The following is a 57,671-nucleotide window of genomic DNA, read 5'->3' as shown; positions in this document are numbered from 1 at the left end:
AAAAGCAGTTATTCATCAAGTGGTGCCGAGAAAGAGTCAATTTATCCGGCAAGCGGCAGGAGAGAAAACAGAGGGTCAGCTCGTGGCGGCAAATGTAGACACGATCCTTATTGTTAATTCATTAAATGAGGATTTAAATATACGGCGGATGGAGCGTTATGTCCTTGCTGCCTATGAAAGTGGAGCTACACCTATTATTGTTCTAACAAAGAAGGATGAATGTACAGAAGCGGTACTAGCAGATACGATTAGTGAAATCGAAGAGATAGCGATTGGAGTGCCAATTGTTGCTTTAAGTAGTTTGACTGGTGAAGGGTTGAACGATCTTTTGGAGTATGTAGTTCCGAAGAGAACAGCAGCATTACTGGGGTCTTCTGGTGTAGGAAAGTCAACACTAGTTAATATATTGTTGGGCGAAGAAGTACAGACGACGAAAGCTATTCGTAGTCAGGATAGCAAAGGACGTCATACGACAACCCATCGAGAGTTGTTTCAATTGCAAAGTGGCGCATTGCTTATTGATACACCTGGAATGCGTGAACTACAGCTATGGGAAGGCGATCATTCTTTTAACACTACATTTCAAGATGTAGAAAGTTTTGTTGAAGCATGCTATTTCACAGATTGTCGGCATGATACAGAACCAGGTTGTCGGGTGAAAGCTGCAATAGCTTCAGGTGAACTATCGGAACAACGCTTTCAGAGTTACCTCAAATTGCAGCGTGAACTGGCATATGAAAAAAGAAAACAAGACCAAAAAGCACAATTAGAAGAAAAAAACAAGTGGAAACAGATATCGAAGACCATGAAAAAACGATATAAATATCACAAACGGTAGAAAGAATCACGGATTTAAACCATTTATTGAATGGGGGGGACATATAGACCCCCCTCAAACTTAAAATGAAGAAAAGGAACACGCTTGCTTAATAGTTAATTATACAGTAGAAAAACATTACAGAGCTTCTATGGCTGCAGCAGGGGTTGTATGATCCACTCGGGTAAGCGATTTCTTACTCGAGTCAGCTGAGGCCGATCCAGTGAAAAAACGAAACGATTTTAAACTGCAATCGAATGAAGTGCCCGAACCGAATGTAATAGAGATCGGGTTTACGTGCCGGTTTTATTTAGCTATATTACTTTCCCATAGCAGCTTTTTTCTATATTTGTTATGAAACAAAGATTCGATGAACGAGTTCTTCATACGTCTTAAAATAATCTGGTATGTCTTCTTGATTGATCCCGTTATACATTACTTCAGCAATCGCTTGGTTATACCATTTCTGTTGATCATATGGAGCATTAAAATGATCCCATACTGCATCACCTTGATTAGCTAAGTCGGCCTCTAGACTTAATAAATTATCAAGTTTATCGGCTATTATTAACTGTTTGATTTCTTTACCACCTACTCTGACAGTATCAATGGTATGTTGTTTTCGTTCTTTCCAACGTAAGGATTTATCCTCTGTGTGAGCTGCAACCAAATAAGCTACATGACTGCCAAATTGTTCTTTAATGTCTTCAATTGTATAAGGCGTATCCTCAACGACATCATGTAGATAGCCTGCACTAATTAATTCTTCACCGAAACCAGCCGCTTCAAGTCTTTCAGCTACACGAACTGGGTGTGTAATATATGGGGCATTCGAACTTTTTCTCCGTTGCCCATGATGTGCACTTATTGCAAAGTGTTTGGCTCTTTGTTTCATCTCTACCCCTCCTGTTTACATAATGTTTGTAGATGATGCTGGATAACAGCATGCATGGTATCCACAGATAAACTGTCTGGTTGGAGTATATGATGGATCGCAAGTCCATCAATGAGTGCATATAACCGTTCAATCTCGACTTCCGCCGCAAAATCATTTGCTACGAATTGTAAGGATATAAGGCTATGGATAACCGTAGAAACAACTTGCCTTAAATCATGATATACTTGTCGATTTAAATTCATTAAATCTGGATCGACAAGGCTTCTTGCTGTGAAGCTGAGCCATACCTCCATTTCTATTTTTCTATTGTTATCGAAAGGCAAAAATTCGAAAAGTATTTCCTGCATGACTTGAAGTGGTGGCCCTGTGTAATGTTTATTGGCCATCCGTTCGCTTACTCGTTCAGAAATGAGCTGCATCGAATAGCGTAATAATTCAGGTTGTGTCGTAAAATAATGCCTTAAAGAGCCGACGGATAGTTGAGCAGCTTCAGCCACATTCCGAACAGTCGCTCGTTCTATCCCAGCTTCGGCAATTACTTTCCATGTTGCTTCAGCTATAATGATTTTTCTTTTTTCATGATCTACTTTTTTTGGCATGTTTTTATTATAGCACAGTTGTATTATTTAAATAAGTCGCATATAATTTAATTAGTACAACTGTACTAAAAAGGGGTGGAGATAATGATTGGTTGGTTGATCATAGCTTGTGAAATAGGCTTTTGGATATTTGTTGCAGCTGGATTGGTAACAAGGTATATCTTAAAAAGGCAACGGCTGAGTACGATTTTGCTTATTCTTACACCGGTTGTCGATTGCATTTTGTTAATAGCAACCGTCATCGATTTAAAAAACGGTGCAGTGGCTTCGACTGTCCATGGTATTGCTGCAATTTATATTGGTGTGAGTGTTGCATATGGCCATACTATGATTAAGTGGGCAGATCAGCAATTTGCTTTCCATTTTGCAAATGGAGAGAGGCCTGCCAAAAAGAAAAAATATGGCAAAGAGCTTGCTAAACGTGAAAGAGTTGGGTGGTATCGTCACTTAGCAGCTTGGTGTATCGGAAGCTTATGTCTAGGAGGAATTATCTTATACATCAATGATACAGCACAAACTTTTGTACTTCTTGGAACACTTCGTTTATGGTCGTTGATTTTATTAATTGATTTTATCATTAGCTTTAGTTATACCGTGTTTCCTAAAAAAGAAAAAAATTCGTATACTTAGCGTATGCTGGCTTAGAACTAGGCAAAAGAATATGGAAGCAAACTTCTTCATTTCTAATCGAAACATACGATTTCATAGACAAGTTATGTTATGATAAGATCCGAGGTCAAATATTGGAGGTCTATAGCATGGAAGAGGGAATCAACCGCAGGAAAACCGAACACATCAGGCTCTGCTTAACCGAAAATGTGGAAGGTGTTAACAAAGCAACAGGGCTAGAGGGTATTTCATTTATACATAATGCACTTCCAGAAATTAATTTTGATACCATCAAAACCGATACAAGTTTTTTAAATAAATCGTTAAAGGCTCCTTTCTTGGTTAGTTCGATGACAGGTGGATCAGAATTAGCAGCTGAAATCAATCAAAACCTAGCAATAGCAGCAGAAGCAAAAGGTTGGGCTGTTGCACTAGGTTCTACAAGAGCGTTGTTAGAAAGTGATTCGCATAAAGCTTCTTTTTTGATTCGCAAACAGGCTCCGACAGCGCCATTAATTGCTAATCTAGGGGCAGTTCAATTAAATTATGGTTATGGAGTAGAAGAAGCTCAGCGGATTGTTGATCTAACGGAGGCTGATTCGCTTGTTTTACATTTGAATAGTTTACAGGAAGCCGTGCAAGATGAAGGCGACTTAAATTTCGAAAAATTGTTACCAAAGATTGAAGAAATTTGTAATAAATTAACAGTACCAGTTGGTGCGAAAGAAGTTGGTTTTGGGATTGATGGCACTGTGGCAGAAAAACTATATGGCGCAGGTATTTCCTATATTGACGTATCTGGAGCAGGCGGTACATCCTGGAGCCAAGTGGAAAAACTTAGATCTCAGGATCCTTTAAAAAAAGCTGCAGCTGAAGCGTTTAATAATTGGGGAATACCTACGAAGGATTGTATTGTTTCTGTTAAGAGTAAGCTTCCAAGTATTCCACTAGTGGCAAGCGGAGGGATGAAAACAGGAGTTGATGCTGCCAAAGCAATAACAATTGGTGCTGATGTGATCGGTTTTGCTCGTCAGTTATTACAGGCAGCAACTGAATCAGCTGAAGCAGTTGTTACGACCATGGATCAAATCGAATTAGAGTTGAAAATGGTTATGTTTGGAATTGGCGTAACCACACTTGAAGATTTAAAAAATACGAAACGTGTGAATATAATGGGAACATCATTATTAGAAGAAAACAGCTAATGCTTATATAAGCATTAGCTGTTTTTTCAAAAGATAAGAAAGTGTTCAGTTACTCCCGCTGATATGCCCGTTAGCATATAATAAAAATGCCTCTTTCCTGCTTGGATGAATAACGTATATCATGTGTTTTTAATGATATCGAAAAGGGTAGTCTATAACTAAGAATTTTCGTCGGGAGGTTTTTTTCTATGCCATGGACACGAACGGATTATCCATCCTCTATGAAAAACTTAGAAGCTATTACGAAGAAAAAAGCGATTGATATTGCAAATTCGATGCTTGATGAAGGGTATGAGGAGAGTAGAGCTATACCGATTGCAATTGAACAAGCCAAACAATGGCGCAAACAAGCTTCAACTGAAGAAATAAATCAGTATAAAAATAACGGCAAGCCAACGAAACGTTCAAGCGAAGGAAAGCAATATGAAAATAATCCAGAGCGATTAGAGGAAGGCGAGCATGTCGTTGCTCATGAAGGCGGCTGGGCTGTACGATCAAGTAATGGGAAGAAGCCAAGTAATGTTTTTCAAGATAAGCATGGGGCTATCCAACGTGCTCGAAAAATAGCAAAAAATAAAGGAACGTATTTGATTGTACACCGACAGGATGGTTCTATTGAAGAAAAGAAGAAGTATGCTTCAACATAACTATTCATGTATAAATAACTGCTCTTAGAGTGGTTATTTTTTTGCTCCCTGATAAATACTAGAGGTAATACGATACAAAGGAGCTAGTTATTATGGATAACGAATTTCATCAATCCGAACATCATAAATTTATTCCAATGACATCGATCACGAGTGGTGGGGGAATTCAAGTTAAAACCGATATATATTACTACACGGATCAAATCGTCAATATTGGGTTTATTGGCAATCCAGAGACAGGTGACTGGGTGTTAATTGACGCTGGTTTACCAAATGCTGCTCCGGAGATAAAGTCAGTGGTTGTGGATCGTTTCGGAAGAGGGAGTCAGCCGAATGCAATCTTATTGACACATGGGCATTTTGATCATGTTGGAGGGATAGCTGATTTATTAGAGGAATGGGATGTTCCTGTATATGCTCATCCACTAGAAATCCCTTATTTGACGGGTGAGAAGAGTTATCCAGATCCTGACCCCTCCGTAGAAGGAGGGGTATTAGCTAAAATATCCTCTATGTATCCAGTAGAACCGATTGATTTAGGAGAAGCAATTCAATCTTTACCGGAAGATAATTCCGTTCCGGGGTTAGCTGATTGGAAATGGATTCACACACCAGGACATACGCCAGGGCATGTTTCGTTTTACCGTGAACGTGACGGATTTTTATTCTCAGGTGACGCGGTGGTTACGGTTCGACAAGATTCATTGCCACGTGTTTTTATGCAAACACAAGAGGTATGTGGTCCACCAAGATATCTTACAACCGATTGGAAAGCTGCACGAGCGTCGGTTGAAAAGCTGGCTGAGCTTAATCCATCAACTTTGGTATCTGGACACGGTGCAGTTATGAAAGACGAGAAACTATCCAAAGGATTTCAAAGGTTAGTATCTTCTTTTGATGAATTAGCTATGCCTAACCATGGAAAATATGTCGATCAAGATGACTCTCCCAATTATCATTAATCGGGACCAAGCAGGATTCTTCATTAGGAAAGTTCAGCTATGCTACAATAATAGGAGAAATGAGGTGCAGCTATGAAAATTGAAATTTGGTCTGATTTTGTGTGCCCTTTTTGCTATATTGGAAAAAGAAAGCTAGAGAACGCTTTAGAAACTTTCTCTCATCGAAACGAAGTAACATTAGAATTCAAAAGTTATGAGTTGGATCCAGAATCAGAGGCGATGCCAAATGAAACCATACATGAACACTTATCAAATAAGAAAGGTATGTCATTGGATCAGGCAAAGCAAATGAACAAAAATGTAGGAAAGCAAGCGGAGCAAGTTGGTCTAACCTACCGTTTTGATACAATGCAGCATACAAATACGTTTGATGCACATCGATTAGCTAAATATGCTGAAAAGCAAGGAAAAGGGAGGGATATGGCAGAACGGTTAATGCATGCGTATTTTACGGAATCCAAATTAATAAGCGATTATCCTACACTAGCCGAATTAGCAGCTGATGTTGATTTAAATAAACAAGATGTTCTAGGAATGCTGGAATCTAATGAATATACAAAACATGTAAGAGAAGATGAATCACAAGCACGAGAAATTGGAGTTCAAGGAGTTCCTTTCTTTGTCTTTAATGAAAAATATGCACTATCTGGTGCACAGCCTCAAGAAGTGTTTGAAGAAGTACTAAATCAGATATGGGAAGAAGAACAAAAAGAAAGTAAACTCAAATCCCTAAATCCTACTTCTGCTAAAACAACTTATTGTACAGATGAAGGCTGTGAGAGTGAATAGGGAAACTATGCCGCTTATTAGAGTTTTTTCTCTGATAAGCAATTTTTTTGCAGAAAATTGCATTTAGACAAGTGTTGTTGATTATAATTCATGAAGTAGCTAGGGTAAAATAATCTCAGCTAAACACTTGAAAACCTATCATTAAAAGGCGCTCCTGCTAGTGTCGATAATTAAGTAGGTACATAAAAGCCTGTCGAATGTGGCATAATTGAGAAAAAGGCCCGAGTATTGTTGATAAACTGTAAATGGGGCTTTATCCCTTGCTACAGTTGTTTTTTCACTGAAAAAAGCACATTTGGCACTTGAAAAGGTTATACGAAGTATGTTTGAATGAAAGGACATTCACGAAGAAAAGAGGGATTGTACGAATGAAGAAATTGATTTTGTTAGGTTTCACTTTAACTTTAGCAATTGTATTAGCAGCTTGTGGTGACGACAACGCTGAAGGAGATAATAGTAACGAACAAGCTACAGAGCAAGAGCAAGGGAGTTCGTCTGAAGAAGGTCAGCAGCAACAACAGCAAAAAGTAGAAGTAACAGATGAGGAGAAAGTAGCTGCCGATAAAGCAGTAGCTTCTGTAAATGGGGAAGAAATTAAAGGTGACCGTTATAACCCAACATACTCTCAACTAAAGATTACAATGGGACAATATGGCCAAGATGTTAGTGATCAAGAAAAGTTGAAAGAACAAGCAATTACAGTTCTTGTTGAGCAACATTTAATTCGTGAAGATGCTAAGAGTAAAGGGATTGAAGTATCAGATAAAGAGGTTCAATCTGAATTCGATACACTCAAAGAACAAAATGGCGATCAATTAACTGCAGCGATGGAACAATTCCAATTAAATGAAGAACAATTCAAAACGATGTTAAAAGATGATTTAATTACAACGAAATATATTGACTCACAGTTGGATATTAAAGTAACGGATAAGGAAATAGAAGAGTACTACAATCAGATCAAAGAACAAAATCAAGAGATTGGTGAGTTGAAAGATTTAGAGGAACAAATAAAAGCTCAAGTTGAACAGCAAAAAACAAATGAACAGCTTCAAGCAAAAGTGGATGAATTGAAAAAAGATGCTGAAGTAGAAACCTTAATATAGACAATAAAATGGATCTCCCTTCTACAAGGGAAGATCCATTATTTTTTGCTGAATATATCATCAATAATACCCAGGAACTGTTCCATGGATTCTTTTGTCCCTATCGTAATTCGCAAGTAATTCGATATCCGCAGTTTATTAAAATGACGCACTAAAATGCCGTTTTCTTTTAACCCTTTATAAAGCGATTCAGCATGAAACATTGGGTGATGGACAAAGAGAAAATTCGTTTCGGAAGGCAGTACCTTAAAGCCACGTTTTTTTAACTCCGATAAGAGCCAGTTCCTCGTATTCATTATTTTTCTCGTTGTTTCTTGATAATATTTATTATCTTCTATTGCAGCCTCTGCACCGGCGATAGCTAGACGGTCAACAGTATAAGAATTAAAGGAATCCTTTATTCGGGTGAGCCCTTCAATTAGTTCTTTATCTCCAATAGCGTACCCGATTCTTAATCCAGCTAGCGAGCGCGATTTAGACATCGTTTTTACAACGAGGAGATTCTTGTATTGCTTAATAAGTTCAACCGCACTATCAGAAGCGAAATCACTATAAGCTTCGTCAATGATAACGACATTATCATTATTATTCTCGATAATGGCTTGAATTCGGTCCAATGCAGTATGAATACTTGTTGGTGCATTTGGGTTCGGTAGAATAACGCCTCCCTGAGATCCAAAAAACAGCGTTTCATCCAAGGTGAAATCCTGTTTTAATGGCATTTCTCTATAGGGAATTTGAAAGAGGTTGGCGTATACTGGGTAAAAGCTATAAGAAATATCAGGAAATAAAATCTGTTGATGTTCTTCAAAAAATGCCATAAAGGAAAAAGCTAATACTTCATCTGAGCCATTTCCGATGAAAACATTTTCTTTATCTACTTGGTAGTGATAAGCTATTTTTTCTCTTACATTATCCAATGTAGGAGAAGGGTAGCGATTCATTTGGTTTTCCACTTCTTGTTTAATTGCTCCCACTACAAGAGGGGAGGGAGGATACGGGTTTTCATTTGTATTTAGTTTAATAATATTTGGATCATTTAATTGCTCACCAGGTACATAAGGTGTACATCGTTTCGCTGCTTCACTCCAAAATTTAGTCATTTTGTTCAGCCTTTTTTTGAATATGTCTTTCGCTTAACTCATCATAAATATCCGTGACAGCTACTCCCAATACTTCCATGAGTACAAGCGTATGATAGGTTAAATCAGCAACTTCCCAAGTGACTTCTTCTTTATCGGTGTTTTTAGCACCAATAATGACTTCACTCGCTTCCTCTCCAACCTTTTTTAAAATTTTATCCACCCCCATATCAAAGAGATAGGTTGTATACGAACCTTCTACGGGATTATTTCTTCGTTCAGATATCCGATTTGTCAACTGCTGAATTACTTCAAAATTTGCTGGTTTATTCTGGTATAGCATGTCATGAAAACATGTAACATCACCTGTATGGCATGCAGGTCCGAACGGATTAACTTTTAGTAACAAGGCATCTTGATCACAATCTAAGGAGATTTCTTGAACAACTTGTTTGTTTCCTGAAGTCGCTCCTTTATTCCATAGTGCTTGACGCTTTCTGCTGAAAAACCATGTTTCCTTTGTCTCTATTGTTTTTTCAAAGGCTTCTTTATTCATATAGGCTAGGGTTAATACTTGTCCTGTGTTTGCATCTTGTACAATAGCTGGAAGCAAACCATTCTCATCAAATGTGATATTATTAAAATCTATTTCCATTGCAAATCTCTCCTAACTTCTATTCCAGATTGATACAATTCCGTTTTTAATTCAGGTATGGAAATTTCTCCATAATGGAACACAGAGGCAGCTAAGGCAGCATCTGCAATCCCATCTTGTAACACCTCAGCAAAATGCTGTGTTGTACCTGCACCACCACTTGCAACGATCGGGAGATTTACTTCAGCTGCAACGGATTGCATTAATGCTAGGTCGTAGCCATTTTTTTCTCCATCTGTATTAATTGCATTTAGGACAATTTCTCCTGCACCTAGTGCTTCCCCCTGTTTGGCCCAATCGACAACATCTAGGTTTGATTGTTGACGTCCTCCATTAATATAAACACCCCATCTATTATTGGCAGCTTGCTTTGCATCAATGGAAAGTACAATACATTGAGATCCAAATCTCAGCGCAGCTTCTTTAATGACCAATGGGTTTTTAACAGCTGCGCTATTGATTGATACTTTATCTGCCCCAGCCCGTAGTACTTGATGAATATCTTCTACGGTACGGATTCCGCCTCCGACAGTAAAGGGGATAGCTATTTCTGCAGCAACACTCTCCACCATATCTAGGAAAATATTTCTTTCTTCATTAGAGGCTGTTATATCATAAAATACGAGTTCATCTGCACCGTCTTGATTGTATTTCTTTGCCAAATCAACCGGATGAGCGACATCTTGGATATTTTGAAATTTTTTACCTTTTACGACTCGGCCTTTATCGACATCTAGGCAGGGTACAATACGCTTAGCCAGCATTGCTGATCAGCTCCAATCCTTGTTTTAATGATAAGGATCCATCATAAAGCGCCTTTCCGATTATTGCGCCATATAACTGTTTTTGATTTAATTGAACAATATCATCCAATGTTGTTACTCCTCCTGAAGCAATGATATTCATGGAGGTGGAGTTATTGACATTTTCTAATTCCTCCAAATTAGGGCCTTGTAGCATACCGTCTTTCAAAATATCTGTGTAAATTAATGTTTGTAAACCTAAGTCCTCTAAGTTTCCAACAATTTCTGTTGCCTCTACTTTACTTGTTTCAGTCCACCCATTTGTAGCAACAAAACCATTTCGTGCATCAATGGAAACTGCCGTTTGAGTCGGATAATTCTTAACAGCAGTCTCTAAGAACTGTTTATCTTTAACTGCCGCTGTTCCTAATATAACTCGATCGACTCCAGCATTTAAGTAATCTTCCATAACTGTGATGGATCGGATCCCACCGCCGATTTGGATCGGAATATTCGTTTGCTTGGCAATTTCTTTAATCAAATCTGCATTGATAGACAAGCCAGATTTTGCACCATCGAGGTCAACTAAGTGTAAATAAGCCGCTCCTTGTTCTTCCCATTGCTTCGCAACAGAAACTGGTGAGTCACTATAAATTTTTTCTTTCCTGTAATTTCCCTGTGTTAGGCGGACACACTTTCCATTTTTTATATCAATTGCTGGAAATAGAATCATCTTATCATCTCCCCGAAATTTTCTAATAGCTGCAATCCGATATCGCCACTTTTTTCTGGGTGAAATTGCATTCCAATGATATTGTCCTGTTGGACAAATGCTGGAATCATCCCTCCGTATGTTGAACTTGCAATTAATGAATTATGTTGAAACGCTGTTACAGCATAAGAATGAACGAAATAGACATACGCATCATCTGGGATATCCTTATATAATGCACTGTTTCGATGCGTGGTTAAATTATTCCACCCGATATGGGGTACTTTTACGGAGTTGCTAATTCTACTTACCTTGCCTTCAAGTAGTCCGAACCCTTCCCATTCTCCATCTTCTTCACTTGTTTCATAGAATAATTGCATGCCTAAGCAAATACCAAGTATAGGTTTCCCATTATTCGCTTCATGTTTCAGAATATCAATGAGGCCTTTTTGATCTAACGTTTTCATTGCGTCTTGAAATGCTCCTACACCTGGTAAGATAATTGCATCACTGTTAGCAATCTCATTAGGATCTGTTGTTAAGTAGGATTCCATGCCTTTTTTGGTCAATGCAAACTGAAGACTTTTAATATTTCCAGCTCCATAGTCAATAATCGCAATCATTTTCAACGCCCTTTCTGTATTCGCACTTATAGGCTTCCCTTTGTGGAAGGAACACCTTTGATCCGTCCATTTTTTTGACTAGCTGTATCAAGCGCACGTCCAAATCCTTTAAATATCGATTCAATGATATGATGGGTGTTTTTGCCGTAAACCTGGTGTATATGAAGAGTGACTTTAGCGTTGCTAGCAAATGCTTGAAAAAATTCTTCAACCAGTTCTGTATCAAAATCTCCTACTTTGTCTTTAAGTCCCTCTACTCCATAGACGAGATAGGCACGACCACTTATGTCTATCGAAACTGTTGATAGCGCCTCATCCATTGGCGTTGTTACGCTAGCATAGCGAGTGATCCCTTCTTTATCGCCTAATGCTTGGTGAAATGCTTGACCGAGGGCAATACCAATATCTTCAACAGAATGATGTTGATCAACGTCTAAATCGCCTTTACAAATGATATTGATATCAAATAATCCGTGTTTGGTCATTAAGGTTAACATATGGTCAAAGAAGCCAGCTCCGGTTTGAATGGAGCTAATTCCTGCCCCGTCAATCGTTAATCCTAAAGTGATCTCTGTTTCTGAAGTAGCTCGGTTAAGCTCATGCTTTCGCATTGGAATCATCCTCCTTTCGAATTTGAATGGCCTGGGCATGGGCAGTCAACTTTTCTGTAGTAGCTAATTCTGTAATTGCATCAACTGTGTTAAGTAACGATTGTTTGTCATATTGAATCACGCTGGATTTTTTCATGAAATCATAAACCCCTAATGGTGAAGAAAAAGCAGCGGTACCATTTGTTGGTAATGTATGATTCGGTCCTGCCATATAATCTCCAAGTGCTTCTGGGGAATAGTTACCTAAGAATATGGCACCAGCATTCTTAATGTAACCTAGCTTTTCAATCGGATTTTCAATCATTAATTGCAAGTGTTCTGGAGCAATATCGTTAGCGATGTCCATTGCCTCATATAGATCTTCAACGAGGATGAATTTGCCATTTTGCTGTACAGATTTAGTGATAATTTCCTCTCTTTCCAGCAGCGCGGTTTGTCTTTCCATTTCCTCTTGTATCGCTGTTGCTTGCTTGTTATTCCAAACGATACAAATAGGGGTAGCAGCCTCATCATGTTCTGCTTGTGATAGTAAATCAGCTGCAACAAAATCAGCTGGAGCTGTATCATCTGCAACTATACAAATCTCACTTGGTCCTGCTATCATATCAATGGCTACTTCTCCAAAAACCCATTTTTTTGCGCGAGCCACATATGCATTACCTGGACCAGTGATTTTTTGAACTTTGTTTATCGTTTCCGTTCCATAAGCGAGTGCTGCAATCGCCTGCGCCCCTCCAATTTTATAAACCGTATCTGCTCCGGCCTTCTCGGCAGCAACTAGAATATGTGGGTTTACCTTGCCGTTTGGTTGTGGGGGTGTCGTTATTACGATGGATTCAACCCCAGCAATTTTTGCAGGGATGACGTTCATTAGCACGGTAGATGGATAAGCAGCTTTTCCCCCAGGAATATAGATACCAACACGTTCAAGGGGAGTAACCTGCTGCCCCAAGACAATTCCAGGGATACTTGAATCTATCCATGATTGTTGCAGTTGTCTCTGGTGAAAACGTGTAATATTTGTCTTCGCTTGCTCTAATGCAGGCACAAAAGCAGGAGAAACTCGATCTCGTGCTTCTGCAAATTCATCTTTCGTTACTGTAAAGTCATCTAATTTGATTCCATCGAATTGATTTGTTAAAGAATTGACGGCCCGGTCACCAGCTTCCTTAACCTGACGAATAATATCAAGAACGGATTGATCGATGGAGTTTTCAAGTTGATCTTCGATAGCTTGTGAAGATATCTTGCTGCTCCAATATTGAGCTCCAGTTAGCCATTTCATGTCTATTCCTCCAAGCTTATTTTCAGTTTTTCAATAAATTGCTGTATGTGATTTGCTTTCATGGCAAAACTTGCTTTATTAATAATTAAACGAGTACTTATCGGTTCCACATGTTCAATTACGACCAACCCATTTTCCTTTAGCGTATTACCTGTCTCTACAATATCGACGATCACATCAGAGAGGCCGATCAATGGAGCTAATTCAACAGAACCATTCAGCTTTACGATCTCAACGTTATTCCCTTTACGTAAGAAGTGTTTTTTTGCAACGGTCGGATACTTTGTTGCGATCGTTAAAGATTGTAATGTATCAATGTTTACACCTGGTTTTCCGGCAACGGCAAATTCACATTTTCCAATTTGCAGATCAAGAATCTCATAAATATCAGCTTCTGATTCCAAGATATTATCTTTCCCAGCAATCCCGATATCGGCTGCACCTTTTTCTACATAGGTGGGCACATCCACAGCTTTAACAAAAATAAGCTTAATCGTGTGTTTTTTATTATAAAAGACCAATTTTCTACTGGAAGGGGTTAAATCTTCAAAGAAAATATCCATTTGCTCTAATAATCTAATGGTGTGATCTGCTGTACGGCCTTTTGCTACAGCTAGAGTAAAAGCTTCCATCTATCCATTCTCCTTTTTTGCTTGTAATAATCCCTGTAAATCTACGAAATTTTTAAATTGATAGATTTGATTGTCTACAGCAGCTGTATAAACGTTTTCTGTGTACATGATTTCCCAAGTAGCTTGAATAGTCGCTGTTTCGGATGTTTCCTTAGGAAAAGAAATAACTGAATATCCTTGGTTTCTAAGGTGAAACGCTGCAGCTACAGCCTCTTGTTGCGTATTTGTATCATAATATAAACAGATATCAATGGATGACTCTGGTTCGGACAATAAATGATGTTGACTAGCAGCATGGATTAATAAATCTACATCAAAAGCAAAGCCAATAGCAGGAATATGTGTACCAAACTGATCACCTAGGTTATCATACCTTCCTCCCATAACGACTGGTCTACCAATCTGATTGATAAATCCTTGGAAAATTATATCTGAATAGTAATCCATATCATTAATCAGTCCTAAGTTAAACACAATATCCTCTGACAGGTCATATGCCTGGAGGTTAGTATAAACATCAATTAGTTTTTGTAATTCAGCTTTCACCTCGTTATCCAAGCCATATTGATTAATTTCATTAATGACAGATTTTGGCTGCCCATATAGAAAAGGAATATTCCGAATGGCTGTTTTTAAAGGCTCATCAATAGTTAATGATTCTAAATAAGCTGTCATTTCTGCTAGATTCTTTGATTGTATAAATCTTTGAATATTCGTGATTTCAGTTGTCGAAAGTGATGTTTGTGCAATGAGTGCCTTAAAAAAACCAGCATGCCCAATTTCTATTTTATAGTCGGAAAAACCGCAGTCATGTAAGGTATGAATAGCTAATGCGATAACCTCAGCATCTACTGTGGGTGAAGAGTCTCCAAAGTATTCAATACCTGCTTGGGTACGTTCCTTCTGTTCATTCCATTCTGCATGACGAAATACATCCATAACATAAAAGTAGCGATCATGTTTTACAGTTAATTGATTTTTATTGGTCATCCATTGCGTCAATGGAATGGTTATATCTGGGCGTAATACTAACACTTCTCCCGATGCGTCGATGATTTTGATCATATCTTCTGTGTTAACAATTCCAGTTTTCGTTGCATACATATCATACTTTTCAAATGCTGAAGTTTGAATTTGTTTATATCCATACGTCTTAAAGCGATGTTTTAGTTTAGAAATCAATTCTTCACGTTGCTGAAACCTTTCGATTTGATCGGCACGGTAATGGTTGTTTACTAATGAATGCATAAAGTTAATACTCCTTCCAGAACACTTCATCACTTTATCGCTTTATCTAAATAAAGTTATATAGTATTCTAATAATTATAAAAGAAAAAGTCAACCAAAGGAGCGATATTTTTTATGTTTGATTATCACATGCACAGTACTTTTTCGGCAGATTGTGATACACCAATGGAGAAGGCAATCGAAGAGGCAATTCATAGAGGGCTTAGAGAAATCTGCTTTACAGAGCATATTGATGAAGATTATCCAGATCCTACGATTACCTTTGATTTAGATTTAGCTGCTTATGATAAAAAAATTAGAGAAATGCAACAAGCATATGCAAATAGGATAAGTATAAAGAAAGGGGTAGAGATTGGCATTCAGCCACATCTTATTTCTAATTGTAAACGGGTGGTTGAGCAAGAAGTTTTTGACTTTGTTATTTGTTCAATGCACACCACTCAAAAGAAAGATTTACATTCCGGTGATTTCTTTAAGAATCAAACGATAGAGGAAGCATATCAGCAATATTATCAGGAATTATATGCATGTATTACGCAATTTAAAGAATTTCAAGTACTGGGACATATTGACTTAGTAAAGCGATATACGAAAGGACAAGAGAGTAATCATGATTTTCATTCCATTCTTTCACAAATATTTCATGAAATAATTCCAGCTGGGAAAGGTATAGAAATAAACACCTCTGGTTTCCGTTATGGGCTTAACAGTGCCATGCCAAGTACAGATATCTTAAAGCTTTATAAAGACTGTGGCGGAGAAATTATAACTGTGGGTTCAGATTCACATGTAGAAACGACAGTAGGCTCAGGGGTTGAAGATGCAATTCGTTTATTACGCTATCTAGGGTTTAAATATGTCACGACATTTGAAAACAAACAACCGATCTTTCATCCCATTACGTAATGTTTATCGAATGTCCTTGTTTTGAAAGAAAACAATCATGAGACATGCTATAATTGGGTAGAACAAATTAGATTCAACAGGTTGTATAAATGAGGGAAAATGTTTGAAGAAGAAACATATTATAACAATAACGTCAATTGGTCTAATCATCCTTGGTTTCGCGGCCCTTTTATACATGCCAAATAAGGCAAATTCAGATTATGATAAAGTAAGGCCAACCCTATTTGTACATGGTTATAAAGGTACCATAAATTCATTTGGTAATATGTTAAACCGTTTTGAATATGACTATCATTGGGGAAATAAAGCGATCGTGTATTATGTGAAGCAGAACGGAGTTGTTCAAAAATATAATCTCAGTAAAGGAAAAAAAGAACCGGTATTTATTCAAGTTGTGTTTGAGGATAATCGGGCAAGCTTTGAGGTGACGGCAAGTTGGCTTGCAAAAGTGTTAGAGGATATGAAGCAAGTTTATTCCATCGAAAGTGTCAATATAGTCGGGCATTCAATGGGAGGAATTGTGTCATTAGAATACTTGAAGCAATTTCAGGGTGTGAATTTTCCAACAGTACGTAAATTTATTGCTATTGGTAGTCCGTTTGATGGAATTTATAGTGAAGAGTATTTTAAAATAAATCGTGATCCTGCAGCTGCGGATTTACATCCTGATTCTCCTGCATTACAATACCTTCGTGAGCGTCCGTTTCCAGATCATATCGAAGTACTTAGTATTGCAAGTACAGGAGATGCAATTGCTGTGCCAGAAAGTGTACACTCATTACGAAATATTGTACCAGAGGCACAGCTACAGGAGAAAGTTATTCATAATGATCAATTAAGTCATAGTGGCTTACATGAAAGCAGGAAAGTGGATCATCTCATTTATAAATTTCTGTGGCAAGATCATATACAATAGCTTACAATATATTGGAATAATGTTTAAAGGAATGATACGTGTGGGATTGAATCATCATATGTACGATAAATTAACGGAAATAACCCCGAAGAAAAATGTGATGGTGGATGAACCATTAAAGAATCATACGTATACTCGCTTAGGCGGGAAGGCTGATTTTTTAGTAACACCGGAAACATATAATCAAGTACAGGAAATAGTCAAACTAGCAAATAGGGAAGAAATCGCATTTACCCTACTCGGTAATGGATCTAATCTGATTGTAAAAGATGGTGGTATCCGGGGGATTGTTATGAATTTGAAGCAGTTAACCGATATTTCAACAAATGGATCAACCATTGTAGCTCAAAGCGGTGCTAGGATCATTGACGTTTCCAGGGAAGCCCTTGATAAGACATTGTCTGGATTGGAGTTTGCTTGTGGAATCCCAGGATCTGTCGGTGGTGCCTTATTTATGAATGCAGGGGCTTACGGAGGCGAAATAAAGGATGTACTCGTGAGCTCGAGAGTAGTAGATAGAGAAGGAAATCTTTTAACAAGGACAGCAGATCAACTGGATTTGGATTATCGTACGAGTAATATTCCTGAGAGAGGATATATTGTTCTTGAAGCAACGTTTTCCTTGTCGCAAGGTAGTTATCTAGATATTAAAGCAATTATGGATGATTTAACGATGAAACGAGAAACGAAACAGCCATTAGAATATCCTTCATGTGGGAGTGTATTCAAACGACCCCCAGGTTATTTTGCAGGGAAATTAATACAAGATAGCGAATTACAAGGATCACAAATTGGTGGTGCTCAGGTTTCCTTAAAACATGCAGGATTTATTGTGAATAAAGACCAGGCAACGGCAACGGATTATATTCAATTAATTCGTCACGTGCAAAAAACAGTAAGTGATAAATTCGGGGTTCAGTTAGAACGAGAGGTAAAAATTATAGGGGAAGATCCAATACATTAACAAGAAGCTGTAGCTCCGTTTTAATGGAAGCTGCAGCTTCTTGTTTTTATAGCAAACTTCAAGTTGGTGTTCTCTGCTTTTAGCCCTTTAATTTCTAAAACGGTGTAAAAAGCTTTGTAAACGGTCGTTTTTAGAGTGTTCAATGACTTCGCTCGCGGTTCCTTGTTCAGCAATGACACCTTCATCCAAGAACAATACTTTATCTGCGACGTCAAGAGCGAAATCCATTTCATGGGTTACAAGAATCATTGCCATCTCACCGTCTTTAGCAATATCTCGGATCACTTCAAGCACTTCACCGACTAATTCTGGATCCAAAGCTGAAGTTACCTCATCAAATAACATGACTTTTGGTCGCATAACTAAAGCTCTTGCCATAGCTACACGCTGCTTCTGACCTCCGGAGAGCTGGCTAGGATAGTTATCTAATTTATCACCAAGTCCCACTTTTTTTAGCATTTCAATGGATCGGTTTTTGGCAGAGGATTTGCTTTCCTGTTTCACATGGATGGGTGCAGTCATACAGTTTTCTAAAATTGTCATATGAGGAAAAAGATTAAAGTGTTGGAATACCATTCCGATATCTCCTCGAACTGCTCGTAAATGTTTTTCATTTGCTGTAACCTGTTTTCCTTTTTTATCCATCTTCCATAAGTTCGTTCCATCTACAATAATGTCACCAGAAGTAGGCTGTTCCAATGTCATTAGCATTCTAATGATGGTGGTTTTCCCAGAACCACTTGGCCCAATTATAGCTACTTTTTCTGCTGGTCTTATATCTAAATCAATTCCTTTAAGTACTTTTACATCACCAAAGGATTTATGAACATCATTAAACGTAACAATCGGTTCTGTCATTATGCTGTCGCTCCTTTACTACTATTAAGTGCTTCCTTCTTGTCAAAGCGGCGGTTCATTTTCTTTTCTAGCTTATTAATTAGTATAGCAGAAGGATAACTCATTATTAAAAATAATATTGCTACAATGGTAAGAGGTTCTAGATAAGTCCAATATTGTGCTCCATAGCTGTTCGCCATATGAAGTATTCCTGCAACTCCAATTGTAGAAGCAAGAGGCACCTCTTTAAACATAATAATAAGATAGTTTCCTAACATTGGTATTGTTGGTGGAATAGCTTGCGGCAATATAATTTTAGTCCACTTCTGTTTCGTAGAAAAGTTTAGTGATTTGGCTGCTTCCCATTGCCCTTTATCTACTCCGTCAATACCAGAACGGTATACTTCTCCAATATAAGTACTAAAGTGAATACCTAGCCCAAGAATCGCACTTGTGAAAGGATCCAGGGTGACCCCTACAACTGGAACCATCGGCCATGCATAATAAATAAAGAATAGTTGTACTAACGGTGGCGTTGAGCGAATAAATTCCATTACCCACGTTACGATCCAGTTAATTGGTTTAAAAGGAATTCTACGCAGGAATGTCCAAAAAAAGCCGAATATAAGAGCAAATAAATAACAAGCGATGGTTAATCCCAGTGTTATTCCTAGCCCTTCTAAAACAATAGGAAATGCTTCTGCAAATACTTCCCAACTCCAATTACTCATTAATTAGCCACCCCTTTCTTTGAAATGCCCTCCAATTTCCGAGTTAAGAAGATTAACGGGAGAGCAAGTATGAAATAGAAGAACAATACTAAGATATAAACTGTCGGCGCCTGGGATAGATTAGAGCTTCGAATAATATCTCCATAGTAAAGAATATCGGTCATTCCAATTAATGATACAAGAGAAGTTGCCTTTAACATTTGAATTAAATAATTTCCGAACTCGGGTAACATCATTCGCACTGCTTGGGGAAAGATAACAAGCCGCATTCGCTGAAATCGCGACATATTCAAAGCAGTCGCAGCCTCTGTTTGTCCTTTGGCAACTGCGAGAATCGATCCACGTACAATTTCTGACATATAGGCGCCATAATTTAATGCTATCGCAATAACACCGGCCCACCAGTTACTACCAAGTTCAATACCAAATAGCATCGGAATGGCATAATAGAGCCAAAACAATTGGACAATTAATGAAGTTCCCCGGAATACCTCGACATAGAATCCAGTAAATTTACGTAGAAAAATATTAGAAGAAAGTCGGCAAAGCCCAGCAATAAATGCAAATAGATAACCAAAAAAGGCAGAACCGAGCAGAACAGTAATCGTGATTGTTAATCCCTTCATTAGGGAAGGGAATATTTCTATGACCGCATTAATGATAATCACTCCTTTAGTAGATTGGCTGCTTCTTTAATACGTAAGATAAAAAATATAGGGCCAGACACCCTGGGCGAGGGAGCCGGACCCTATGGAGTCATCATGTTTATAAACTGTAAAGTTGTTCAGTTTCGTGGAAGGTAGATTAGATGTCACCGTTACAAATTTTTTCCGTAGTAATATCTGCTTCCACCATATTATTTTGTTCGCTGAATCCATTCTTCTCCAGTAATTCTGCTACTGTGCCATCTTCTTTCAATTCAGCAAGTTTTTCATTATATGCATCACGCAATTCCGTGTTATCTAGATGGAAAGCTGCCGCACCATAACTTGGTACACCTTCAACATCTGGTTGTTCAAATCCTTCTACGAATTCTAATTTATCGCTATTCAACGATTCGTATGCCATTTTAATTGTCATCTCTGTACCGGTTGTTGCATCTGCTCTACCAGATTCTACAGCTGATAAAGTAGCTGGTATATCATCTGCATTCGTTATTTGATCTTCGCTTACACCTTCAGATTTAAGAAATTCATTTTCTGTTGCCCCAGCCATAACCGAAACGGTAGCATCTGGATTATCTGCTATATCTGTGTAGCTTTTAAGATTTAGTGGATTTCCTTTTTGGACAATAAGTCCCTCACCGTATTTCATTTCAGGTTCACCGAAGGCTGCGTTCTCACAACGGTCAGGATTAATAGCCATCCCTGCCGTAATAACGTCGAATTGGCCAGCTTTAAGGCCTGGAATTAATTGTCCAAAATCAGCTAATTTCGAATCCATATTTTCCACACCAAGTTCCTTAAATACAGCTGCTGCAATATCAACTGCAGCTCCCTTCAATTCGCCATCTTCCCCCTCATATGCATATGGTTTTTCATTAGCAAAACCAATAGTTACGGTTCCTGCCTCTTTTAATTCGTCTAATTTACTTCCGCTGCTTTCGCCATCTTCCCCGCTTGCACTATCGTCTGACCCGCATGCTGCTAGTGCGAACATGGTTAATCCTAGAACAAGCATAAGTAAGAGTTTCTTCATGTAATTAATTGCCTCCCTTTTTTATTTAAAAATCTATTTTTCTATGTATTGCAGTGCCCAGTTGGTCGGCGCTAGCAATCTTGCGTCTTTATTCCTGGGTAAAAATCACTGCATTTTTATTAAAAAAATAGATTTAAAGAATGGATAGCCTCCTTTATATGCAGTTATATTAAAATGTTACAGGGCTTTTACAATTGATTCAAACACAGTAAATTTTGATAATTTGCAATTTATTACGAAAAATCGATGTATAGGGTATATAAAATTTATATACATAAATATACTGTGGTATCATCCTTTAAGCTTTGGTATGTTCATAAATATGTTGATATAGGGAATAATTACCATTTTATTGAGTAGTTATTGTTAGACACCTATCCATTAAAAAAGTACCATTAAGATAACCAAATAAACATGATAAGATAGCATTGGACGACTATCTCTTAATAGCTATATTATTCAAAGGGGAGGGGAAAATATGCATGTTGTTATACTAGGTGCTGGCGCATTGGGGGGGTATTTTGGTTTACGGTATCAAGAGGCAGGTGCTAAGGTTACCTTTTTAGTTCGGGAGAGGAGAGCTGAACAGATTCAAAAGCATGGGCTTGCCATTCGTAGCCCTCAAGGTGATTATGATGTTAAAGATCCTATATTGTGTACGGATCCAAATAATATAGAAAAACCAGATATAGTGATTGTAAGTGTGAAAGGCTATCATTTAGCTGGGACGTTAGATTCTTTACAAGTACTCGTTCAAAAAGGGGCATATATTCTTCCGGTTCTAAATGGTATTGAACATATGGACATTTTGCAGGAAAAATTAGGCGAGAAGAACATACTTGGCGGACTTTCCTTTATTATTGCTACATTAAATGAGCAGGGGTATGTGGTACATTCAAGTGATTTTCATGAGCTTGTGTTTGGGCCAATAAACTCTAGTCAAGAAGAGGTATGTAAGCGATTAGAAGAACTTAGTAGTAAAGCTGTCATGACTGCAACATACCATCCATCCATTTTATATGAACAATGGAAGAAATACATGTTTATTAGTGCTTTTTCCGGAATTACCACGGCCATCAATTTACCAATCGGTCCAATTAGAGAGCATAAAGAGACATTTGCGATTGCAGTAAATCTATTACAAGAGATGAAAAAGTTAGCAAATGCATGCCAAATTAAGCTTACCGACGATGATGTAGAAATGGCAAAAGAAAAACTACTAGGTCTGAATAATGAAGCAACATCATCGATGCACCAGGATAGACGTAAACAATCCCCACTCGAATTGGATCATTTACATGGAGCAGCCATTCGACTTGCTAAACAAAAAGGTCTTACGCTCCCCTATACAAATATGGTGTTAGGGATGGTTAAGCCATTTGCAAATCTAACATAAAGTGAGGTATGTTCTTTGTGTCTACTTATATTGTAGTAATTATCGCCTGTATTATTGTAGTCGCAATCGTTCTTATCTTGTCCTTAGTGACGATCTCAAAAGGATACGCTTATAAGCATGAAATCGATCCATTACCAGATGAATGGGAAACAACAGAAGGAAAGCACGAAGAAGATAGTACGGATAAAAGGGGAGAATAGAGCTTTGAAGTATTCTACAATAGGAACAAGTTGGATAACCGATGCTTTTATTGATGCTGCGCAACAATCAGGGGTAGCTGAATTAGTCTCGGTCTATTCAAGAAATGAACAAAAAGCCCATCGTTTTGCAGAAAAGCATGGAGCAGCTCATATATTTACGGATCTGCAAGCGATGCTTACGGATGAAAGTGATGTTGTGTATGTTGCTTCACCCAATAAATTGCATGCCGATCATATCAAATTATGTATACAGAATGGGAAACATGTATTTTGTGAAAAACCAATGGTATATACTGTGCAGCAATTAGAAGAGATAATGGACTTGGCGAGGGCCAATGATGTCTTCGTTTTTGAAGGGTTCCGGCATCTATTCTCTCCTAATTACAAAATCTTAAAAGAACAACTATTACAAATTGGCGTTATTCGTAGTGCCATGTTTCAATATGTGAAATATTCATCAAAATATGATCAATATAAAGAAGGTAAAGATCCAAATATATTCTCTAAAACTTTTGCCGGTGGTGCATTAATGGATTTGGGTGTATATCCGTTAAGCATGGCAATTGATTTGTTTGGACAGCCCGAGAAAGTCAATTATTTCCCAGTTTTATTATCTAATGGGATTGATGGTAGTGGCACAATTGTATTAACCTATAAGGGTTTTATTGTAACTATTCTTTGTTCAAAAATTGCCAATGCAAGCCTGCCGTCAGAAATTCATGGTGAAGATGGTTCCTTGACGATGGATAGTGTAGCTCCAATTAGTGATCTGCAATTATATGACCGTATTGCTTCAAAAACAACTTTGCTTGCAAGTCAACAATATGAGGCTGACATGATCTATGAAATTCAAGCTTTTGAGAAAATGTTGAAAGGAAAAGATAGGAAATGGCATGATGCCTGTCTGGAAAGAAGCCGTATCGTTGTCCAAATAACTGAACAACTTAGAAAAGAAAATGGAATCCTTTTCCCAGGTGAATCATGATATAATATAGAAACAAATAAAGCTGTTGGTCGCATTCAACAGCTTTATTACTTTTGATATGATAATCGATCATTTATGATATACATATAGGATAATGTACAAGCTATACAGATATCTAAGGAGGGGTCGTCCCATAGATAAGAATTATTTTCAAAAGTTAGTCCGTAGTAGAAGCTCAATCAGGGGATTTAAATCGACGCCGGTAAATAGCGAGACCATTACGGAAGTTTTGGAAGATGCTCAATTTACTCCTTCCAATTGTAATACGCAACCCTGGGACGTTCATATTGTATCCGGGAATATAAAAGATGAATTAAGTCGCAAGATTTTAGAAGCGAATCGTAATGGCCAACATACTGCTGATTTTTCATTTGATACAAAAGATTATTATGCGCGTTATTCTGAACGTCAAATAGAACAAGCCATTGCTTATCAACAGGCGATGGGAATCGATAGGAATGACCGTGAAGGCAGAATGCGTGTCGTTAACTTAAACTATGAATTCTTTCACGCTCCTCATGTTGCCTTTCTATTTATGCCATCTTTTGGGGATAACGTTCGAGTAGCCGCCGATATTGGGATGTATGGTCAGTCATTTTTATTAGCTCTTGCAGCGAGGGGATTAGGTGGCGTTCCGCAAACATCATTAGGCTTTTTTGCTAATCAAGTCAGAGAATCTCTAGACATATCAGAGGACATGAAACTATTATTTGGTATTTCATTTGGTTATCCGGATGAAGACTTCCCTGGAGCTTTGATGCGTGTTGGTCGAGATTCCGTTAATAAAAGTGTAGCTTTTCATTCATAAGGAAAAGCTACATTTTTTATTAGAAAGTGGTAACAAAATAAACTATTCTTGTGCAGGCTTAGGGCGTATACCACGTTGCAGTTGTTCAATGCTTAAGCCAAATGTTATTTGTAAATGTGGATAATCTTTAAATCCTTCCCAGTCTCCACCCCACTCAAATCCTAGATTTTTTGCAATATTTGCAACCTCGAACCAATCGGATTGATTATTATTATTGCCATCGTAATGGATATCCCAAATTAACTCGCCGTTTTTGTTTTCAAGTGCATAGTCGATAGCAAGTCCATAATTATGATAGGATTCGCCACCTTGTGCGTATGTCACAATCTCGCCATCTGTCGCTCTTCCTTGCTGATATAATTCTTCTTGGCGTTCAAATGAGCGAACGTCATCCGTTATCACTACATGGATATCTTTCGTTACTGCTTGTTCAATTAATTTATTTTTCTTCTCTTCCACCGTTGGATGTAATTCCGTTGCTGCTCCAACATCTTCTCTTTGGTCTGTATACTCTTCGTTTTGTCCTTGATAAAGTTGGAATAAGATGATGAGAAATACGGAAATTAGCAGCCATGGAAGTAGTATTTGTTGCAATTTTCTCATGGTGATCTCCTCTAATGTAAAAATATTATTTCTTCTTTAAAGGGTATTAAGTTGAAATACCAAAATCTTAAAAAATCTTTATTATTTTCTTCCAGTTTTACGTTATAATGAGTAAAAGGAAGGGGGATATAATGATTACGTTAGCTGTCTCAATTATTGGATACTTAGCAGGCTGCCTGCATGGATCGCAGCTAGTAAGTATATATAAACAGGTGGATATAAAGAAGAATGGAGTAAAAAACGCAGGTGCTTCTAACGCGACTATTTTACTTGGATGGAAATATGGGATACTAGTTGCATTAATTGATATATTTAAAGCTACGTTTGCAATATTACTTGTACTCTATATTTTAAATGAAAATGGGATCAATGGTAAAGAGCAAACATTGCTCATCTATATTACAGCTTTATTCATTATTCTAGGACATAACTATCCAATTACAATGAAATTTAGTGGAGGAAAAGGGACTGCTTCACTCGTCGGCATCTTATTAGCCATAGATTGGAAAATTGCTGTTATTGGAATAGGAATACTGTTATTATTTACTTTTGCAACGGATTACCTAGTTGTTGGTGTATTATGTATGTATCTTTCTTTTTTAATTACAACGTTTGTTTTTTTTGGCCCAGAGCCCACTTCTATCGTCATTTTTTTATCAATTTTAAGTGTAGCGAAACATATGGAGAACTACAGACGTATAATTACGAAGCAGGAAACAAAACTATCATATATGTTTTCAAAAAAGTAAGTGACGTTGGAGGTAACTATGTTAGACATAATCATGTGGATTTTAATTAGTGCATTGTTTATTTTAAGTTTTGTAGGGGTCATTTTCCCAATTGTTCCATCCGTACTTGTGATATGGATTGGTTTTCTCATCTATCACTTTGTAATTAACGCAAATGAATTAACGATGTCATTTTGGATAGCAATGTCTATTATTACGGTAATTCTCATTGTTGCAGACGTTATTGCAAATGGTTATTTTGTAAAAAAATACGGTGGAAGTAAGTGGGGAGAACGTGGTGCAGCGATTGCTGTTATTGTAGGTTCATTCATTATTCCTCCATTCGGGATATTAATCGTTCCGTTTTTAACCGTGTTTATCATTGAATTAATGCAGCAACGAACCGTACAAGAAGCACTTTTAGCTTCTTTTGGTTCATTAGTAGGTTTTCTAGGAGGAACGATAGCTAAAGTAATTATCCAGCTGTTTATGATTATTTGGTTCTTTGTTGCTATCTTATTTTAGTGTATAGGGGGATGCTGTAATGAGAAAGGCTTTGATCAATGTAGATTATACGAATGATTTCGTGGCTGATGATGGTAAGTTAACGTGTGGAAAGCCAGGTCAAGCTATTGAAACATCTATTGTTAACTATACAACTAACTTTATACAACAAGGGGAGTTTGTTGTATTTGCGATAGATACACATGTAGAGGGAGATAATTACCATCCAGAGTCTTCGCTTTTTCCAGCGCATAATATACGTGGCACTTCAGGCAGGAACTTATATGGAAAACTTGCAAAAGTTTATCAAGAACATCAAGACAAAGAAAATGTTTACTTTCTTGATAAGACAAGATATAGTGCATTTCAAGGTACGGATTTAGAAATGAAGTTACGTGAGAGAGGTATAACGGAAATACATCTTGTAGGAGTTTGTACAGATATTTGTATTTTACATACAGCCATGGATGCCTATAATAAAGGATTCAACATTATCGTCTATGAGGATGCAGTAGCAAGCTTTAATCACACAGGGCATGAGTGGGCATTGGCGCATTTTGAAAAGACATTAGCTGCAAAAGTTCTTTCCAGGGGGGATTGTGATTAATATTGCGTTGAACGATCCATATAGTGGATATACAGTTAGAAAAGCAAAATTGGAAGACATGGATGAAATTATTCATTTACTGAAAACTGCTGCACAATGGGTACAAGCAAAGGGGATAGAACAATGGGGTCATTTACTAACTGGAGAGGAAGACGCTAAGATTCAATCAGACATCCAATCTGATACGACATACGTTGTAGAGCAAAATAATCAGCTAGTTGCTACATTTAATCTTTCTAATCAACAGAATGAATGGGATATTTGTATGTGGGGTCATCGGGAAGATAATGCCTTTTATCTTCATCGCTTTGCTGTGGGCAGCAGGTATCATGGCAAAGGGATTGGAAAACAAATTCTACAATGGATGGATAATCAGTTAACTGGAACAAATTGCTTTCTTCGACTTGATTGTGTGGCTGATAATTCAGGTCTAAATCAATTATATAAACACGCCGGTTTTGTGTATCTTAAACAGAAGGATATCGATGGTGATTTGTTTTCCTTGTATCAAAAGTCCTTCGTTAAATCTTGACTTTGTTAATTGTAAACTATATAGTGAAGGTAATATCTGTAGCAATGAAGGAGATTAGTATAATCTGGATGTCTTTTTAGAGAGGGAATGGCCGCTGAGAATTCCTAAGGCAATGGTTAGAACCTGCTCCCTGAGCTCACTGTCGGAAAGGCTTCTATGTTATAAGGCAGTGCGGATCGTATCCGTTATCAACAAAGAGTGTACGTAGTGTCATTATATACGTAAACAAGGGTGGTACCACCAACCTCGGTCCCTTTATTGGATGGAGGATTTTTTTAATGTTTTTAATCGTATTTTATTACTATATATCGTAAAGAGGTGTTTGATTTGGGCAAAAAGAATAAGCAGTTTGTAGAAAAGATAACTGCAATGGAAGATGATTTTGCACAATGGTATACAGATGTAGTAAAACAGGCTGATCTCGTTGACTATGGTCAAGTTCGCGGCACTATGATTATTAAACCTTATGGTTATGCTATTTGGGAAAATATCAAAGATGAGCTTGATAAAAAATTTAAACAAACAGGCCATACCAATGTTGCCTTCCCATTATTTATTCCTGAAAGCTTATTACAAAAAGAGAAGGATCATGTAGAGGGATTTGCACCAGAAGTTGCATGGGTGACTCACGGAGGAGAAGAGGAGTTAACAGAACGCCTTGCGATTCGTCCTACTTCCGAAGTGTTATTCTGTGATTACTATTCCAAAAACATTCATTCCTATCGTGATTTACCTAAATTGTATAATCAGTGGGGGAATGTCGTTCGTTGGGAAAAAACTACACGCCCATTTTTACGTTCCTCGGAATTCCATTGGCAGGAAGGCCATACTGCTCATGCTACAGATGAGGATGCATCAAAAGAAACGAATCAAATGTTAACTATTTATGCGGATCTCGTTGAAGAATATCTAGCAATTCCTGTCTTGCGTGGTAAGAAAACGGATAAAGAGAAATTTGCTGGTGCAAAATACACGTTAACAATCGAAAGCCTTATGCATGATGGGAAAGCTTTGCAGTCAGGTACCTCGCATCATTTTGGATCTGGATTTGCCGAAGCATTTGATATTACGTACTTAGATGAAAATGGAGATAGTCAATATGTTCATCAAACCTCTTGGGGGCTTTCCACGCGTATTATGGGAGCATTAATTATGGTACACGGTGATAATCGAGGGCTAGTAATTCCACCTCGCATTGCTCCAACACAAGCAATGATTGTTCCAATTGCACAACATAAAGAAGGTGTGTTGGACAAAGCTTATGAATTGCGTGATCAATTAAAGGATATTGTTCGTGTTGATATTGATGCTAGTGATAAGATGCCTGGATGGAAGTTTAATGAATATGAAATGAAGGGTATCCCAGTTCGAATTGAAATGGGGCCAAAGGATATGGAAAAAGAGCAAGTGGTTCTTGTACGTCGCGATACAGGCGAAAAAGAATTCGTTCCTTTAACTGAACTACAAACAAGATTGACGGCACTTTTAGAAGAAGTCCAATTGAATTTGTATACGAAGGCAAAGAATCATCGTGATAAAAAAACAAGTATTGCCACTACGATAGAAGAATTTAGTCGTGTATTACATGAAAATCCTGGCTTTATTAAAGCAATGTGGTGTGGAGACCTAGCTTGCGAAGAGAAAATCAAAGAAGATACGTTAGCTACTTCCCGTTGTATTCCATTTGAACAAGAGCAAGTTGCGGATATCTGTGTATGCTGTGGAAAACCAGCAAAAGAGTTAGTTTTTTGGGCAAAAGCTTATTAAAAAGAGACGAAGATAAAAAAATCTTATTCCAATAATAATCCGGACGGTTTCTTTCGAATCTGTTCGGATTATTTGTTTACACTTAAAATTTCTTCTATCATTACGCCATCAACATACTTCGCTTCTGCTATACGTACTTAAACTGTGCTTTGTTTCACCTTCAATTAATAGTTATTTTACCATTCGGGTTTTGGATTAGCTATTCTAGTTGTGTCCAGAAGTTTTTTATGCATTTAATCATAACTAATTGACAATGTAAAAGAGACTGCCGTTCTGTGAAATGGTGGAATAAAATAACTATTGCATAGCTATACATATTGTGGTATAAATATACATATAAATTAATAAATATGCATATGGGTGGGAACGAAGATGGATGCGTTTTTGAAACAACAAATAGAAGAAATTCATTTAGAGTTATGTACAATTAGTGATGACTTATACAAGCATCCAGAGTTAGGAGATCAAGAATATGAATCGATGAAAGCTCTCGTTCATTTACTAGCAAGTCATGGATTTACGATTGAAACTGGTATTGCAGATCGAGAAACTGCTTTTAAAGCGACATTTAAAGGTAAACAACCAGGACCTGTGATTGCATATTTAGCTGAGTATGATGCTTTACCAGAAGTTGGACATGGTTGCGGTCATAATTTAATTGGCACGATGAGTGTTGGAGCAGGTATTGCGCTAAGCAAACAGGTAGAGGAGGTTGGGGGAAGTGTTATAGTTTTAGGGACTCCTGCTGAAGAGACAAATGGTGCCAAGGTGCCAATGAGTGAACAGGGGATTTTTGATGAAATGGATGTAGCAATGATGGTTCATCCTAGTGACAGTTCCTATGAGAGTGGAGAATCATTAGCTATGGATGCAATTCAGTTTACTTATTACGGGAAGTCTTCACATGCAGCAGCCTCTCCTGAGCAGGGAATTAATGCACTTGATAGTGTTATTCAATTATTTAATGGGATAAATGCTCTACGCCAGCATCTTTCGTCAGATATTCGAATTCATGGCATCATATCAGAAGGTGGACATGCTGCCAACGTTGTACCTGATAAGGCGACTGCTCAGTTTTATGTACGGGCGAAGGAGAGACGCATGTTAAATGAAGTTGTTAATCAAGTGAAACATATTGCAAATGGTGTAGCGATGATGACAGGAGCAACACTCGAGATATCTAACTATGAATTGAGTTATGACAATATGCTAACAAATCAACCATTATCAAAAACGTTTACAAATCATTTACAAGAAATAACAAAAAAACCTGTGCAAGCAGCTAAACAAAACTATGGATCTATTGATATGGGCAATGTTAGCCAAGTTGTGCCAGCCATTCACCCTTATATTGGTTTGGATGAGCCAGGATTAATCGCGCATACAAAGGAGTTTGCGGATTTAACGATAACAGATAAAGGTCATCAGGTAATTGCAGATGGGGCTCTGGCTCTAGCAAAAACAGGTTTTGAAATCATAACAAACCCTATATTGCTCTCTGAAATTAAAGGGGCATTTAATAAATAAAAACGAAATTGAGGGGAAGAAAATGATGAAATTAACGAACTTATTTATCGTATTCATGCTAATTGGTGCGGTATTAGCCGCGTGTGAAAGTCAAGGTAATAATGGCGAGGCTTCTAGTGATGCGAATTCAGAAGGCAAGAAAGTACTTAAGATGGCTACTTCTGCGGATTTCCCACCCTTCGAATCTCGTGACCCAGAAGGTAACTTTGAAGGTTTTGATATTGAACTAGCACATATGATTGCGGACGAATTAGGTTATGAATTAAACATAGAAGATATGAAATTTGATGGATTAATTGGTGCTTTACAAGCAGATCGAGTAGATATGGTTTTGTCTGGTATGAGTGCTACAGAAGAACGTAAAAAGAATGTTGATTTTTCGACGGAATATCATCATTCAGGAGAATCATTCCTAACCAAAGCTGATTCGGATATCCAATCACTCGACGATCTGAAAGGGAAAACAGTTGGTGTGCAGCTTGGTACGATTCAAGAGGAAGGTGCAGAGAAACTAGCTGAAGAATATGGTTTTGAAGTGAAGAAAGTTGATAACTCTGGCCTACTTGTTCAAGAATTAAATTCCAATCGAATTGACGTCGGGTATATGGATAAGACCGTAGCAGTAGGCTATCAAGAGGAGCAAGGGTTAAGCGGATTTGATGATCCAACAACTAGCTCACCTGGCATGGCTATTGCTTTCCCGAAAGGAAATGACTTCGTTAATGAAGTGAATGGAGCATTAGCGAAATTAGAAGAAGAAGGAAAAATTAAAGAACTGGAAGAAAAATGGTTATCTAACGTTGAATAAAGCAATAGATAGAGAAAAGCGAGGTGATAAGGCATGAATTTGGACTTCAGCCAAATCGTGCCTTATATTCCTTTTATACTTGAGGGAATATGGGCTACATTAAAATTTGTAAGTGTTTCGATTCTAATGGGATTTATATTAGGTACGCTATTATCCCTATGTAAAATTACAAAAACCCCCCTATTAAAGTGGTTAGCGGATGCGTATACGTCAATATTTCGAGGGACGCCACTTATTTTACAACTCATGATTATTTATTATGCTGTACCACAATTAACGGGGTATGATATCTCTGCGTTTTTATCAGCTGTTCTCGCCTTCGGTTTGAATTCGGCAGCATATATTTCCGAAATTATTCGCGGTGGGATTTTAGCAGTAGATAAAGGACAAACCGAAGCGGCAGAAGCTTTAGGGGTACCATATAAACCGATGATGCTAAATATTATCTTACCACAGGCATTTAAAAATATATTGCCTGCAATGATGAATGAGTTTATTACATTAACAAAGGAATCAGCACTTGTATCTACCATAGGTTATTTAGATATTATGCGAAGAGCGCAAGTTGTTGGTTCAGATTTGTATCGTAACTTCGAACCATTGTTATTTGCTGGTCTCATATATTGGGTAATTGTTTATATTCTTACCTCTGTAGGAAGATTAGTGGAACGGAGGCTTCGTCAAAGTGATTAAAGCAAACAATATTACGAAAGTATTTGGTGAAAGTACAGTTCTTCAGCAAATAACTACTACAATCAAGCAAGGGGAAGTAGTGACTATAATTGGACCTTCTGGGTCAGGTAAATCTACTTTTCTACGTTGTTTAAACCTATTAGAAGACCCAACAGAAGGACAAATATTTCTTCACGATCAGGAAATTACGCTGCCTAAAACCAATAAATTAGTTATCCGTAAAAATATCGGAATGGTTTTTCAACATTTTCATTTATTTCCACATATGACCGTACTAGATAATGTTTCTTATGCGCCGCAAAAGGTGAAGGGTGTATCAAAACAAGAAGCAGAGAAAACGGCCAAGCAGTTACTAACGAAAGTAGGATTAACGGATAAAGAGGATACGTATCCCAACCGTTTATCTGGTGGACAAAAACAACGAGTTGCGATTGCAAGGGCATTAGCAATGGAACCAAGTATTATGTTATTTGATGAGCCGACTTCAGCATTAGATCCAGAAATGGTGAAAGAGGTACTGGATGTGATCAAAGATCTGGCACAGACGGGTATGACGATGGTGATTGTAACGCATGAAATGAATTTTGCGAAAGAAGTAGCTGATCGGGTCTTGTTTTTGGATAACGGTAGATTAGTAGAAGAAGCAGAACCTACGAGATTTTTTGAACAGCCAACTTCCGAACGAGCTAGAGATTTTCTTGATAAGGTACTATAAGGTAAGAGAAAGGGGAGACCAAATGTTCATTGGCCTCCCTTTAAATTATGCTTTTAATGCAGCTTCAATATCTTTCGCTAGTTGATTTGGTTTTGTTTGAGGAGCATAGCGGGCAATTACCTCTCCTTGTTTATTAATCAGAAACTTGGTGAAATTCCACTTGATCTGCTTTGTTAACATACCTTTCGCCTCTTCTGTAAGGTGCTTAAACAATGGATGAATATTTTCTCCTTTTACATCTACCTTGCTAAACATGGGGAAGGTAACCCCATAATTTAATTGACAGAAATCTGAGATTTCATCGTCCGAGCCAGGATCTTGATTATTAAATTGATTACATGGAAAACCAAGTACATTAAATCCTTGTTCCTTATAAGAATTGTATAGGTTTTGTAAGTCTTCCAATTGAGGCGTGAATCCGCATTTACTTGCTGTGTTTACAATTAAAAGAACATCCCCTTGATAATCTGCTAAAGATTTTTCCTTCCCATCTATTAAAGTAGTTTGAAAATCATAGACATTCATACCAATAGCCTCCTTTAAAAAAAGAATAGCAATAGGGGGTGTCACTGTCAAAATGAATGGTTTAGTTAGTAACCGGTTAGTTAGTTATGAAATCAATAAATAATTTTGTTGCATCATCAACGGTTTGTTCTTTTTTAATAATTAATTCAAAATCTCGTTCTATTTTAGGAATTCCGTCTATTTTAATTGTATGTAATAAGCCATTATGCAAGTCATTTTTAACAGAAAAATATGGAAGAAACGAAGCACCTATATTATTTTTAACCATTTCTTTCGCACCATCAATACTATCAATCTCAGCAACAATATTTGGAGCCAGTTCTACCTTTTTAAAAGCGTTTTGAATTAATTTCCAATCTTTGGTCTCTGGCTTATATAAAATTAGTGGTGAATTAGCTAGATCCTCAAGGGTTGGCTTATCTAATTTACTTAAGGGATGATCTGAATGGTAGACTAGTATCATTTCATCTTCTTCGATACAGAAACTTTCGATTTGTGGGTGATAAATAGAGCGAACAATTCCGGCGGAAACGTCTTGATTAAGTACCATATCTAAGACTTGATCAGAATGGCCGGAGAAAACGCTGAATTTAATGTTTGGGTAAGTATCTCTGAAGGCTTGTATGCGACTAGGGAGGAAGTAGCCAGCACCTGAAAATACAATAGAAAGAACTACTTCACCATCAAATAGTTCGTTCCGTTTTTGAATAGAGCGTTTTCCTTTTTGAATGGAGTCGACAGCTGCTTGTGCAAAAGCAAGAAATGTTTCCCCCTCCTCAGTTAAATAAACGTTTGAATAATTACGTTCAAATAATGGCGCGCCTAGCTCCTTTTCTAAAACTTTTATCTTAGAACTAATAGATGGCTGCGATAAAAAAAGTAATTCACCTGCTTTACTAAAACTCCCTGTATTAGCAATATAAATAAAGGCCTCAAGCTGATCAAAGTTCAACTGTATTCCCACCTTATTATTAATTTTTATATGATCATAAAATATTTCAATTCGACTTGTCAATGTAATTCCATTACCATGAAAACGATACAATAAATATCTCGTTATTCAATCAAAAAATACAGACGAACTAACGCAAAGAGGTGGGCAGGTTGATAAAACGTATGAATCAATCGTTGGCATATATGGACAGAGCTAAACAGGTGATGCCAGGAGGAGTGACAGCCAATATTAAATATTTTGAACCACATCCAATTGTTATGAAGAAAGGCCATGGTGCATATTTAACGGATGTGGATGATAATGAATATGTCGATTATCTATTGTCCTATGGTTCATTAATGCTAGGACATGGACATCCTGTAATTAAACATGCAATTCAATCCCAACTAGATACAAGTGGTACGTGGTTATTCGGAACTCCACATGAGTTAGAAGCAGATTTTGGAGAGAAGTTAAAGCAATACTTTCCAAGCATGGAACTTCTTCGGTATACGAATTCAGGAACAGAGGCAACCTTGCTTGCTTTACGTCTAGCAGCAACTTATACTGGAAAACATAAAATAGCTAAATTTGAAGGACATTATCATGGCGGTTATGATCAGGTGTTATTAAGTGTGGATCCAGATGTTAATGAAGCTGGCCCAGCAGAGGAACCTCTATCTGTACCTGCATCAAAAGGAGTGGGAGCCTATCATCAAGACCATACGGTTATTTTGCCGTTCAATCATTCATATGCGTTTGAGTTACTAAAGCACCACAGGGATGAAATCGGAGTGGTAGTATTAGAACCTATCCAAAGCGGGTTTATCCCGGCACAAAAAGTGTTTATGGAAGAATTGCGTCGTCTTACAAAAGATTTAGGTATTGTTCTCCTATTTGATGAAGTGAAAACTGGATTTCGAATAGGTATGGGAGGGGCACAAGGCTACTATGGCATTGAGCCGGATTTAACTGCTTTAGGAAAGGTCATTGGAGCTGGATTCCCGATGGGGGTTGTCGGTGGAAAACGGGAGATATTGATGGAAAGTGCGCCTGTTAAAAATAATGCTACCAATTTAAGTTCCAAAGATGTACTTTTCCATAGCGGTACGTACAATGGTCATCCAATGATCTTAGCAGCAGGACTTGCAACCATTCAAGTGTTAGAAAATGAGTTTGACTTTGTAGTCATGCAAACAAATGAATTAAAACAGCAATTAGAAAGGCTGTTTGCAACAAAAGGAATTGCTATGCAAGCAATTGGGATAGGAGCAATGTTTAATATAGTATTTACGGAAGAAAAGGTTACCAACTATCGTGAATATCAAATTGCTGATTTTCGTTTAAGGAAAGATTTAGATGCTCATTTGTTAAAAGAAGGTATATATGCAAAGCCGTGTAATCGATATTCCTTATCTACACAGCATGGAGAAAAGGAAATAGAAAAGACAGTAACAGCTGTGACTGGTTTTCTTAACCAGATGTAAAATAAAAAGAAGACGTCCTTTATAAAAGAAGGACGTCTTCTTTCTTGTCATTACGCATTTTGCATTAAACTTTCACCAATTCGTGCTAATCGTTGTTCCACTTCTTCTTGTGAAAGCTCCTGTTCTTTAATATATAAATTTCGAGGACTCACCCGACATTCATGTGTACAACCCCGTAAATACGTATGCTCATTTTCTTCAGAGCAAAGAATTTGTTTATTACAATCTGGGTTTGCACAGTTTACATATCGTTCACAAGGTTTTCCATCGAAATAATCCACACCAACTACTACGTGTTCTTTTTGATTTACTGGAACAGAGATACGTTCATCGAATACGTAACATTTTCCATCCCATAAATCACCTTGAACTTCAGGATCTTTTCCGTACGTAACGATTCCACCATGTAATTGGTTTACATCTTCGAAACCTTCTTCTAATAACCAACCAGAAAATTTTTCGCAGCGAATACCGCCAGTACAATACGTTAATACTTTTTTATCTTTGAATTGTTCCTTATTCTCACGAATCCATTCTGGTAATTCACGGAATGTTTCTATATCTGGACGGACGGCACCGCGAAAATGTCCTAAATCATATTCATAATCATTACGTGCATCAATCACGACAGTGTTTTCATCCTGCATAGCCTCGTAGAATTCCTTAGGAGATAAATGATTACCTGTTGTTTGTAACGGATTTATATCATTCTCTAATCGAAATGTAACTAACTCTTTGCGAGGGCGAACATGCATTTTTTTGAAGGCATGTCCATCATGCTCATCAATTTTAAAAACCATATCTGCAAAGCGATGATCTTGATGCATCGTATCCATATACAATTTGGTTTGTTCTTTTGTACCTGATACAGTACCATTGATCCCTTCCTGTGCTACTAAAATTCTACCTTTTAAACCAATGTCTTTGCAGAATTTAAGATGCTCATCAGCATAGCTTTCTGGGTCATCAATTTGGACATACTGATAGTACAATAATACTTGATAATTATTGTTCTCCATGTTGTTTACCACCTATCATTTATATTTGCAAGATACAAATGTTTGGTAGCCGTTATTCAATTTTTTCTATCTTGCAAGAGATATTATACCAAGGTTTGATATGAATTTCAAAACAGCTTTATTTTGCATCATGTTCCTTATTTTATCCACTGAAAGAGCGTTGATGTACAAGAGAAACGAACTATGTAATAATAGAGTTGTTTAAAAATGGAACAAAAAGAGGGATGACATTGATTAAAGCATTATTAATTGCCCCTTATCCTGGGTTAGTTGAAATCGCAAAAAACCTTCAGATTCCCAATTATATGCAGTTAGATATACAGACAGCAAATTTAGAACAAGGGGTAGAAATTGCTCGCAACGCCGAACGACAGGGGTATGAGATTATTATAAGTCGCGGTGGTACCGCAACAATAATACAAGATGAAGTATCGTTACCTGTTGTTCATATTGATATTACTGGATATGATATGCTTCGAGTTTTTACATTGATAAGCGGCCTGCAAAAGAAGGTTGCACTTGTAGGATTCGCTAATATATCACGCGGTGCTGCAACTTTGTGCAATATATTAGAACTCAATGTAAAAATGATTACTATCCAATCTAGAAGTGAGGTAAAACACCATTTACAAGAATTAAAACAAGAAGGATATTCTGTAATAATCGGGGATGTTGTAACCGTTCAGGAAGCTAAACAACTTGGCTTACGTGGAGTGTTGATTACTTCAGGAAAAGAAGCGTTAATGGATGCTTTTGAAGAAACGAAGAGGTTACATCACTTAGCTAATAAAATTAGATATCAAACAAAATATTTATCTGATATGTTTGCCGCTTTACCAATACCTGCAGTTATAATTGATGAATCGAAGCAAATCGTTGATTACAACAATGTTTTTCAAGTACATCCAAGATATAAAGAAATCTTACATACGAAGCAATTGAACAACATTATCCGTAAAGTTTTGAGTTCAGGAGCAGACTGTTGGAGTGAAATTAAGGGAGAAAATCAGGTATTTATGACTCAGGCATATAAAGTAAATGAAGAAGATTCACTTGTAGGTATTCTGGTACACGCAGAAGTGGAGAAACCAGAATACGTTCATTTAAAGGTAACTAGTCATCCTTCTCCCTTACCGATTATCGGGGATAGTGAACAAAGTAAAAGCTTAACTAACAATATGCCTACCTATGCGTCCACTAATCATTCCATTTATATTTACGGAGAAATTGGTACTGGTAAAAAGACATTAGCCAAGATTATACATTTTGAGCGTTTTGGAAGTCATGTACCTATCATCGAAGTAGCTGGTTCATTGAATCATGCTGAGTTAAATAGCTTAAAAAAACTGGTTCGAACTATTAAACAAGCAACATTGCTATTAAGGGATGCCGATAAAATGAGTAAGAGTGAACAATCAAGCTTGTTAAAAATAGTAAGCAATAAATCAATAGATGTACAAGTAATATCAGTAAGTAATGCATCGATAGAAAAGTTGGTAAAAAAGGGTGCATTTAGCCAAAAGTTATACGATCAGTTAACGGATCATACGATTCATATGATTCCATTACGAGAAAGGAAAAGGGATATTCCAGCGTTTATCAATTATTTCTTAGCTGAATTCCATACGGACAGTGGCTATGAAGCGATTGGAATGAAAGAAGATGCAATGGAATTACTTATGCAATTGGAGTGGGAATTAAATGTAGCGCAATTAAAAAAGGTTTGTAGAGAGCTAAGCTTAATGACAACGGGTTATTATATTGAAGCAAAGCATGTAGAGAAACTGATACAAAATAAAGGAATTGGTGATTTTTCCATACCAATAGAGGGTACATTAATGGAAATGGAGCAACGGGTGATTAAGCGCGTGCTCGAGGAGGAGAATAATAACCAATCCAATGCCGCAAAACGATTAGGGATTAGTCGCACAACATTGTGGAGGAAACTTCATAACGAAGGCTAACGAGTGAACATGAAGGGAAGCAGAACATTGCTTTCCTTCTTTTTTTGTTTAAAAATGAAACGATATTTAGTAGGGATAAATTAACTGTTGCAAAATAATATACGAAAGGGTACAATTATCACTGAAATCGCTTTAATTTTTGTTTCATATTTGAACGATAATAATTAGTCCATAGACTATAGTTTTTTTTAATCGATTATGAAAGGGCTTTATAATTGATTCATTAATAATGAACTGTGGATTCCGTTCTTATCACTTGTATTTATATCTAATTTTTGAGGGGGAGAAAAAAATGAAGATTAAAGCCACATTAGAGAAAATACCTGGAGGTATGATGGTTGTACCATTATTATTTGCTGCATTATTGAACACTTTCGTGCCAGAGTGGTTACGTATTGGTAACTTTACGCAAGCGCTTTTTGTAGATGGTGCTAGCACATTAATTGCTCTGTTTTTACTTTGTACGGGTGCTCAAATTAATTTACGTAATGTAGGGGTTAGTTTAGGGAAAGGTGCTACATTACTTGCGACAAAATGGGTCGTTGGTGCAATCGTTGGTTTGCTTGCTTACATGTTTGCTGGGGATAACGGGCTTTGGATGGGGCTAGCTCCGATTGCTATTATTGCTGCCATGACAAATAGTAATGGGGGATTGTATGTTGCTATGGTTGGTCAGTATGGAGATAAAACAGATAGAGCGGCATATTCCCTCTTGGCATTAAATGATGGACCGTTTTTCACGATGGTAGCATTAGCTATCTTCGGTACGATGGGCTTTGTAGATGGTATGTTTTCTGTAGTATCATTTGTATCCGTTTTATTACCAATTGTTGTAGGAATGGTTCTTGGTAATTTAGATGGAGACATGAGAGAGTTTTTGAATAAAGGAAGTTCTATGTTAATTCCATTCTTTGCATTTGCACTAGGTATGGGAATCGATTTTGCAAGTATTATTGAAGGTGGACTTGGCGGTATTGTGCTTGGTTTACTAACTGTATTTGTTACTGGTACAGCAGGATATTTTGTATTTAAAATGATGAAATGGAATCCTATTGCTGGTGCGGCAGAGGGATCCACAGCGGGTAATGCTGTAGCAACTCCTGCTGCAATTGCTGCGGCGAGTTCTGCTTTTGCTGCTAATGTGGAATTAGCAACTGTGCAAGTTGCGGCATCTACGGTAACGACGGCTATATTACTCCCAATCTATGTTGCTTTCTTAGTCAAACGACTGGAGAAAAAAGGAGTAAATATACCCGAAGATTATGTTATTGAAGAATCATAATTCATAAACGGAAATAGAAAATCAAATTACGGCTTTCACTATTATATTAGGGGAATTCAAGCTTGCTAAAATGAGGGATAGGAATGACGAGACAAATAGGAATAATTGCAGATGACCTAACTGGTGCAAATGATAGTGGTGTTCAGCTTGCAGAAAAGGGAATTAGCACTTCTGTATTTTTTGAAACGCCAACATCTGAAACAACGATTGATCGTGGAATTGTCATTGATACGAATTCACGAGCTTTAACCAGAAGAGAGGCGGTTGAGGCTACTAAAAGGGCTGCTGCGTTTATTAAACAGGCGAGATATCAACAGGTTTACAAAAAAATGGATTCCACATTACGCGGGCATATTGGTGCTGAGTTAAAAGCCGTCGGTGACATACTTGATCCTGACTTTATAGTTGTAGCACCTGCATATCCGAAACTTGGGAGAACTACAGTTAACGGTATTCATTATGTGAAAGGAGACAAAATAGCAAATACGGAAGTTTCTATAGACCCGAAACACCCAGTTTTGGAATCATCTATACCAGCTATTATCCAAAATGAAATAGGAGAACATGCAGAAGTTCTAACAAAGGAAATGATTGAAGCCTCGTTATCCGATTTTACGCTATGGATCAATCGCATGGTAGAAGATGGGATAAAGTATATCGTGTGTGATGCCAATACACAAACAGATTTATTCCAAGCAGCCAAAAAAATAAATTCTTTATCTAAAGATATTGTTTGGGCAGGGTCTGCGGGGTTGGCAGAAGTATTGCCTGAAGTATTAGAAATTGACCAATTACATGATGAAACTAAAAAAATCGGTTTATCCCAAGTAATGACCGTATGCGGTAGTCTGTCTCAAGTAACCCAATCGCAAATCGTATATGCAAAAAAGCAACCGAATATACAAGCTGTTGAGATTGATACGTCAGCTATTTTTAACGATAATTGGCAAAGGGAGCAACAACAGTACATACAACAGTGTACCAATGCTTTGCGGGAAGAGCAAGATGTTGTGCTGTTTGTTCCATCCAATGAGGAAATAAGAAGGGAAGTTAAACAATTAGCAGACCAGCTATCTCTTACACCTAATCAGATTGGAGAGAGAATTTCTTCAGCAATTGGAGAAATGGTGGCACAAATCGCCAAAAGAAATGAACAGTTAACTGGATTGATTCTTACTGGTGGGGACACGGCAAAAGATACGGCAAAACACCTTGGTGGTGTGGGGATAAATCTGATTAAACAGGTAGAAGCCGGAATACCTTTAGGTACTTTAATTGGAACAGATAAGTTGTATCATGTAGTTACGAAAGCTGGTTCTTTTGGAAAACTAAATTCTATATATGAAGCCATGCAAGTGTTGAAAGGAGAAGAAACAAAATGAACAAAAAGCCGATTATTGGTATAACCATAGGAGATGCTGCTGGAGTAGGGCCGGAAATTATTGTGAAAAGCTTACAACAAAAGGAATTATACGATCGAGCACATCCAATTGTTATAGGTGATTCGAAAATGCTAAAAAGGGCCGCATCTATAGTAAAGACTGATATGACGATTAAAGAAATTAATATAGATTCAGATTTTACAGAAGGAAATAATCGTGAAATTACATGTGTTGACTTAGACCTGCTTCCGGAGGATTTGCCATATGGGCAAGTATCAGCAGAGGCTGGGAATGCTGCTTTTCAATATTTACGTACAGCTATTGAATTAGCGAATAAACATAAAATTGACGCCATATGTACGGCGCCATTAAATAAGGAAGCATTGCATAAAGGTGGTCATCTTTATCCCGGACATACGGAGATATTGGCGCAATTAACCGATACAACAGATTTTTCTATGATGCTTTCTTCTCCTAAACTAAAAGTAATTCACGTAACAACACATGTGGGAATCATTGATGCAATTAACCAAATTAAGCCAGAACGTGTATATAATGTTATACGTCTTGCGCATCATACATTAGCTAAATCCGGTATAAGTGAGCCGAAAATCGGAGTTTGTGGAATTAATCCGCATGCTGGCGAAAATGGATTATTTGGTTATGGGGAAGAAGAAGAGAAGATTATACCAGCTGTTACGAAAGCGCTGGAAGAAGGGATTCCAGTAGAAGGGCCACTTCCGGCAGATACATTATTCTTCCGTGCGCAGCGTGGGGACTTTGATATTGTTGTTGCTATGTATCATGATCAAGGCCATGGTCCTATTAAGGTGTTAGGCTTGGAGGCAGGAGTGAACATAACAGTCGGATTACCAATTATTCGTACAAGTGTAGATCACGGTACAGCATTTGATATTGCTGGTAAAGGAATGGTTGATGAAAGAAGTATGTTAGAAGCATTGAATCAAGCTATTGAATTAGCACCAGAAAAATAAAACGGAAATGATGAACGAGCTTAGGCTATCGACAATAGATGGCCTGAGCTCTTTTTGTATTAGAAGCCATCTCTAAATGCGACTGCCTTAAACAAAGGTAAACATCATTTACCTTTGTTTAAGGAGATTGCGTTTGTAGAATATTGAAAATAAATGTAAGAAAATCTCACATTATCTGATTCGGACATTACATAAATTGAGAAATGATTTGACGGTATGTCCTGTTTTTGTAAATAAATTTTAACACTTTGTCTAATGTATTTGAAAAATAAAAAAATTATAATAATTTATGTAAGGAAAGATAACATGTTTGAAGTGTAAATGATAATTAAAAATGAACTGTCAAGATGTAGAAGGAGGTTTACGATTGAACGATTCGAAACAACCGTCTATGACTTTAACGACCCTATTAGAAAACTTTGAAGAAGCTAAGCCGAGTTACAATTCTGCGGAAGCGATCAATGAAGCAAATCGGTGTCTATACTGTTATGATGCGCCATGTATGGAGGCGTGTCCGACAGGAATTGACATACCATCCTTCATTAAAAAGATAGCATCCGGAAATTTAAAGGGTTCTGCAAAAACAATTATGACAGCAAATCCAGTGGGGGCGAGCTGTGCTAGGGTTTGCCCAACAGAAGAGTTATGTGAAGGAGCTTGTGTATTAAATCATTCTACCAGTCCAATCATGATTGGAGACTTACAACGATACGCAACAGATTGGGCCATTAAAAATGAACAATTACTATTCCAACAGGGAGAGAAGCATGATAAGCGCATTGCAATAATCGGAAGTGGACCAGCAGGTTTATCAGCTGCACGAGAATTAGCTTTATTAGGTTATCATGTTGTGATTTATGAAGCGAAAGAGGAAGCCGGTGGATTAGATACGTTTGGAATCGTCCCATTTCGCTTACCGAAAGAGATTTCGTTATGGGAAGTGGATCAAGTAAGCAGACTGGGGGTGGAGATTTGTACCGGTGTAGAAGTCGGCAAAGACATTTCGCCACAGGAACTTTTGGATAATCATGATGCTGTGATACTAGCTATTGGGATGTCTAAGGTACCAATGTTAGGAATTGAAGGTGAACAATTGGCAGGCGTTTACGATGCCATCGAATTAGTTGAACGTACAAAAACATATGGAGTAACAGATGAATTTGTTGATAAGCGGGTAGCAGTGATTGGTGCTGGTAATACAGCGGTTGATGGAGCCACTACTTCAGTAAGACTTGGTGCTAAGAACGTTAAAATACTCTATCGTCGTACGGTTGAGGAGATGTCAGCTTACGACTTTGAGTATGAATTCGCTAAGCAAGATGGAGTCGAATTTAGATGGTTAACAGCACCTAAACGGCTTATTGGCGATGAACATGGACGAGTTACCAAACTAGAATGTATCGAAATGGAATTAATAGAGGAAAAGGTGGGTGGCAGAAAACGTCCAGTAGAAGTAAAAGATTCATCGTTTATGATGGATGTGGATATTGTCGTAAAAGCAATCGGCCAAACAAGATATCGGTCACTAATAGAGGAATTTCAGTTAGTACATCATGATGGTGTTGTTCGTGTGAATCAAGAAACTTACCAAACTTCTAATCCGAAAGTCTTCGCTTCGGGTGATGTCATATTTGGGAAAGGACAAGGTGAGGCAATGGTTGTTTCTGCAGCCCAACAAGGCAAAGAAACTGCTTATGCTATTCATAGATCAATCAAACCATCAATAACAGAAACTGCATAATGAAAGAAATCAATGATCGGAGGATGGATATGGCTGATTTACGTATTAATTTTGCGGGGATCAAATCCCCTAATCCATATTGGTTAGCATCTGCACCGCCGACGAATACAGGTTATCAAGTACAGCGAGCTTTCGAGGCCGGCTGGGGTGGAGCCGTGTGGAAAACGCTTGGTGATCCTGTTCTTAATGTAACTTCTAGGTTTGGAGCGCATCACTTTAATGGACAGCGAGTTGCTGGATTCAATAACATAGAATTAATATCTGACCGACCGATTGAAGAAAACCTGAAAGAAATCTATGAAACGAAGAAGCGATTCCCTGATCGCGCAATTATAGCATCGATTATGGTTGAACCAAAACAAGCGAAATGGCATGAGATTGTGAAACGTGTCCAGGCTGTTGGAGTGGATGGATTTGAATTAAATCTTGGCTGTCCTCATGGCATGTCGGAACGCGGCATGGGATCTGCTGTGGGCCAGCAGCCAGATTTAGTAGAAAAATCTACCATGTGGGCAAAAGAGGCTGCTGAGGTTCCTGTGATTACCAAATTGACGCCGAATATTACTGATATAACTGCTACTGCTCGTGCTGCAGAACAAGGAGGAGCAGACGCCATTAGTATGATTAATACAATCAATAGTTTAGTAGGTGTTGATTTAGATACGTGGAATACGATTCCGAATGTAAATGGGAAGGGGGCCCATGGTGGTTATTGCGGCCCTGCCGTTAAACCAATAGCCCTAAATATGATAGGGGAATCAGCTCGAAATCCGCATATTACCATTCCTATTTCTGGGATTGGCGGTGTATCCACTTGGCAAGATACAGTTGAATTTATGCTAATGGGTGCAGGTGGCGTGCAAATTTGTACAGCGGCTATGCACCATGGTTTTCGGATTATTGAAGATTTAGTGGATGGTTTAAATAACTACCTAGATGATAAAGGGATTGTTTCTGTTAGCGACATTGTTGGAAGGTCTGTAGAAAAGTATACTGATTGGAGCAATCTTGATCTAAATCATAAGATCGTTGCACGAATAAACACCGATGTTTGTATTAATTGCAATAAGTGCCATATCGCTTGTGAAGATACATCGCATCAATGTATTGATATGTTACAAGATAAACATGGAATCGAATATCTAGAAGTTCGAGAAGAAGACTGTGTCGGCTGTAATTTATGCTCGATCGTTTGTCCAGTTGATGGTGCTATTGACATGGTTGAAGCTGAGAGGTTGGAAACACCAATGTCTTGGAATGAACGGCAAACAGCAATCCAAATGCTTGAGCAAAATATTGTTAATTCATAGTGTTAAGGAGGAATATGCAATGAAAAGAGTAATTAAGAATGGGACGATTGTGACTGCATCTGATAAGTATGTAGCGGATATTTTAATAGAAGATGAAAAAATCAAATCAATTAGTGATCAAATAGATGAACCAGAAGCAGAAATAGTTGATGCATCGGGCTATTATGTAATGCCTGGTGGGATAGATCCCCATACACATATGGATATGCCGTTTGGAGGAACAGTAACAGCTGATAACTTTGAAACAGGTACGATTGCGGCAGCGTATGGTGGGACAACAACAATCATTGATTTTTGTTTATCCGATAAAGGGAAGTCATTAAAAAGTGCACTAGAAAAATGGCATAGCAAGTCCCAGGATAAAGCGGTAATTGACTATGGATTTCATCTGCAAATATCCGAAATCAATGAGGATGTACTAAATGAAATTCCAGAAATTATTGAACAAGAAGGGGTAACTTCTTTTAAAGTTTTCATGGCTTATAAAGGTGTATTTCAAGCAGATGATGAAGTTTTATTTAAAATACTGGTGGCTGCGAAAGAGCATGGTGGGCTAGTAATGGTACATGCAGAGAATGGAGATGTCATCAACTATTTGACGACAAAGGCGTTAGCTGAAGGTAAAACAGATCCTATCTATCACGCACTGACCCGACCTCCAGAGGCAGAAGGGGAAGCGACGGGTAGAGCAGCTAAATTAACTGCATTAGCAGATTCTCAATTATATGTGGTACACGTTACATGTGAAGAAGCGGTTGAACAAATTGCTGAAGCGCGTAGTAAAGGTTTTCGTGTATATGGAGAAACATGTCCACAGTATTTGGTCTTAGATCAATCTTACCTAGAAAAAGCTAATTTTGAAGGTGGGAAATACGTTTGGTCACCACCATTGCGAGAGAAATATAATCAAGAGGTGTTATGGAATGCTTTGAAAAGTGGACAATTGCAAGCCATTGGTTCTGACCAATGTTCGTTCAATTTTAACGGCCAGAAGGATCTTGGCAGGGATGACTTTACGAAAATCCCTAATGGCGGTCCGTTTGTGGAAGATCGATTTAGTTTGATGTATTCAGAGGGAGTCCATAAAGGAAGAATCTCCATTCATGAATTTGTTGATATGGTATCTACGCAAGCAGCTAAATTATTTGGATTATTTCCACGTAAGGGAACAATTGCACCAGGAAGTGATGCAGATATGGTGCTATTTGACCCCGCTGTGGAACGGACAATCTCTGCAAAAACACATCATATGAATGTCGATTATAGTGCATTAGAAGGGATAAAGGTAATCGGTGAACCAGTGAGTGTTTTTTCCAGAGGGAAATATGTCATCAAGGATAGACAGTTTGTCGGTAGACCGGGGATGGGGAGCTATCTGAAATGTAATAAATTTGGGCTTAAAGCTAAAGACGAAGCAAAAGCTACGACTTTAATTAAAAACTCGTAAAAGCAAGATAACTGCTTGATGTTCCTAACACGTCAAGCAGTTATTCTATATAACTTTGGGATCAGAAGGGATGAGAAAAAAATGCAAACAAACCAGAAATCCTATTTGAAATCTCCAGATCTGCTGCCAGTTCATCATCAAAAGCGAAATATTAATGTAGTTGGCTTTTGTGCCATGTGGGTGGGAATGGCTATTCTTCTGGCAACCTTTGATATAGGAGCTTCGGGTATACAAAATATTCCTTTACCACTGGTTATACTTGCAACATTAATCGGGTCAATTGCTATTGGTGGTTTTATTTCCATCATTGGTGATATCGGTGTAGAGCATGGAATTTCGTTTCCAGTTTATATGCGCGCACCATTTGGTACATTGGGAACGCATATACCTTCCATTACTCGTGCATTAGCTGCTTCATTTTGGTTTGGAATCAATACATACTTTGGTGCAACCGCAATTAATGCTATTTTACATACGTTTTTCCCTTCATTTGATTATTTATTAGGGTGCTATATTGTATTTGCAGTCTTTCAATTAATTAATACAGCTTCAGGGATTAAATGGGTCGAACGATTCGCTGATTTAGCAGCTCCGATTATTGTTGTTTTGTCCTTAATTATTTACATGACATTGTCAGAGGAAGCGAAACTCGGTGGAAGTGATGTATGGACATGGGTTGGTAGTCCGGTAACTGGAGGGGCAGCTTTTACCGCTTTTATGATTGTAGTTTTCGCTAATATGGGGTTCTGGGCAACTCTTGGAACTGATATTCCGACGATTTCCCGCTTTTTTAAGGCTCCTAAATTTGAAAGAAACTGGTTCAAAAGAAATAAGACAACCTTCATTGGCAGTGTCATTGCTCTTCCATTAACAGAGGCATTTATGATTATGATTGGCGCAGCGGCTTTTGTTGTTTCTGGTACTTCGAATCCTGTTATTGCCTTACAAGATGCTTCATCTGGATGGATGTTAGCAATGTTACTGTTAATGGTGGTTTTAACACAATGGTCTACAAATACGGCTGCGAATATCATTCCCGCTTCTGCGGTATTTTCTAATGTGTTAGGACCAAAAGTCTCAAATATGGTTGCTGTATTTATTGTAGGAATCGTAGGTACGGTTATCCAACCATGGAGTGTTTATGAAGTATTAACACAGGTATTACTATTTATTGGAGCGGTATTAGCATCGATTACGGGAATACTTTTTGCAGATTATTATTTATTACGGAGGCGAAGAGTTAATGTACAAGATTTGTATCGCTCAGATGGTCAATATCGATTTGCTGGAGGGATAAATGTAGCTGGGTTTATCGCTTGGGCGATTGGGGGAGTAGCCGCAATATTCTTAATGGAATATTCGTTTATAGTAGGTTTTCTTATAGCTGGTGCTAGCTATTATATTTTAGCTAAATATTGGTACTTCAGAAAATATCAGCAGAAGGAGATTGAGGATCCTAGTTTAGGAATAACAGTAGGAAGGGATTGGGTTATTGAGAGTGTAGAAGAGGAAGGTAGCAATCATTTATTAAAAGAGGAGGCGTAGGATGACAGTTTACGATGTTTTTGAAACGGAAAAGAATCAAATTGATCAATTGCTTCATAGTGGTTTTAAAATGACAAGGATAACAAGTAATTTAGATGGGGATGTGGTCCATATGGAACGGATAGAGACAAATGAGCAAAGAACGATTCGCTTAACCAATCCCGAGAGCAGGAAGTACCTGACGACATTACTTATTAGGCAAGGAAGAGAAGGAACGATTACTTAATCAAGTGACTTGTGCAACACTAACAAAAGGGGAGATGAAGGAAATGGAAAACCAAAAAGTTTTGGTTAATGGAGAACGTTTAAGAGATACATTGGAGAAATTCGCAGATTTTGGCAGGACTGCAAATAATGGCGTAACTCGCCTTGCCTTATCAGAGCAGGATTTAAAAGTGAGGTCCTACTTTCAATCATGTTGTGAAAATCTAGGAATGGACGTATTCTATGATGATATGGGAAATATGTATGCAAGACTAGCGGGCGTCAATAATGAAAAGCAACCAATTGTAATTGGATCGCATCTAGATTCTGTAGAAAAAGGCGGACGATTTGATGGCGTATTGGGAGTAGTAGCTGGACTTGAAGTGGTACGAACGATCGTCGAAAATAAGGTTAAACCGCAAATACCTATTGTTATTGCTAATATAACAAATGAAGAGGGCGCAAGGTTTGAACCCTCGATGATGGCTTCAGGGGTCATCTCAGGAAAATTTGATAAAACCAGAATGCTACAGTCCACAGATAATCATGGGATAACGTTTAAGGAAGCGTTGGAAGCAAGTGGTTATATTGGACAGGAAGCGAATCGACTAACTGAGGCCGAGGCTTTTCTGGAGCTTCATATTGAGCAAGGACCAATTTTAGAACAGGAATCCTTAAAAATTGGTGTTGTAGAATGTGTGGTCGGAATGGTTTGTTATGAAATAGAAATTACAGGTGAATCGGATCATGCTGGTACAACACCAATGCAAATGAGAAAAGATGCACTATTTACTGCGAATAGCGTAATTAGTCAATTACGGGATAGGTTAAGTCAATTGGATGAAAGCATAGTATTTACAATAGGTAGGGTAGATGTTAGCCCCAATATTCATACGGTTATTCCGAATAAGGTTGTATTCTCTTTAGAAGCACGTCATCAAGATGAAGCGATTATTAAACAAGTAGAAGAAATTATTCAGGCTATTCCATCTTCTCCCATGAAAGAAGATTGTGATGTCACCTTGCGAAAACTGTGGGGCAGAGATACGGTTTGGTTTGATTCAGCTATTGTAAACATACTGGAACAATCCGCCAAAGGCTTAGGTTATTCATATAAGCGAATGGTTAGTGGAGCTGGGCACGATGCCCAATTTATTGCGACTTATATTCCATCTGCTATGGTTTTTGTTCCAAGTGTAAATGGAAAAAGTCATGCTGAAGATGAGTTAACAGACTGGGATGATTGTGCAAAAGGTGTAAATGTCCTATTAGAATCTGTATTACGTTTAACAGCCGAATAGCCTCCATTTTTCTCCCAAACGATAGTATGATCTGTCGCTTGGGAGTTTTTTTGTCAACCTTAATTAAATGTGGTTGACAAACAAATGTTTTTAAAATAGAATTTAATCTAATTATTCTTAAGGGGAGGTGTGAGGATGAATTCAAAAAGTAAAAAGATGCATAGGATTACAACGTGTGCAATCTTCTCGGCGTTAACAGCCATATTGGCGCAAATTGAAATTCCTTTACCAATTATTCCAATAAGTGGTCAGACATTAGCAGTAGGCATCACTGCAACCATTTTGGGAAGTAGGCTTGGAGCGATAGCAATGATTTGCTATGTATTAATCGGAGCAGTCGGTGTACCTGTTTTTGCTGGTTTTAGCGGGGGTCTTCAAGTTTTAGCTGGTCCATCGGGTGGATACATAATGGGATTTATTTTAGCAGCCTTTGCTACGGGAATGATCTTAGAGAAGACACGTTTTAACTACCTTTATGCTGTTATTGCGAATACAGTTGGTATGTTTATTACCTTAGTATTTGGAACAATTCAGATGAAGTATGTACTGGATGTTAACTGGCAAGAAGCTATGTTAGCGGGGGTATATCCGTTTATTATTGTTGGATTTATTAAAGTGTTAATGGCAAGCTGGATTGGGATTATAGTGAGGAATCGATTAATCCATGCTAATCTAATGGTCGAAAAGATCGCGTAATAATAAGGTAACGATTTTTGACAATTGATCGAAAACGATTGCAAAGTGCTGTTCCCCATGTAATTCTTAAACTAGGAATTTGAATGGGGGCAGAAAAAAGTGAGTGTTGGTTTAATCGTCTTTTTAATTATCTTATTTGTGATTGCTCTAGGCGCTACCTTGTTTGCTTTCAAGCAGGAAGAGAATAAACTAAGAAGGTATGAGGAGGAAGGAGATTCTCCCGAAAATGAGCGAATCCGCTCATCTGAATATGAGGTAAATTCGTTAAAAACGAATGTCCCTATTTTAATTGGGATTTATAGTTTGGCAGTACTTATAGGTTTAATTGCATTTATGTTCTATATTTTTAACTAAATACCGTATGGAATCACCTTTTTCGTAGAAGCTGAAAATATAGCTCTTATGGAAAAGGTTTTTTGTATTAACTAGAAAAAGAAAAAATGATACAAAATAGTGATGGGATTTATATGCTTTTTTGTTGTGCATTATACATTAGAGGGGTATAGTATATAGCGAAAGATGAATGAAACCAATAATAAGGAGATGAAGATAGATGGCAAACCAAAGGCATGACCACCCAGTAACTCCAAGGACAAAGGATGAAAAGGCAGCAATAACGAATCGGCTAAAGCGCATAGAAGGACAAGTACGAGGGATACAAAAAATGGTTGAGGAAGATCGCTATTGCATCGATATCTTAGTTCAAATCAGCGCGATTAATGCTGCATTAAAAAAGGTTGGATTTTCTGTAGCAGAACGACACACGAAACATTGTGTTACGGATGCTGTTAAAAATGGTGAAGGCAATGAAGCGATTGATGAGTTAATGGAAGTATTAAAACAGTTTTCTAAATGAAGGTGTATCCAATACCTGAAAAACAACATGTTACATTCGGAATAACAGGTATGACCTGTGCTGCTTGTTCAACTAGAATTGAGAAAGCACTTAATGAAAAATCTGAATTTTTAATGCATCGGTAAATCTGGCCAATGAATCTGCTTCGATTGAATACAAATTCCGCAGTTACTGGGGAAGGTGAAATAATTAATGTAATTGAAAAGCTAGGGTATCATGCACAGTTAAAGACCGAAAACTAACAAAAACAATCGAAAAAAGAAGAACAGTTAAAGCGAATGAGAAGGAAGTTGGTTGCTGCAGTGTTTTATCTATGCCACTATTAATAACTATGTTTGACCATTTATTTGGTCTACAATTGCCGGGCTATCTTTATGAATCCTTGGTTTTAAATTTGTCTTAGCTACACCCGTTCAATTTTTGATTGGCTGCCAATTTTATATTGGAGCTTATAAGAACCTGCGGAATTATTCAGCAAATATGGATGTGTTGGTAGCTCTAGGTACAAGTGCAGCTTATTTTTATAGGTTGTATGAATCGTTAAAAACCATTGGGGATCCAACTTATATGCCACATCTTTATTTTGAAACGAGTGCTATTCTAATCACGTTAATATTATTTGGTAAATATTTGGAAACAAAAGCGTTAACTATCAAACAGTAGAGGAAGAAGTTCAACGATTTGAGGCTGATGGGAAGACGGCCATGCTGATCGCAATTGATTATGACTTGAAAGGAGTTATTGCTGTTGCAGATACAATAAAAGATACTGCAATAGAAGCAATTGAACAACTTCAATCTCAAGACTTGGAAGTAATTATGCTCACAGGAGATAATGAAAGAACAGCTGAGGCGATCGCGAAACAAGTTGGAATTAGCCAAGTGATTGCAAAGGTTCTTCCAAAGCAGAAAGCAGAAAAAGTAAAAATGGTGCAACAACAAGGTAAGCAAGTAGCAATGGTTGGTGACGGAATTAATTAGCAGTAGCCGATATTGGTATTGCCATTGGACAGGGACAGAAGTTGCTATAGAAGCAGCAGATGTAACGATCTTGGGTGGCGAGTTGCTTTTAATACCAATGGCGATCAAAACAAGTCAAGCAACGATAAAAAATATCCGGCAAATTTATTCTGGGCTTTTGCCTATAACAGTGCAGGTATACCAATTGCAGCTCTCGGCTTATTAGCTCCATGGATTGCTGGAGCTGCAATGGCATTTAGTTCCGTCAGTGTTGTCTCCAATTCTTTACGATTAAAACGGCTGAAACTATAGCAGAAATAAGGTTTAAATGGATATATTTTCGTGGAAAGCAATAATTGAAAGGAGATATAAATGATGCAAACAACATTAGATGTAAGAGGAATGAGCTGTGGCCACTGTGAACAAGCAGTGAAAGGTGCACTTGAAGCATTGAATGGTGTTACGGGAGTAGAAGTTCATCTGAATACTGGAAAAGTAGATGTAACCTATGATGAAGCACAGGTGAATATTCAGACTATGCGTGAAGCGGTGGAAGAACAAGGATATAATGTCGTAATTTAACGGATGTCTGACAAATAGGTGGAATCGCCTAAAAAAATATTCCAAAATATGAATTATCAAATTATTTTCATAGGAATTATAGAGCAATTGCGAAAAAATGTTGCGAATATCCGCTTATGCACTTGCATTTTATTAAAGAACAAGGTAAAGTTAAAAGTGCAAAAGGAAATTGAAGTTTGAATAATACTTTACGATCTCTTTATCAAAGTGAGTGTAAAAGTATTTATGATTCAATTACTTTGCACGATATTTGTATAAGGAGGTCATTTTAATGACTGGTAAAGTAAAATGGTTTAATGCTGAAAAAGGCTTCGGTTTCATCGAGCGTGAAGACGGAGACGACGTATTCGTACACTTCTCAGCTATCCAAGCTGAAGGTTTCAAAACACTTGAAGAAGGTCAAGATGTTGAATTTGAAATCGTAGAAGGTAACCGCGGGCCACAGGCTGCAAACGTTACTCGTCTATAATAGATATAGAAAAAAGGCTTATCTCTTTTGAGATAAGCCTTTTTTTATACATTAGAAAAGGATAGAATTTAACTATATTACAAATCGAAATCTTTGTTATATAAGGAGGAAACTCATGACAAGCTTTGATTGGAATAAAGAGGCTACTGAACAATGGGACAATCGAGCAGCGTTTTGGAATGAACGAAGTCAGAATATGTGGGAAAATGGGAGTAGGAGCGAGATTATCCCATTTATTAATAACTACTTTCAAACAGGAGGCTATGTTCTGGATATTGGCTGTGGTGATGGATATGGAACATATAAGCTTTATGAGCAGAAGTACCAAGCAGTGGGCCTTGATATATCAGCCAATATGATTAACTATGCAAGAGCAGAGCATCCAAGCAGTATTGAATTCTTACAAGGAAATGTAAATCAGCTTCCTTTCAAAAAGGAAACATTTGATGGTGTGATGGCAATAAATAGTTTAGAGTGGACGGAGAATCCTAAACATGCAATAAAAGAAATAAAGCGAGTAGTAAAGCAGGGCGGTTGGCTTTGTATTGGTATTCTTGGTCCGACTGCCGGTCCGAGAATAAATAGTTATCCACGTTTACATATGGAAAAAGCTATATGTAATACGATGATGCCATGGGAATTTGAAAAACTATGTGAGGAGATGAATCTTTCCTGTACGGATGGATTTGGAGTATATAAACAAGGCGTAACAAAAGAAAATTATGCTCACTTAACGACAGAACTAAAACAAGCACTATCCTTTTCTTGGATATTTATGTTAAAAAAGGCGGGGGAATCATGAACGAAAAAGCAAAAGAGCAGCAAATCATAGATAATTATCAACAAGAAGAAAAAATGATGATTCTTGTGTTCACCCAATGGTGCAAGAATAATAACTTAGACCCGGAAGCTTTGTATAATCAAGCGTATCCTAAACAGACAGGTACAAATCAAGCGTTAGTTGAAGCTATCAATTCAACTGTTTCAAGGGAAGAGTCAGAAATGATTCCAACGGAAACGGTATTACAAGTGCTACAATTATTTGGTAATGATGAATTAGGTTTTATCGTCCAACAAGCAGCAGAGGAAATCAAACACAAGGGGCAACAATAGCATAATTGTTACCCCTTCTCTCAGCATTTTTGTTTTAAGCAAATAGTTTCATTAACGCTTGTGTTCCACTATCAGCTTCACCCTTTTCCTCAAGTTCCTGATATAACTTTAGTGAAAGCGATAATCCGTGTGTGGATAGACCAAGTTCTTCCGCAGACTCAAGCGCAATTCTCATATCTTTGATAAAATGCTTCACATAGAACCCTGGTGCAAAATCACCAACAATCATTCGTGGTGCTAGGTTGGATAATGACCAACTACCTGCAGCACCAGTTGTAATACTATCCAAAACGCGGCTTGGATCGAGTCCAGCTTTTTTTGCATAAGCAATTGCTTCACAAACACCAATCATATTGGAAGCAATGGTAATTTGATTTGCGAGTTTTGTGTGTTGGCCTGCCCCCGCTTCTCCCTGAAGCATGATATTTTCTCCCATAATCTGAAAAAGCTCTTTAACATCCTGAAATGCTTGCTCTTCTCCGCCAACCATAATTGCTAACTTTCCGTTTCTGGCACCTAAATCACCACCAGATACAGGTGCATCTAAGGCATAACAATTTTTTTGTTTTGCCTGATTTGCAATATCTATTGCTAATTGTGGTTTTGAAGTAGTCATATCAATTAAAAACGAACCAGGAGACACATGATTCAATATGCCATTTTCGCCAAAATAGATTTCTTCTACGTCTGAAGGGTATCCAACCATGGTAATTATTACATGACATGATTTGGATAAGGCTGTTGGGGACGAATACCATGTTGCGCCTTCGGCCAGTAATTCTTCCGCTTTCTGTTGAGTTCGAGTATAAATTGATAATTTATATCCTGCTTTCATGAGATTACGCGCCATACTTTTGCCCATTACACCAGTTCCGATAAATCCGATATTTGTATCTGTGGTTACCAATTTTTTCTCTCCTTTCTTCTCTTTCTAATTCTTTCGACAAAATAAACAAGTTTTCCTGTATGCTATAGTTAAATTATATTGTAAACATAGTGGGGAGGGTTTTTTAAATGGAATGGGTGGTTAAAACATTCAATGAATTAGATGCAGAAGAATTGTATAAAATACTTCAGTTAAGAGTAGATGTGTTCGTCGTGGAGCAACGTTGTGCATATCCAGAATTGGATGGGTATGATTTTCGATCCATCCATTATTATTTAAAAGATGGTGAAGAAATCGCTGCTTATGCACGATTATTACCTGCGGGTAGTATGTATGAAGAAGCATCAATTGGTCGCGTATTGGTAGCGGCTAAATATCGTGGCAATGGTTATGGAAGACAATTATTGGCAAATGTACTACATTATATGAAAAATGAACAAGTGTATACCCTAAAAATACAAGCGCAACAATATTTAAAAAAGTTCTATGAATCCTTTCAATTTAGACAAATATCGGAGCCATACCTTGATGATGGGATTTGGCATATTGATATGACTTGGGTAAATGATCACAATTGATGTTGATATAAGAGCTATTATTAAAGCAATACTTTTATGCTTATTCATCACGAAAAGTAAGTAAATTCAAATGGAAAAAAGTGAAGTATTATCATTCGTATAAATTTGATGGATGATGCAAAAATAATATTGAATTTCAAGAAGAACCAACAAATAAAAAGGATGATAAATATGAATAATCGAGGTATGATGACTTCACTACTTGCCATAGGAGCAACGGGAGCAGCAATTTATGGAATTACAAAGGGAGTACAAAATGGAACATTTAAGAACATGTCCCAAAATTTATCGAATGCAATGAACAATTCAGCACAACAAATAACTCAACCCATCCAAAATATGACTAACAATCAAAATGCGCAACAACTAACAAACACACTAAGTGGGTTAAATAGTTCACAACAACAAGCGCCTAACAATCATTCGCAAAGCAGCAAATAACTGTTGACTACATGTGAATCATTGTAACTTTATAAATACTTTTTCTGGTATTGAGCGAGCGATTAGTGAATTACAAACATTTCGTTATTTAATTAAATAAAGCCCCTCGTTTAAGAGGGGCAATTCGCGTGAGACCTTACATATACTATGTTTATATAGAAAGTGAGTAATCTGAAAGGCTAAGAAAAGCCTTAAATTTATGATGTGTCTTTAGTCATATTTAAATACATTGGTAAATATTATCTATAAGGGTTAACCCCATTACCTTGCCCTAGTTCAATTTGCGGTTGTTGTACTAGGGCTATAGTTATGTAATAATTCTTCTTTGGCTTCTAGACTTAAATAGTAGAGGAGTCCGTCCGGATGAGTTGTTTACATAAAATAGGTTCTATCATCGCTCTCGTCAAAATCCTTCGCTTTCCGCGAGCACGGTTCAGCTTCCTTGCCCCGGCAATCCCTCGTCAGCACACTTTCCTTCGGGATCTTCCGCTCGTACTGTTCCGGTATGAGTCTACGTATGTTGACTGCATGTGTATCATCGTTTAACTCATTCCTATTTTATCGTTCGACTTTTAGGTTACCTATTTTAGTTGTCTCCCGTCCCCTGGGTGTTTTTTTAATAGGCATACTCGCAATATAATTTAGGTATCACATATTAAAATGTATATTAAAATATAGAGATGTGAAACAAGCCCTCTTGGAACAAGAGAGGGCTAAAAGAATAACAATGTCTAGAAAGGAGTGAAATGTTATAACCATTTCACTATTAATCATATGAAAGGAACGTTTGTTGGTGTAGTTTAAAAG

The 57,671-nt window shown here is 37.6% G+C and carries 63 protein-coding genes, 1 pseudogene and 1 other annotated feature (1 of these 65 only partly in view); of the genes and pseudogenes, 44 read left to right on the top strand and 20 right to left on the bottom strand.

What is annotated here, in order from left to right:
- Positions 1 to 838 carry the 3' portion of a ribosome small subunit-dependent GTPase A gene (gene rsgA, locus M948_RS23130; protein ID WP_021288703.1) on the top strand. 227 nt of this gene lie to the left of the window's left edge, so only the last 838 of its 1,065 coding nucleotides appear in the window; its start codon lies off the left edge, out of view; it ends in the stop codon at positions 836 to 838.
- Between the two features lie 331 nt (positions 839 to 1,169).
- On the opposite strand, the gene M948_RS23125 is transcribed toward rsgA, so the two are convergent.
- Both M948_RS23125 and M948_RS23120 read right to left on the bottom strand, forming a co-directional pair.
- The gene (locus M948_RS23125; RefSeq protein ID WP_021288702.1) at positions 1,170 to 1,712 is read right to left on the bottom strand and encodes an HD domain-containing protein; all 543 of its coding nucleotides are present in this window, start codon (positions 1,710 to 1,712) and stop codon (positions 1,170 to 1,172) included.
- Between the two features lie 2 nt (positions 1,713 to 1,714).
- Entirely contained in the window at positions 1,715 to 2,314 is a 600-nt protein-coding gene (locus tag M948_RS23120) for a TetR/AcrR family transcriptional regulator (protein WP_021288701.1), read from the bottom strand.
- Positions 2,315 to 2,398: 84 nt separating this feature from the next.
- Between M948_RS23120 and M948_RS23115 the strand changes: the two genes are divergently transcribed.
- From M948_RS23115 to M948_RS23090, 6 genes are all read left to right on the top strand, one after another.
- The gene (locus tag M948_RS23115; RefSeq protein WP_021288700.1) at positions 2,399 to 2,944 is read left to right on the top strand and encodes a hypothetical protein; all 546 of its coding nucleotides are present in this window, start codon (positions 2,399 to 2,401) and stop codon (positions 2,942 to 2,944) included.
- Between the two features lie 128 nt (positions 2,945 to 3,072).
- Entirely contained in the window at positions 3,073 to 4,128 is a 1,056-nt protein-coding gene (fni, locus tag M948_RS23110) for a type 2 isopentenyl-diphosphate Delta-isomerase (RefSeq protein WP_021288699.1), read from the top strand.
- Positions 4,129 to 4,316: 188 nt separating this feature from the next.
- A complete protein-coding gene (locus M948_RS23105; RefSeq protein ID WP_021288698.1) occupies positions 4,317 to 4,775 on the top strand; it encodes a DUF2188 domain-containing protein in 459 nt (152 codons plus the stop codon).
- Between the two features lie 92 nt (positions 4,776 to 4,867).
- Positions 4,868 to 5,737, top strand: coding sequence for an MBL fold metallo-hydrolase (locus M948_RS23100; protein WP_021288697.1), 870 nt, complete (start codon positions 4,868 to 4,870; stop codon positions 5,735 to 5,737).
- A 72-nt stretch (positions 5,738 to 5,809) separates the two neighbouring features.
- Positions 5,810 to 6,526, top strand: a complete 717-nt coding sequence (locus M948_RS23095; protein WP_021288696.1) for a DsbA family oxidoreductase — start codon at positions 5,810 to 5,812, stop codon at positions 6,524 to 6,526.
- Between the two features lie 368 nt (positions 6,527 to 6,894).
- Entirely contained in the window at positions 6,895 to 7,632 is a 738-nt protein-coding gene (locus tag M948_RS23090) for a SurA N-terminal domain-containing protein (RefSeq protein WP_021288695.1), read from the top strand.
- A gap of 38 nt (positions 7,633 to 7,670) precedes the next feature.
- On the opposite strand, the gene hisC is transcribed toward M948_RS23090, so the two are convergent.
- From hisC to hisZ, 9 genes are read right to left on the bottom strand one after another with little or no spacing between them, the layout of a single operon-like run.
- The gene (gene hisC, locus M948_RS23085; protein WP_021288694.1) at positions 7,671 to 8,735 is read right to left on the bottom strand and encodes a histidinol-phosphate transaminase; all 1,065 of its coding nucleotides are present in this window, start codon (positions 8,733 to 8,735) and stop codon (positions 7,671 to 7,673) included.
- A complete protein-coding gene (gene hisIE, locus M948_RS23080) occupies positions 8,728 to 9,369 on the bottom strand; it encodes a bifunctional phosphoribosyl-AMP cyclohydrolase/phosphoribosyl-ATP diphosphatase HisIE (RefSeq protein WP_021288693.1) in 642 nt (213 codons plus the stop codon). The genes hisC and hisIE overlap by 8 nt, the downstream gene beginning before the upstream one ends.
- Complete coding sequence (gene hisF / locus M948_RS23075; protein ID WP_021288692.1) at positions 9,360 to 10,133, bottom strand: imidazole glycerol phosphate synthase subunit HisF; 774 nt, start codon at positions 10,131 to 10,133, stop codon at positions 9,360 to 9,362. The genes hisIE and hisF overlap by 10 nt, the downstream gene beginning before the upstream one ends.
- Positions 10,123 to 10,845, bottom strand: coding sequence for a 1-(5-phosphoribosyl)-5-[(5-phosphoribosylamino)methylideneamino]imidazole-4-carboxamide isomerase (gene hisA / locus M948_RS23070; RefSeq protein WP_021288691.1), 723 nt, complete (start codon positions 10,843 to 10,845; stop codon positions 10,123 to 10,125). Before hisA ends, hisF begins: the two co-directional genes overlap by 11 nt.
- Positions 10,842 to 11,447 carry an imidazole glycerol phosphate synthase subunit HisH gene (gene hisH / locus M948_RS23065; protein ID WP_021288690.1) on the bottom strand — a complete coding sequence of 202 codons (606 nt, stop codon included), beginning with the start codon at positions 11,445 to 11,447 and terminating at the stop codon, positions 10,842 to 10,844. The genes hisA and hisH overlap by 4 nt, the downstream gene beginning before the upstream one ends.
- 26 nt (positions 11,448 to 11,473) lie before the next feature.
- The gene (hisB, locus tag M948_RS23060; RefSeq protein ID WP_021288689.1) at positions 11,474 to 12,058 is read right to left on the bottom strand and encodes an imidazoleglycerol-phosphate dehydratase HisB; all 585 of its coding nucleotides are present in this window, start codon (positions 12,056 to 12,058) and stop codon (positions 11,474 to 11,476) included.
- Positions 12,045 to 13,343, bottom strand: a complete 1,299-nt coding sequence (gene hisD / locus M948_RS23055) for a histidinol dehydrogenase (RefSeq protein WP_021288688.1) — start codon at positions 13,341 to 13,343, stop codon at positions 12,045 to 12,047. Before hisD ends, hisB begins: the two co-directional genes overlap by 14 nt.
- Positions 13,344 to 13,345: 2 nt before the next feature.
- The gene (gene hisG / locus M948_RS23050; RefSeq protein ID WP_021288687.1) at positions 13,346 to 13,975 is read right to left on the bottom strand and encodes an ATP phosphoribosyltransferase; all 630 of its coding nucleotides are present in this window, start codon (positions 13,973 to 13,975) and stop codon (positions 13,346 to 13,348) included.
- A complete protein-coding gene (gene hisZ / locus M948_RS23045) occupies positions 13,976 to 15,223 on the bottom strand; it encodes an ATP phosphoribosyltransferase regulatory subunit (protein ID WP_021288686.1) in 1,248 nt (415 codons plus the stop codon).
- A 114-nt stretch (positions 15,224 to 15,337) separates the two neighbouring features.
- Between hisZ and M948_RS23040 the strand changes: the two genes are divergently transcribed.
- From M948_RS23040 to murB, 3 genes are all read left to right on the top strand, one after another.
- A complete protein-coding gene (locus tag M948_RS23040; protein ID WP_021288685.1) occupies positions 15,338 to 16,129 on the top strand; it encodes a histidinol-phosphatase HisJ family protein in 792 nt (263 codons plus the stop codon).
- Between the two features lie 103 nt (positions 16,130 to 16,232).
- The gene (locus M948_RS23035) at positions 16,233 to 17,045 is read left to right on the top strand and encodes an alpha/beta fold hydrolase (RefSeq protein WP_021288684.1); all 813 of its coding nucleotides are present in this window, start codon (positions 16,233 to 16,235) and stop codon (positions 17,043 to 17,045) included.
- Positions 17,046 to 17,103: 58 nt separating this feature from the next.
- Positions 17,104 to 18,009, top strand: coding sequence for a UDP-N-acetylmuramate dehydrogenase (gene murB / locus M948_RS23030; RefSeq protein WP_234447132.1), 906 nt, complete (start codon positions 17,104 to 17,106; stop codon positions 18,007 to 18,009).
- Positions 18,010 to 18,096: 87 nt separating this feature from the next.
- On the opposite strand, the gene ehuA is transcribed toward murB, so the two are convergent.
- The 4 genes from ehuA to ehuB all read right to left on the bottom strand — a co-directional run bounded on the left by ehuA (position 18,097) and on the right by ehuB (position 21,275).
- Positions 18,097 to 18,867, bottom strand: a complete 771-nt coding sequence (ehuA, locus tag M948_RS23025) for an ectoine/hydroxyectoine ABC transporter ATP-binding protein EhuA (RefSeq protein ID WP_021288682.1) — start codon at positions 18,865 to 18,867, stop codon at positions 18,097 to 18,099.
- On the bottom strand, positions 18,867 to 19,577 hold the full coding sequence (gene ehuD / locus M948_RS23020) for an ectoine/hydroxyectoine ABC transporter permease subunit EhuD (protein WP_021288681.1): 711 nt from the start codon (positions 19,575 to 19,577) through the stop codon (positions 18,867 to 18,869). Before ehuD ends, ehuA begins: the two co-directional genes overlap by 1 nt.
- Positions 19,577 to 20,203: an amino acid ABC transporter permease gene (locus M948_RS23015; RefSeq protein ID WP_038246092.1), complete on the bottom strand. Its 627-nt coding sequence runs from the start codon at positions 20,201 to 20,203 to the stop codon at positions 19,577 to 19,579. The genes ehuD and M948_RS23015 overlap by 1 nt, the downstream gene beginning before the upstream one ends.
- Positions 20,204 to 20,381: 178 nt before the next feature.
- On the bottom strand, positions 20,382 to 21,275 hold the full coding sequence (gene ehuB, locus M948_RS23010) for an ectoine/hydroxyectoine ABC transporter substrate-binding protein EhuB (RefSeq protein ID WP_021288679.1): 894 nt from the start codon (positions 21,273 to 21,275) through the stop codon (positions 20,382 to 20,384).
- A 478-nt stretch (positions 21,276 to 21,753) separates the two neighbouring features.
- On the opposite strand from ehuB, the gene M948_RS23005 reads away from it, so the two are divergent.
- The 4 genes from M948_RS23005 to M948_RS22990 all read left to right on the top strand — a co-directional run bounded on the left by M948_RS23005 (position 21,754) and on the right by M948_RS22990 (position 24,664).
- A complete protein-coding gene (locus M948_RS23005) occupies positions 21,754 to 22,671 on the top strand; it encodes a ketopantoate reductase family protein (RefSeq protein ID WP_021288678.1) in 918 nt (305 codons plus the stop codon).
- A 17-nt stretch (positions 22,672 to 22,688) separates the two neighbouring features.
- Positions 22,689 to 22,871, top strand: a complete 183-nt coding sequence (gene ytzI / locus M948_RS23000; protein WP_021288677.1) for a YtzI protein — start codon at positions 22,689 to 22,691, stop codon at positions 22,869 to 22,871.
- Positions 22,872 to 22,875: 4 nt separating this feature from the next.
- Positions 22,876 to 23,856, top strand: a complete 981-nt coding sequence (locus tag M948_RS22995; RefSeq protein WP_021288676.1) for a Gfo/Idh/MocA family protein — start codon at positions 22,876 to 22,878, stop codon at positions 23,854 to 23,856.
- A 94-nt stretch (positions 23,857 to 23,950) separates the two neighbouring features.
- Entirely contained in the window at positions 23,951 to 24,664 is a 714-nt protein-coding gene (locus M948_RS22990) for a nitroreductase (protein WP_051170007.1), read from the top strand.
- 42 nt (positions 24,665 to 24,706) lie between these two features.
- On the opposite strand, the gene M948_RS22985 is transcribed toward M948_RS22990, so the two are convergent.
- A complete protein-coding gene (locus tag M948_RS22985) occupies positions 24,707 to 25,267 on the bottom strand; it encodes a M15 family metallopeptidase (RefSeq protein ID WP_021288674.1) in 561 nt (186 codons plus the stop codon).
- A gap of 131 nt (positions 25,268 to 25,398) precedes the next feature.
- On the opposite strand from M948_RS22985, the gene M948_RS22980 reads away from it, so the two are divergent.
- The 9 genes from M948_RS22980 to M948_RS22940 all read left to right on the top strand — a co-directional run bounded on the left by M948_RS22980 (position 25,399) and on the right by M948_RS22940 (position 33,148).
- The gene (locus M948_RS22980) at positions 25,399 to 26,016 is read left to right on the top strand and encodes a glycerol-3-phosphate acyltransferase (RefSeq protein WP_021288673.1); all 618 of its coding nucleotides are present in this window, start codon (positions 25,399 to 25,401) and stop codon (positions 26,014 to 26,016) included.
- 18 nt (positions 26,017 to 26,034) lie between these two features.
- Positions 26,035 to 26,520, top strand: coding sequence for a DUF456 domain-containing protein (locus M948_RS22975; RefSeq protein WP_021288672.1), 486 nt, complete (start codon positions 26,035 to 26,037; stop codon positions 26,518 to 26,520).
- A gap of 19 nt (positions 26,521 to 26,539) precedes the next feature.
- Positions 26,540 to 27,106, top strand: coding sequence for a cysteine hydrolase family protein (locus M948_RS22970; RefSeq protein WP_021288671.1), 567 nt, complete (start codon positions 26,540 to 26,542; stop codon positions 27,104 to 27,106).
- On the top strand, positions 27,099 to 27,638 hold the full coding sequence (locus M948_RS22965; RefSeq protein ID WP_021288670.1) for a GNAT family N-acetyltransferase: 540 nt from the start codon (positions 27,099 to 27,101) through the stop codon (positions 27,636 to 27,638). The genes M948_RS22970 and M948_RS22965 overlap by 8 nt, the downstream gene beginning before the upstream one ends.
- A 35-nt stretch (positions 27,639 to 27,673) precedes the next feature.
- Positions 27,674 to 27,896 (top strand) — a binding site (T-box leader).
- 69 nt (positions 27,897 to 27,965) lie between these two features.
- Positions 27,966 to 29,405, top strand: coding sequence for a proline--tRNA ligase (proS, locus tag M948_RS22960; protein WP_021288669.1), 1,440 nt, complete (start codon positions 27,966 to 27,968; stop codon positions 29,403 to 29,405).
- 372 nt (positions 29,406 to 29,777) lie between these two features.
- The gene (locus M948_RS22955) at positions 29,778 to 30,932 is read left to right on the top strand and encodes a M20 family metallopeptidase (RefSeq protein ID WP_021288668.1); all 1,155 of its coding nucleotides are present in this window, start codon (positions 29,778 to 29,780) and stop codon (positions 30,930 to 30,932) included.
- 22 nt (positions 30,933 to 30,954) lie between these two features.
- Positions 30,955 to 31,740 (top strand): ABC transporter substrate-binding protein, encoded by a 786-nt coding sequence (locus M948_RS22950; RefSeq protein WP_031334875.1) that lies wholly within the window; start codon positions 30,955 to 30,957, stop codon positions 31,738 to 31,740.
- Between the two features lie 33 nt (positions 31,741 to 31,773).
- Complete coding sequence (locus M948_RS22945; protein ID WP_021288666.1) at positions 31,774 to 32,433, top strand: amino acid ABC transporter permease; 660 nt, start codon at positions 31,774 to 31,776, stop codon at positions 32,431 to 32,433.
- Entirely contained in the window at positions 32,426 to 33,148 is a 723-nt protein-coding gene (locus M948_RS22940; RefSeq protein WP_021288665.1) for an amino acid ABC transporter ATP-binding protein, read from the top strand. Before M948_RS22945 ends, M948_RS22940 begins: the two co-directional genes overlap by 8 nt.
- 45 nt (positions 33,149 to 33,193) lie before the next feature.
- Here M948_RS22940 and M948_RS22935 read toward each other — a convergent pair whose 3' ends face one another.
- Both M948_RS22935 and M948_RS22930 read right to left on the bottom strand, forming a co-directional pair.
- The gene (locus M948_RS22935; protein ID WP_021288664.1) at positions 33,194 to 33,673 is read right to left on the bottom strand and encodes a glutathione peroxidase; all 480 of its coding nucleotides are present in this window, start codon (positions 33,671 to 33,673) and stop codon (positions 33,194 to 33,196) included.
- A gap of 76 nt (positions 33,674 to 33,749) precedes the next feature.
- Positions 33,750 to 34,625, bottom strand: a complete 876-nt coding sequence (locus M948_RS22930; RefSeq protein WP_021288663.1) for a LysR family transcriptional regulator — start codon at positions 34,623 to 34,625, stop codon at positions 33,750 to 33,752.
- A gap of 143 nt (positions 34,626 to 34,768) precedes the next feature.
- Between M948_RS22930 and M948_RS22925 the strand changes: the two genes are divergently transcribed.
- Positions 34,769 to 36,094: an aspartate aminotransferase family protein gene (locus M948_RS22925; RefSeq protein WP_031334873.1), complete on the top strand. Its 1,326-nt coding sequence runs from the start codon at positions 34,769 to 34,771 to the stop codon at positions 36,092 to 36,094.
- 50 nt (positions 36,095 to 36,144) lie between these two features.
- On the opposite strand, the gene M948_RS22920 is transcribed toward M948_RS22925, so the two are convergent.
- On the bottom strand, positions 36,145 to 37,113 hold the full coding sequence (locus M948_RS22920) for an oxygen-dependent tRNA uridine(34) hydroxylase TrhO (protein ID WP_021288661.1): 969 nt from the start codon (positions 37,111 to 37,113) through the stop codon (positions 36,145 to 36,147).
- Between the two features lie 230 nt (positions 37,114 to 37,343).
- Between M948_RS22920 and M948_RS22915 the strand changes: the two genes are divergently transcribed.
- The 18 genes and pseudogenes from M948_RS22915 to M948_RS22820 all read left to right on the top strand — a co-directional run bounded on the left by M948_RS22915 (position 37,344) and on the right by M948_RS22820 (position 54,959).
- A complete protein-coding gene (locus M948_RS22915) occupies positions 37,344 to 39,077 on the top strand; it encodes a PrpR N-terminal domain-containing protein (protein ID WP_021288660.1) in 1,734 nt (577 codons plus the stop codon).
- A gap of 292 nt (positions 39,078 to 39,369) precedes the next feature.
- On the top strand, positions 39,370 to 40,359 hold the full coding sequence (locus M948_RS22910) for a 2-keto-3-deoxygluconate permease (RefSeq protein ID WP_021288659.1): 990 nt from the start codon (positions 39,370 to 39,372) through the stop codon (positions 40,357 to 40,359).
- An 83-nt stretch (positions 40,360 to 40,442) separates the two neighbouring features.
- On the top strand, positions 40,443 to 41,741 hold the full coding sequence (locus M948_RS22905; protein ID WP_021288658.1) for a four-carbon acid sugar kinase family protein: 1,299 nt from the start codon (positions 40,443 to 40,445) through the stop codon (positions 41,739 to 41,741).
- The gene (pdxA, locus tag M948_RS22900; protein ID WP_021288657.1) at positions 41,738 to 42,736 is read left to right on the top strand and encodes a 4-hydroxythreonine-4-phosphate dehydrogenase PdxA; all 999 of its coding nucleotides are present in this window, start codon (positions 41,738 to 41,740) and stop codon (positions 42,734 to 42,736) included. The genes M948_RS22905 and pdxA overlap by 4 nt, the downstream gene beginning before the upstream one ends.
- A gap of 391 nt (positions 42,737 to 43,127) precedes the next feature.
- Positions 43,128 to 44,477, top strand: a complete 1,350-nt coding sequence (locus M948_RS22895; RefSeq protein ID WP_031334871.1) for an NAD(P)-dependent oxidoreductase — start codon at positions 43,128 to 43,130, stop codon at positions 44,475 to 44,477.
- Positions 44,478 to 44,506: 29 nt separating this feature from the next.
- The gene (gene preA, locus M948_RS22890; protein WP_021288655.1) at positions 44,507 to 45,787 is read left to right on the top strand and encodes an NAD-dependent dihydropyrimidine dehydrogenase subunit PreA; all 1,281 of its coding nucleotides are present in this window, start codon (positions 44,507 to 44,509) and stop codon (positions 45,785 to 45,787) included.
- A gap of 19 nt (positions 45,788 to 45,806) precedes the next feature.
- Positions 45,807 to 47,234, top strand: coding sequence for a dihydropyrimidinase (gene hydA, locus M948_RS22885; RefSeq protein ID WP_021288654.1), 1,428 nt, complete (start codon positions 45,807 to 45,809; stop codon positions 47,232 to 47,234).
- 81 nt (positions 47,235 to 47,315) lie between these two features.
- Positions 47,316 to 48,779 (top strand): NCS1 family transporter, encoded by a 1,464-nt coding sequence (locus M948_RS22880; protein ID WP_021288653.1) that lies wholly within the window; start codon positions 47,316 to 47,318, stop codon positions 48,777 to 48,779.
- Between the two features lies 1 nt (position 48,780).
- On the top strand, positions 48,781 to 49,005 hold the full coding sequence (locus tag M948_RS22875) for a hypothetical protein (RefSeq protein WP_021288652.1): 225 nt from the start codon (positions 48,781 to 48,783) through the stop codon (positions 49,003 to 49,005).
- A gap of 43 nt (positions 49,006 to 49,048) precedes the next feature.
- On the top strand, positions 49,049 to 50,284 hold the full coding sequence (locus M948_RS22870; RefSeq protein ID WP_021288651.1) for a Zn-dependent hydrolase: 1,236 nt from the start codon (positions 49,049 to 49,051) through the stop codon (positions 50,282 to 50,284).
- A 135-nt stretch (positions 50,285 to 50,419) separates the two neighbouring features.
- Positions 50,420 to 50,980: a biotin transporter BioY gene (locus tag M948_RS22865; RefSeq protein WP_021288650.1), complete on the top strand. Its 561-nt coding sequence runs from the start codon at positions 50,420 to 50,422 to the stop codon at positions 50,978 to 50,980.
- Positions 50,981 to 51,079: 99 nt separating this feature from the next.
- Entirely contained in the window at positions 51,080 to 51,334 is a 255-nt protein-coding gene (locus M948_RS22860) for a hypothetical protein (RefSeq protein ID WP_021288649.1), read from the top strand.
- A gap of 199 nt (positions 51,335 to 51,533) precedes the next feature.
- On the top strand, positions 51,534 to 51,836 hold the full coding sequence (locus tag M948_RS22855) for a metal-sensing transcriptional repressor (protein WP_021288648.1): 303 nt from the start codon (positions 51,534 to 51,536) through the stop codon (positions 51,834 to 51,836).
- 197 nt (positions 51,837 to 52,033) lie between these two features.
- Positions 52,034 to 53,107: pseudogene (locus tag M948_RS42670) on the top strand (HAD-IC family P-type ATPase); the annotation flags it as partial.
- Between the two features lie 63 nt (positions 53,108 to 53,170).
- Positions 53,171 to 53,377 (top strand): copper chaperone CopZ, encoded by a 207-nt coding sequence (gene copZ / locus M948_RS22835; RefSeq protein ID WP_021288644.1) that lies wholly within the window; start codon positions 53,171 to 53,173, stop codon positions 53,375 to 53,377.
- A gap of 271 nt (positions 53,378 to 53,648) precedes the next feature.
- Positions 53,649 to 53,846 carry a cold shock domain-containing protein gene (locus M948_RS22830; RefSeq protein WP_021288643.1) on the top strand — a complete coding sequence of 66 codons (198 nt, stop codon included), beginning with the start codon at positions 53,649 to 53,651 and terminating at the stop codon, positions 53,844 to 53,846.
- Positions 53,847 to 53,961: 115 nt separating this feature from the next.
- The gene (locus M948_RS22825; RefSeq protein WP_021288642.1) at positions 53,962 to 54,648 is read left to right on the top strand and encodes a class I SAM-dependent methyltransferase; all 687 of its coding nucleotides are present in this window, start codon (positions 53,962 to 53,964) and stop codon (positions 54,646 to 54,648) included.
- Positions 54,645 to 54,959 (top strand): hypothetical protein, encoded by a 315-nt coding sequence (locus M948_RS22820; protein WP_021288641.1) that lies wholly within the window; start codon positions 54,645 to 54,647, stop codon positions 54,957 to 54,959. The genes M948_RS22825 and M948_RS22820 overlap by 4 nt, the downstream gene beginning before the upstream one ends.
- Positions 54,960 to 54,993: 34 nt before the next feature.
- On the opposite strand, the gene M948_RS22815 is transcribed toward M948_RS22820, so the two are convergent.
- Positions 54,994 to 55,866, bottom strand: coding sequence for an NAD(P)-dependent oxidoreductase (locus M948_RS22815; RefSeq protein ID WP_021288640.1), 873 nt, complete (start codon positions 55,864 to 55,866; stop codon positions 54,994 to 54,996).
- Between the two features lie 107 nt (positions 55,867 to 55,973).
- Between M948_RS22815 and M948_RS22810 the strand changes: the two genes are divergently transcribed.
- Positions 55,974 to 56,423 (top strand): GNAT family N-acetyltransferase, encoded by a 450-nt coding sequence (locus tag M948_RS22810; protein ID WP_021288639.1) that lies wholly within the window; start codon positions 55,974 to 55,976, stop codon positions 56,421 to 56,423.
- 171 nt (positions 56,424 to 56,594) lie between these two features.
- Positions 56,595 to 56,864 carry a hypothetical protein gene (locus tag M948_RS22805; protein WP_021288638.1) on the top strand — a complete coding sequence of 90 codons (270 nt, stop codon included), beginning with the start codon at positions 56,595 to 56,597 and terminating at the stop codon, positions 56,862 to 56,864.
- Positions 56,865 to 57,671 lie beyond the last annotated feature (807 nt).

The organism is Virgibacillus sp. CM-4, from assembly GCF_000445495.1.
GTDB classification, from domain to species: Bacteria; Bacillota; Bacilli; order Bacillales; family Amphibacillaceae; genus Virgibacillus; species Virgibacillus salexigens.
The sequence above is the reverse complement of the archived record's forward strand: the minus strand, read 5'-3'. Positions and strand labels throughout refer to the sequence as shown.

Coding starts and splice junctions, on each gene's coding strand:
- M948_RS22895 (WP_031334871.1), top strand. CDS start 43,128: ATGACTTTAACGACCCTATTAGAAAACTTTGAAGAAGCTAAGCCGAGT.
- hisB (WP_021288689.1), bottom strand. CDS start 12,058: ATGCGAAAGCATGAGCTTAACCGAGCTACTTCAGAAACAGAGATCACT.
- M948_RS22975 (WP_021288672.1), top strand. CDS start 26,035: ATGTTAGACATAATCATGTGGATTTTAATTAGTGCATTGTTTATTTTA.
- hisZ (WP_021288686.1), bottom strand. CDS start 15,223: ATGCATTCATTAGTAAACAACCATTACCGTGCCGATCAAATCGAAAGG.
- M948_RS22830 (WP_021288643.1), top strand. CDS start 53,649: ATGACTGGTAAAGTAAAATGGTTTAATGCTGAAAAAGGCTTCGGTTTC.
- M948_RS23105 (WP_021288698.1), top strand. CDS start 4,317: ATGCCATGGACACGAACGGATTATCCATCCTCTATGAAAAACTTAGAA.
- M948_RS22920 (WP_021288661.1), bottom strand. CDS start 37,113: ATGGAGAACAATAATTATCAAGTATTATTGTACTATCAGTATGTCCAA.
- M948_RS22820 (WP_021288641.1), top strand. CDS start 54,645: ATGAACGAAAAAGCAAAAGAGCAGCAAATCATAGATAATTATCAACAA.
- hisD (WP_021288688.1), bottom strand. CDS start 13,343: ATGAAATGGCTAACTGGAGCTCAATATTGGAGCAGCAAGATATCTTCA.
- hisA (WP_021288691.1), bottom strand. CDS start 10,845: ATGATTCTATTTCCAGCAATTGATATAAAAAATGGAAAGTGTGTCCGC.
- M948_RS22955 (WP_021288668.1), top strand. CDS start 29,778: ATGGATGCGTTTTTGAAACAACAAATAGAAGAAATTCATTTAGAGTTA.
- M948_RS22905 (WP_021288658.1), top strand. CDS start 40,443: ATGACGAGACAAATAGGAATAATTGCAGATGACCTAACTGGTGCAAAT.
- M948_RS22870 (WP_021288651.1), top strand. CDS start 49,049: ATGGAAAACCAAAAAGTTTTGGTTAATGGAGAACGTTTAAGAGATACA.
- ehuD (WP_021288681.1), bottom strand. CDS start 19,577: ATGAGTAATTGGAGTTGGGAAGTATTTGCAGAAGCATTTCCTATTGTT.
- copZ (WP_021288644.1), top strand. CDS start 53,171: ATGCAAACAACATTAGATGTAAGAGGAATGAGCTGTGGCCACTGTGAA.
- M948_RS23090 (WP_021288695.1), top strand. CDS start 6,895: ATGAAGAAATTGATTTTGTTAGGTTTCACTTTAACTTTAGCAATTGTA.
- M948_RS22825 (WP_021288642.1), top strand. CDS start 53,962: ATGACAAGCTTTGATTGGAATAAAGAGGCTACTGAACAATGGGACAAT.
- pdxA (WP_021288657.1), top strand. CDS start 41,738: ATGAACAAAAAGCCGATTATTGGTATAACCATAGGAGATGCTGCTGGA.
- hisH (WP_021288690.1), bottom strand. CDS start 11,447: ATGATTGCGATTATTGACTATGGAGCTGGAAATATTAAAAGTCTTCAG.
- M948_RS22970 (WP_021288671.1), top strand. CDS start 26,540: ATGAGAAAGGCTTTGATCAATGTAGATTATACGAATGATTTCGTGGCT.
- hisG (WP_021288687.1), bottom strand. CDS start 13,975: ATGGAAGCTTTTACTCTAGCTGTAGCAAAAGGCCGTACAGCAGATCAC.
- fni (WP_021288699.1), top strand. CDS start 3,073: ATGGAAGAGGGAATCAACCGCAGGAAAACCGAACACATCAGGCTCTGC.
- M948_RS23115 (WP_021288700.1), top strand. CDS start 2,399: ATGATTGGTTGGTTGATCATAGCTTGTGAAATAGGCTTTTGGATATTT.
- M948_RS22990 (WP_051170007.1), top strand. CDS start 23,951: ATGTACAAGCTATACAGATATCTAAGGAGGGGTCGTCCCATAGATAAG.
- M948_RS22865 (WP_021288650.1), top strand. CDS start 50,420: ATGAATTCAAAAAGTAAAAAGATGCATAGGATTACAACGTGTGCAATC.
- M948_RS22910 (WP_021288659.1), top strand. CDS start 39,370: ATGAAGATTAAAGCCACATTAGAGAAAATACCTGGAGGTATGATGGTT.
- M948_RS22950 (WP_031334875.1), top strand. CDS start 30,955: ATGATGAAATTAACGAACTTATTTATCGTATTCATGCTAATTGGTGCG.
- M948_RS22935 (WP_021288664.1), bottom strand. CDS start 33,673: ATGAATGTCTATGATTTTCAAACTACTTTAATAGATGGGAAGGAAAAA.
- M948_RS22810 (WP_021288639.1), top strand. CDS start 55,974: ATGGAATGGGTGGTTAAAACATTCAATGAATTAGATGCAGAAGAATTG.
- hisC (WP_021288694.1), bottom strand. CDS start 8,735: ATGACTAAATTTTGGAGTGAAGCAGCGAAACGATGTACACCTTATGTA.
- hisF (WP_021288692.1), bottom strand. CDS start 10,133: ATGCTGGCTAAGCGTATTGTACCCTGCCTAGATGTCGATAAAGGCCGA.
- M948_RS23125 (WP_021288702.1), bottom strand. CDS start 1,712: ATGAAACAAAGAGCCAAACACTTTGCAATAAGTGCACATCATGGGCAA.
- ehuB (WP_021288679.1), bottom strand. CDS start 21,275: ATGAAGAAACTCTTACTTATGCTTGTTCTAGGATTAACCATGTTCGCA.
- murB (WP_234447132.1), top strand. CDS start 17,104: ATGTACGATAAATTAACGGAAATAACCCCGAAGAAAAATGTGATGGTG.
- M948_RS23120 (WP_021288701.1), bottom strand. CDS start 2,314: ATGCCAAAAAAAGTAGATCATGAAAAAAGAAAAATCATTATAGCTGAA.
- M948_RS23100 (WP_021288697.1), top strand. CDS start 4,868: ATGGATAACGAATTTCATCAATCCGAACATCATAAATTTATTCCAATG.
- M948_RS22880 (WP_021288653.1), top strand. CDS start 47,316: ATGCAAACAAACCAGAAATCCTATTTGAAATCTCCAGATCTGCTGCCA.
- M948_RS23005 (WP_021288678.1), top strand. CDS start 21,754: ATGCATGTTGTTATACTAGGTGCTGGCGCATTGGGGGGGTATTTTGGT.
- hisIE (WP_021288693.1), bottom strand. CDS start 9,369: ATGGAAATAGATTTTAATAATATCACATTTGATGAGAATGGTTTGCTT.
- M948_RS22805 (WP_021288638.1), top strand. CDS start 56,595: ATGAATAATCGAGGTATGATGACTTCACTACTTGCCATAGGAGCAACG.
- preA (WP_021288655.1), top strand. CDS start 44,507: ATGGCTGATTTACGTATTAATTTTGCGGGGATCAAATCCCCTAATCCA.
- hydA (WP_021288654.1), top strand. CDS start 45,807: ATGAAAAGAGTAATTAAGAATGGGACGATTGTGACTGCATCTGATAAG.
- M948_RS23040 (WP_021288685.1), top strand. CDS start 15,338: ATGTTTGATTATCACATGCACAGTACTTTTTCGGCAGATTGTGATACA.
- M948_RS22875 (WP_021288652.1), top strand. CDS start 48,781: ATGACAGTTTACGATGTTTTTGAAACGGAAAAGAATCAAATTGATCAA.
- M948_RS22985 (WP_021288674.1), bottom strand. CDS start 25,267: ATGAGAAAATTGCAACAAATACTACTTCCATGGCTGCTAATTTCCGTA.
- M948_RS23015 (WP_038246092.1), bottom strand. CDS start 20,203: ATGAAGGGATTAACAATCACGATTACTGTTCTGCTCGGTTCTGCCTTT.
- M948_RS22980 (WP_021288673.1), top strand. CDS start 25,399: ATGATTACGTTAGCTGTCTCAATTATTGGATACTTAGCAGGCTGCCTG.
- M948_RS22945 (WP_021288666.1), top strand. CDS start 31,774: ATGAATTTGGACTTCAGCCAAATCGTGCCTTATATTCCTTTTATACTT.
- M948_RS23095 (WP_021288696.1), top strand. CDS start 5,810: ATGAAAATTGAAATTTGGTCTGATTTTGTGTGCCCTTTTTGCTATATT.
- ehuA (WP_021288682.1), bottom strand. CDS start 18,867: ATGACAGAACCGATTGTTACGTTTAATGATGTTCATAAATCCTTTGGT.
- M948_RS22855 (WP_021288648.1), top strand. CDS start 51,534: ATGGCAAACCAAAGGCATGACCACCCAGTAACTCCAAGGACAAAGGAT.